Source organism: Polaromonas sp. YR568 (genome assembly GCF_900116715.1).
Classification (GTDB): domain Bacteria; phylum Pseudomonadota; class Gammaproteobacteria; order Burkholderiales; family Burkholderiaceae_C; genus Polaromonas.
The window spans coordinates 57,672-115,342 of the sequence record NZ_FPBM01000009.1; the positions used below are offsets into that span (position 1 = coordinate 57,672).

The window sequence follows — 57,671 nt, forward strand, 5'->3', positions numbered from 1 at the left end:
GGCCGCCGAGCCCTTGCTCAAAAACACAGCCGACCAGGCCCAGGGCGGCTACGCCCCCAAGCCGGCCTACCGGCCCCTGACCAAGTTTGAAAACCGCGGCATCAAGCTCGGGCACGGTGTGTGGGACGTGGTGTTCACCCGTGTGTAAACAGCCGTTCGTACAGGTGTGAACGGGCCCGCCCACAGCTTGCCGGCGCGCAACGGCGTCAGCCCCAGTTGTGTGGGCCTGCCGGCAGGCGACTGGCCGACCATCACGGATTTCCTTGTAGAGCGCTTTCCCGCGATCTCGCGTGAGGTCTGGCTGCAGCGCATGGCGGACAAGCTGGTGGCCGATGAGTTCGGCGAGGCCGTCACCCCCGAACGCCCGTACCGGGGCCATATGCGCGTCTACTACTACCGCGCCCTGGATGATGAGCCCCGCGTGCCCTTTGAAGCCAGCGTGCTGTGGCAAGACGAACACCTGGTGGTTGCCGACAAACCCCATTTTTTACCCGTCACACCCTCGGGTCATTACCTGCAGGAAACCCTGCTGGTGCGGCTCAAAAACAGCCTGGGCCTGGAAGACCTCATCCCGATTCACCGCATAGACCGTGAAACAGCGGGCCTGGTGCTGTTTTCAGTACAACCCAGGGAGCGCGATGCCTACCAGGCGCTTTTCAGGCGCCACGAGGTCAGCAAGGACTACGAAGCCATCGCACCCTGGCGCGCGGACATTCAGTTCCCGTTGACCCGCAAAAGCCGGATCGTGCAGGGAGAGCCCTTCTTCCGGCAATGCGAAGCCGAGGGCGAACCCAACAGCGAGACCCATATCGACCTGCTGGAGACGTCACCCCGCACCCAGCTGGCGCGCTACGCCCTGCGCCCCGTTACCGGCAAAAAACACCAACTGCGGGTGCATATGAACGCCCTGGGCATCCCCATCACCAATGACCGGATTTACCCGCCGGTACACCCCACCCCTGACGACGACTACAGTCGGCCGCTGCAACTTCTGGCCAAAGCCGTGAGCTTCAGGGACCCCTTCACGGGCGAACTCCGGGCGTTTCATACGCGCCTCGGGCTTTCCCTGGGACTGGATTTCACGTCCTGATCACAAGACGACAAAATCCAGCAATGCCCAAAACCCGAAACCAGGAAGATCGCAAGCGCACGCGGGGAAAGCTCCTTCTTGCTTCGGCCTACCGGGCATTCGACGCACAGGAATACCAACTGGCAGCTCGCTTCTGCCTGGAAGCCCACCGGCTTATTCCGAAAGAGGCGGAGGTCTGCAATCTGCTGGCCTGCACTTTTTTGAAGCGCAATTCCCTTCACGACGCCAAAGTCTGGTTTTACAAGGCGCTTCGCATCGATCCCGACCATGTGAATACGTTGGTCAATCTTGGAAATTGCCTGCGCGAAGAAGACCTCGAAGGTTCGCGGGTGCATTTGCAGCACGCCGTCGATCTGGCTCCGCAGTTTTCCATGGCCGTTCAGAATTTGTTTCCCACACTGATACGACAGCATCGTTATCGCCAGGCCGCCATGCTGGCGCTTGACGCTCATGCCCAAGGGACTTTTGATGAGGCATTGATGAATCCGTGGCTGCTCTTTGCCTTGCGGGCGGACGCCGTATGGGACGTGGACATAGACGCCATCACCAGGCAGATGGCATACCACTGGCGGGCCGGCGACAAGGTGAATGGCGGATTCACACTGCTTCCCCTTGCGGTCTGGGATGACCCCTCACTACACCAGATCGTGAGCCGCATTCACTCCAAAGAGCTGCTCGAAAAAGACGCCTCGCAATTTTCAAAAGCCCTGCCGGCGCCGCACCGCGAAATACGACCGGATCACAAACCCTTGAGACTGGGCTACCTTTCCAGCAGCTTTAGAGAACACCCGACCGGGTTACTGATCGACGGCGTATTCGCGCTGCACGACCGCAGGCAGTTTGAGGTGTATGGCTACTTCGCTTCACCAGAAGCAAAAAGCGCCATTGGACAGCGCCTGCGAGCCGGTTGCGATCACGCTCGGGAGGTAGCGCATCTTCCATTTCGGGACATCGCGGAGCTCATCAGGCGCGACGGCATCGATATTCTGATTTGTTGCGGGGGACACACGGAACACACACCACTGCCGGTGCTGGCCATGCGCCCCGCACCTGTCCAGATTCATTACCTGGACTACGCCGGCCCTCTGTGTTTTCCTGAACTGGATTACGCAATCTTCGATCAGCATGTAGTGCCTCCCGGCGCTGAAATTCATTTCGACGAGGCAGTGCTGGCCTTGCCGCACTCTTATCATGTTTGCGCCCCACTGGCGCCGTCGCATCACAGTGTGACCCGAAGCGAACTAGGGTGGCCTGAAAACGCCGTCGTGATGGGAGACTGGTCCAGAAGCTACCGGATGTCCCCTGAAATGTTCGCATCAAGAATGCGGATCATTGAACAGGCGCCCGAAAGCATACTGGTCTTGCTCGCGGCCACTCCGGCTTACGAAGAGAGCTTGCGGCAGCACTGGGCCGCAAAGGGCCTCTCGCAAGACCGGCTTCTGTTTGCGCCGGCTATTTCGCCCGAAGCCCATCTCTCCCGAACAGCACATCTTGATTTGATGCTGTCACCGTTTCCGTATGGCCTCGCCGCCAATGCCATCGATGCCTTGTGCCAGGGTATTCCGGTGCTGGGCATAGAAGGGCAAAGCGTGGCATCACGCAACCTGGCGAGCATTCTGCTGACGCACGGTACCCCTGAGCTGACCAGCTCGACATTTGCAGAGTTTGAGCAAAAGGCGGTTTTCTACGCCAATCACCCCGCCGAATTGCAGGCGCTGAAAACCCGGCTGCGCGGCCTGGTAGCTACCTCACCGCTTTTTGATCAGCGCAAGCACGTACTTGCCCTGGAAAGAGGGCTGCTTGCCGCTTGGGAGCGCCATTCCCAAGGTAAAGCACCTGCCCGCATCGACGTCTCGCCGGACTAACGATTCATCGCCTGGAGATTGCCTATCGGGTATGGAACTGCCGATAGACACAAGACAGGTCAGCACAAGCAAGCACCGTCCCCAGGCCGAAATACCGGCCACCTGATCAGAATCCAGGCGACAAAACCGCCGAAATCGCAGCGCATTCGGCAGCGTTTTTCCGACTCCTGCGCTCAGCCCACTCCTCTTTTTCGCCACTTTGTGACTTGAATCCAACGGATTCGAGTACAGACGTATTGCCAGTCAGGTTTCGCGTGAAATTGCTCACGGTATTAATACTTTGAATCGATTTTTCGTGAAATATGCAACCGAAAGAAACGAAATACTCTGACAAATATGATAAAGCGTTACATCCAGAATCATTTTTGATGCGTATTCATACGGTTTACGCAAATTTCTGTGCAAGGGAAAGTCGTGATATTTCTGGCAAATATCCAATCCAATCAATACCTTGCAACAATTTTGTGTGGTAATTCCCACCTATACCCGAGGGTACGTGGGAAAATTCTGCGAACTAATTACATTATTAACACGTCAATAGCACACTTTTTTACAAATAGCGCTTAAGCACCTATTTAAAGACGTAACGCCGCTGAGTTTGAAAGAAACCAGATGAATACCGCAACACACCGTGACCTGAAAAGCAGCCTGGCTCCGCGCTTATGGGCATTGGCGATGACGCTGATGCTGTCCTTCGGTGTGTCCGCACAGCCTGTTTCCTCCGCAGATGCAGCCATTGCCGTTGCCGAACAGTGGCTCACCCTGGCTGATGCCGATCAGGGTGGCGCGATGTGGGATCAAAGCTTTTCCTTCATGAAGGAAAAGGAAAGCCGCGCCAATTGGGCCACCTACATCTCCACCAAGAACCGCCTTCTGGGCACCAGAGCCGCGCCAAGGGTTTGGGCGGTTATGGAGCACGACGTCAACAAAGCGGGACTGCCCCCAGGGGAGTTTGCGAGCGTGCTGTTCTACGCGCCATTTGCCAATAGCCGGGGCTGGGAAAAAGTCGCGGTGTATTGGGACAGGGACCGTTGGGTCCCGGTTGGCTATTTGTACGGCGTGGGTCAGCCTGCTGCGCAGCAACCTGCCAGATGAGCTGCGTCAATCCACCTTGCACCTTTGAACCGATACCCGTTCTGAGTCAAAAATGAATAAGTTTTACCGCACCGTATACAGCGAACTTTTAGGTACGTGGGTCGCTGTATCCGAAATCTCCAGCGCGCGAGGCAAACGCAGCGGCTCCAAAGTGAGCGCCGTCGTAGCCTCTTCGATCCTCGGTGCGGCGGTACTCATGTCCTCGGGCGCCAATGCCAACTTTATCGGGGGCGCTCCCGGAGCCACAGGTACCTACGGAACGATCACCCCTGCGGGGGCAGGCACTGGTATTGCCATCGGTGGTGGCACCACGGCCACTACGCAAAGAGCAACTGCCAGTGGTAATGCCGGCACAGCTCTTGGCAATGCAGCGGTCGCCAGCGGTGACAACTCCACCGCGATCGGCGCCAACACCGACGCTACCGGTGCAAGCTCGGTCGCACTCGGTACCGGTGCGCAAGCCACCGCCGGCTTCGCCGTGGCCATCGGTAATAACGCTACCGCTTCCCAAGGCAGTGCAACTGCGATCGGCTCCGGCTCCAAGGCAGTGGGCTCCGGCGCATATGCCCTGGGCAATGACGCGAATGCAGTGGGTACGTCTTCAGTTGCCATTGGTGGCGGCAACGGCACAGGCACGGGCGGATCAACAGCGGGATCTGACTACTCCATCGCCATTGGGCGCAATGCCCTTGTCACCGGCACAGGAGCCACAAACGCAGATGCCGTCGCCATCGGCGGAAGTGCCACTGCCGGCAATGCGGCAACGGCTAGCGCAGCACAAGCCGTAGCGCTTGGAAGAGCGGCCATTGCCAGCGGCACTTCATCCCTTGCAGCCGGATCGGGTGCATCGGCGAGCAGTGCAAGCGCTGTTGCGCTAGGCGCAACTGCAACTGCAAGCAATACCAGCTCGGTTGCCATTGGAGCCGGCGCCACCGCCAGTACCGCCAACTCAATTGCCATTGGAGCCACCGCCACCGTCAGCAAAGCAGACAGTGTGGCCCTGGGCTCCAATTCCTCCGCCACTGTGGGTGCGCAAACCGGCTATACGGCCTTCGGCATCACAGCAGGGCAAAACTCTGCCGGCGAAGTAAATGTCGGCAACCGCACGATCTCGGGCGTGGCCGCCGGTAAAGATGCGACAGATGCTGTCAACGTGACCCAGCTGTCCACGGTGACGAGCTCCCTTTCAACCGGCTTGAGCACTACCAACAGCAACGTGACGTCGCTGTCCACCGGACTGAGCACGGCAACCAGCAGCATCACGTCTTTGTCCACGGGCTTGAGCACTGCCAACGTCGGTATCACCTCGCTCTCCACTGGCCTCAGCACCACCAACAGCAGCGTCGTCTCGCTGTCGACTTCAACCTCGACGGGCTTGAGCACTGCCACCAGCCGCATCACGTCACTGTCCACCGGGTTGAGCACTACCGACAGCCGGGTGACCTCCCTGTCGACGGGGTTGAGCACAGCCACCAGCGGGATCACTTCGCTGTCCACCGGACTGAGCAGCACCAACAGCAATGTCACCTCGCTGTCCACGTCCGCGTCCACGGGCATCAGCTCGCTGTCTACAGGCTTGAGCACCACAACAAGCGGCATTACGTCTCTGTCCACCGGTCTGAGCACGGCAACGAGCGGCATCACATCTCTATCCACCGGGCTGAGCACAACAAACAGCAATGTCACGTCGCTGTCCACCTCGACATCCACAGGCATCAGCTCGCTGTCTACGGGTCTGAGCACGGCAACAAGTGGCATCACGTCCTTGTCGACCGGTCTGAGTACCGCCACCAGTGGGATTACTTCACTGTCCACCGGTCTCAGCACCGCCAACAGCAACGTCACGTCGCTGTCGACTTCAGCGTCGACCGGCGTCAGCTCGCTGTCTACAGGTTTGAGCACGACAGCAAGTGGCATAACTTCTTTGTCCACCGGCCTCAGTACGACGAACAGCAATGTCACTTCGCTGTCAACGTCAGCTTCGACTGGTGTCAGTTCACTGTCTACAGGACTGAGTACCGCCAATAGCAACGTGACATCGCTGTCGACCTCCGCTTCGACCGGCATTAGCTCGCTCTCCACTTCGACCTCAACAGGCCTGAGCACCGCGACCAGCCGCATCACCTCACTGTCAACCGGCCTGAGCACAACCGACAGCCGGGTGACATCGCTGTCGACTTCAACATCGACTGGCTTGAGCACCGCTGCCAGCGGCATCACGTCCCTTTCTACCGGACTGAGCACAACTGACAGCAATGTCACGTCTCTCTCTACATCGGCGTCGACCGGCCTGAGCACTGCCAACAGCAGCGTCACTTCGCTCTCGACCTCGGCCTCAACGGGCGTAAGCTCACTGTCCACCGGCCTGAGCACAGCGACCAGCCGCATCACCTCGCTGTCAACCGGATTGAGCACAACAGACAGTCGTGTGACATCCCTGTCGACGGGCCTGAGCACGACCGACAGCCGGGTAACGTCGCTGTCCACCTCTACTTCAACCGGCATCAGTTCGTTGTCGACTGGCCTGAGCACGACAAGCAGCAGTGTCACCTCGCTGTCTACCGGCCTTAGCACTACGAATAGCAATGTCACGTCGCTATCTACGTCGACCTCCACTGGGCTGAGCACCGCCGACAGCCGCATCACGTCGCTGTCCACGTCAACGTCGACGGGCTTGAGCACCGCAACGAGCGGCATTACCTCCCTGTCTACCGGACTGAGTACTGCCAACAGCAGCGTCACTTCGCTTTCAACGTCCGCTTCGACTGGCGTCAGTTCCTTGTCTACGGGCCTGAGCACCACCAACAGCAACGTCACGTCGCTGTCGACCTCAGCTTCGACCGGCATCAGCTCGCTGTCTACAGGCCTGAGCACGACAACTAGCGGCATCACGTCTCTGTCTACAGGCCTGAGCACAACGAACAGCAACGTCACTTCGCTGTCGACCTCTGCTTCTACCGGCATCAGCTCACTCTCGACCTCGACATCCTCGGGCCTGAGCACCGCGACCAGCAGCATCGTTTCTTTGTCGACATCGACCTCAACGGGCTTGAGCACGGCAACAAGCGGCATCACGTCCTTGTCCACCGGCCTGAGCACGACGAACAGCAACATCACCTCGCTGTCAACGTCGGCTTCGACCGGTGTCAGTTCACTGTCCACCGGCCTGAGCACAACCAATAGCAACGTCACGTCGCTGTCGACCTCCGCCTCGACCGGCATCAGCTCCCTGTCGACGTCAACCTCGACTGGTTTGAGCACAGCCACCAGCGGCATTACTTCACTGTCCACCGGCCTGAGCACAACGAACAGCAATGTCACATCGCTGTCAACATCAGCCTCGACCGGCGTCAGTTCGTTGTCTACGGGTCTGAGTACCGCCAACAGCAATGTCACGTCGCTCTCGACCTCCGCTTCGACGGGCATCAGCTCGCTGTCCACCGGACTGAGCACAACGAACAGCAATGTCACCTCGCTGTCAACTTCAGCTTCGACTGGCATCAGCTCGCTGTCTACAGGCCTGAGCACCGCAACCAGTGGCATTACGTCCCTGTCCACGGGTCTGAGCACCACCAACAGCAATGTCACCTCGCTTTCAACGTCGGCTTCGACCGGCGTCAGTTCGTTGTCCACGGGCCTGAGCACCACCAACAGCAACGTCACATCGCTTTCGACCTCTGCCTCAACAGGCGTCAGTTCACTATCCTCAGGCCTGAGCACCGCGACCAGCCGCATCACTTCACTCTCCACTGGTCTGAGCACGACCGACAGCCGGGTAACGTCGCTATCCACCTCAACCTCCACTGGCATCAGCTCGCTATCGACGGGCCTGAGCACAACGGCAAGCGGCGTCACATCGCTGTCCACCGGCTTGAGCACGACCAACAGCAACGTCACTTCGCTGTCGACTTCTGCTTCAACCGGTATCAGTTCTTTGTCGACTGGCCTGAGTACGGCAACGAGCGGCATCACTTCGCTGTCTACGGGTCTGAGCACTACGGACAGCCGGGTGACGTCCCTGTCGACCTCTGCGTCAACCGGCATTAGTTCGCTCTCCACCTCGACTTCGACAGGATTGAGCACCGCCACCAGCGGCATCACATCCCTGTCCACCGGCTTGAGCACCACGAACAGCAACGTCGCGTCGCTGTCAACGTCAGCTTCGACCGGCGTCAGTTCGCTCTCTACTGGCCTGAGCACAACAAACAGCAATGTCACGTCGCTATCGACCTCCGCTTCTACAGGCATCAGCTCACTCTCGACCTCGACATCCTCAGGCCTGAGCACTGCGACCAGCAGCATCGTTTCTTTGTCCACCTCAACCTCAACGGGCTTGAGCACAGCAACGAGCGGCATCACATCTCTGTCCACCGGCCTTAGCACGACGAACAGCAATGTCACCTCGCTGTCAACGTCGGCCTCGACTGGTGTCAGTTCGCTATCTACGGGTCTGAGCACCACCAACAGCAATGTCACCTCGCTGTCGACCTCTGCTTCGACCGGCATCAGCTCTCTCTCGACCTCGACATCGACGGGCTTGAGTACCGCAGACAGCCGAATTACCTCGCTATCGACTTCGACTTCGACTGGTTTGAGCACAGCAACGAGCGGCATCACATCGCTGTCGACCTCCGCTTCCACCGGCATTAGCTCCCTGTCCACCGGCCTCAGCACAACGAATAGCAATGTCACCTCGCTGTCAACGTCGGCCTCGACTGGTGTCAGCTCGCTGTCTACTGGTCTGAGCACCACCAATAGCAACGTGACCTCGCTGTCGACTTCTGCTTCGACCGGCATCAGTTCACTCTCGACTTCGACGTCCACCGGCTTGAGCACCGCAACGAGCGGCATCACGTCCTTGTCTACCGGCCTCAGCACCACAAACAGCAACGTCACCTCGCTGTCAACGTCGGCCTCGACTGGCATCAGTTCGCTGTCTACGGGTCTGAGCACCGCTAACAGCAACGTCACGTCGCTGTCGACCTCCGCCTCCACCGGTATCAGCTCTCTCTCGACCTCGACGTCCACGGGCTTGAGCACCGCAACGAGCGGCATCACGTCCTTGTCCACCGGCCTCAGCACAACAAACAGCAATGTCACCTCGCTGTCAACGTCGGCCTCAACTGGCGTCAGTTCGCTGTCTACGGGTCTGAGCACGGCTAACAGCAACGTCACGTCGCTGTCGACTTCTGCTTCGACCGGTTTGAGCACTGCAACGAGTGGCATCGTGTCTCTGTCCACCGGTCTGAGCACGACAAACAGCAACGTCACCTCGTTGTCGACCTCGGCATCCACCGGCATCAGCTCACTGTCGACCTCGACATCGACTGGTTTGAGCACAGCGACCAGCAGCATCGTTTCTTTGTCGACTTCAACCACAACCGGGTTGAGCACGGCAACGAGCGGCATCGTATCCCTGTCCACCGGACTGAGCACGACAAACAGCAACGTCACCTCGTTGTCGACCTCGGCATCCACCGGCATCAGCTCACTGTCGACCTCGACATCGACTGGTTTGAGCACAGCCACTAGCGGCATCACTTCGTTGTCTACCGGTCTGAGCACGACCAATAGCAGCGTGACTTCGCTGTCGACTTCAGCATCGACCGGCGTCAGTTCGCTTTCTACCGGCCTGAGCACAACGAACAGCAATGTCACGTCCCTCTCGACCTCCGCTTCGACCGGCATTAGCTCGCTATCCACTTCGACCTCGACAGGTCTGAGCACCGCGACCAGCAGCATCGTTTCTTTGTCGACTTCAACCTCAACGGGCTTGAGCACGGCAACAAGCGGCATCACGTCCCTGTCCACCGGCCTCAGCACGACGAACAGCAATGTCACCTCGCTGTCAACGTCGGCCTCGACTGGTGTCAGTTCGCTGTCTACAGGGCTCAGCACCACCAACAGCAACGTCACGTCGCTCTCGACTTCGACCTCAACAGGTCTGAGCACCGCGACCAGCAGCATCGCTTCCCTTTCGACCTCGACATCGACGGGCTTGAGTACCGCAACGAGTGGCATTGTGTCCTTGTCCACTGGTCTCAGCACGACGAACAGCAATGTCACCTCGCTGTCCACCGGCCTCAGCACCACGAACAGTAACGTCACGTCGTTGTCTACCTCGACATCGACGGGCTTGAGCACCGCAACGAGCGGCATCACGTCCCTGTCCAGCGGCCTGAGCACAGCGAACAGCAATGTCACTTCGCTATCGACGTCAACTTCGACAGGCCTGAGCACTGCCGACAGCCGTATTACCTCGTTGTCCACCTCGACCTCTACGGGACTCAGCACCGCAACCAGCGGCATCACGTCCCTGTCCACTGGCCTGAGCACAACAAACAGCAACGTCACCTCACTGTCGACCTCGACATCAACCGGACTCAGCACTGCAGCCAGTGGCATCACGTCTCTGTCCACAGGCCTGGGCTCCTTGTCGACTTCAACATCCACGGGCCTGAGCACTGCCGACAGCCGCATTACCTCGCTGTCCACCTCGACGTCGACCGGTATCGGGTCTTTGTCTACGGGCTTGAGCACCGCAGAGAGCGGCATCTCTTCACTGTCGACCGGCTTTACCTCCGTCTCCACAGGTTTCAGCTCTGTCTCGACCGGCTTCAGCTCCTTGTCCACGGGCCTGAGCACAACCAACAGCAACGTCACGTCGTTGTCAACTTCCGCGTCGACCGGCATCAGCTCCTTGTCGACCTCGACATCTACGGGCCTGAGTACCGCCGCTAGCGGTCTTACTTCACTGTCCACGTCGACGTCGACTGGCCTGAGTACTGCAACCAGCGGCATCACGTCCCTGTCCACTGGTCTGAGCACGACGAACAGCAACGTCACCTCACTGTCAACGTCGGCTTCGACTGGCGTCAGTTCGCTGTCTACGGGTCTGAGCACCACCAACAGCAATGTCACATCGCTTTCGACTTCCACTTCGACCGGTATCAGTTCGCTCTCGACCTCGACGTCGACGGGCCTGAGCACGGCTACCAGCGGCATTATTTCGCTGTCCACCGGCCTGAGCACAACGAACAGCAATGTCACTTCGCTATCGACCTCCGCCTCCACTGGTATCAGCTCGCTGTCGACTTCAACTTCGACTGGCCTGAGCACGGCTACCAGCGGGATCACGTCCCTGTCGACCGGACTGAGCACAACAAACTCCAGCGTTACTTCGCTGTCCACGTCGACGTCGACCGGCTTGAGCACGGCAACGAGTGGCATTACATCTCTGTCCACAGGGTTGAGCACCACCAACAGCAACGTGACGTCGCTGTCAACGTCGGCTTCGACTGGCATCAGCTCACTCTCAACCTCGGCTTCCACGGGCCTGAGCACTGCGACCAGTGGCATCACGTCCCTGTCCACTGGCCTGGGCTCCCTGTCGACTTCAACATCTACGGGTCTGAGCACGGCTGCCAGCGGCCTTACCTCGCTGTCCACGTCAACATCGACTGGCCTGAGTACTGCAACCAGTGGCATCACGTCTCTGTCCACGGGACTGAGCACCGCTGAAAGCAACGTCACTTCTTTGTCCACATCGACATCGACCGGCTTGAGCACCGCAACCAGCGGCATTACGTCTCTGTCCACGGGCCTGAGCACCACCAACAGCAACGTCACCTCGCTGTCGACTTCGACTTCCACCGGACTGAGCACGGCTGATAGCAGGATCACGTCGCTGTCAACCTCAACCTCGACAGGCCTGAGCACGGCGACCAGCGGCGTCACGTCCCTGTCCACTGGGCTGAGCACAACCAATAGCAATGTCACGTCGCTGTCAACTTCAGCTTCGACGGGCATTAGCTCTTTGTCCACTTCGACCTCGACTGGCCTGAGCACAGCCGCCAGCGGCATCACGTCCCTGTCCACAGGCCTGAGCACCACCGAAAGCAACGTCACCTCGCTGTCGACCTCGACCTCCACGGGCTTGAGTACCGCAACAAGTGGCATTGCGTCCTTGTCCACCGGCCTCAGCACGACGAACAGCAATGTCACGTCGCTGTCTACCTCTGCTTCGACCGGCATCAGTTCGCTCTCGACCTCAACCTCCACGGGCCTGAGCACTGTCACCAGCAGCATCGGTTCGCTGTCGACCTCGACATCGACCGGCCTAAGCACGGCAACAAGCGGCATTACGTCTCTGTCCACCGGCCTGAGCACTGCCGAGAGCAACGTCACCTCGCTGTCGACCTCGGCGTCCACGGGCATCAGCTCCCTGTCGACGTCGACATCTACAGGTTTGAGCACCGCCGCCAGCGGGCTTACCTCGCTGTCGACATCGACTTCCACCGGTTTGAGCACAGCGGATAGCAGGATCACATCTCTGTCCACGTCGACATCGACCGGCCTGAGCACTGCCACCAGCGGCATCACATCCCTCTCCACGGGCCTGAGCACCGTTGAAAGCAACGTCACTTCGCTGTCCACCTCGACTTCAACTGGCATCAGCTCGCTGTCGACTTCGACATCGACAGGTTTGAGCACCGCCGCCAGCGGTCTAACCTCGCTGTCCACCTCGACATCGACCGGCTTGAGCACCGCCACTAGTGGCATCACGTCCCTGTCCACCGGTCTGAGCACCGCTGAAAGCAGCATTACCTCGGTGTCTACTGGTCTGAGCACGGCAAACAGCAACGTCACCTCTCTGTCGACTTCCACCTCGACCGGCATCAGCTCCTTGTCGACCTCGACATCCACAGGCTTGAGCACCGCCGCCAGCGGCCTGACCTCGCTGTCTACGTCTACATCGACCGGCTTGAGCACTGCCACGAGCGGTATCACGTCCCTGTCCACGGGCTTGAGTACCACTGAAAGCAACGTCACTTCGCTGTCGACCTCCACGTCGACAGGTCTGAGTACCGCGGACAGCCGTATTACCTCCCTGTCTACCTCGACCTCTACGGGTCTGAGCACTGCGACCAGTGGCATCACGTCCCTGTCCACCGGCCTGGGCTCCTTGTCGACCTCGACATCCACAGGCTTGAGCACCGCTGCCAGTGGCATCACGTCTCTGTCCACGGGCCTGAGCACCACGGAAAGCAACGTCACTTCGCTGTCGACCTCGACCTCGACGGGCTTGAGCACCGCCGCCAGCGGCCTGACCTCGCTGTCCACGTCTACATCGACTGGTCTGAGCACCGCCACCAGCGGCATTACGTCCTTGTCTACGGGTCTGAGCACTACCAACAGCAACGTCACCTCGTTGTCGACATCGACTTCCACCGGGCTGAGCACGGCCGATAGCAGGATCACGTCGCTGTCAACCTCAACCTCGACAGGCCTGAGTACGGCGACCAGCGGCATCACCTCTCTGTCCACGGGCTTGAGCACTGCTGAAAGCGGCATCTCATCCCTGTCCACCGGTTTCAGTTCCGTGTCTACAGGTTTCAGCTCACTGTCGACTTCAACATCGACGGGTCTTAGCTCACTGTCCACCGGCCTGAGTTCGCTGTCCACGTCTACATCGACCGGCCTGAGCACTGCCACCAGCGGCATCACGTCCCTGTCCACGGGACTGAGTACCGCGGAAAGCAATGTCACCTCGCTGTCGACATCGACCTCGACTGGTATCAGTTCCTTGTCGACATCAACTTCGACGGGCTTGAGTACCGCCGCAAGCGGCCTGACTTCGCTGTCCACGTCTACATCGACCGGCCTGAGCACTGCCACCAGCGGCATCACGTCCCTGTCCACGGGCCTGAGTACCGCTGAAAGCAACATCACGTCACTGTCCACATCGACTTCGACCGGTATCAGTTCCTTGTCGACGTCAACCTCGACGGGCTTGAGCACCGCCGCCAGCGGCCTTACCTCGCTGTCCACGTCGACCTCGACTGGCCTGAGCACTGCTGCCAGCGGCATTACGTCTCTGTCCACGGGCCTCAGCACCGCCGAAAGCGGCATCTCGTCTCTGTCTACCGGCTTCAGCTCCGTCTCCACTGGCTTTAGCTCGATCTCTACGGGCTTTAGCTCTCTGTCCACAGGACTGAGCACCACCAACAGCAACGTCACCTCGTTGTCGACATCAACTTCCACCGGACTGAGTACGGCGGATAGCAGGATCACCTCTCTCTCCACGTCGACATCGACCGGCCTGAGCACCGCCACCAGCGGCATCACGTCCCTGTCCACGGGCCTGAGCACTGCTGAGAGCAACGTCACGTCACTGTCGACGTCGACCTCAACCGGCATCAGCTCCTTGTCGACTTCGACATCCACAGGTTTGAGCACCGCTGCGAGCGGCCTGACTTCACTGTCCACGTCTACATCGACCGGCTTGAGCACTGCCACCAGCGGTATCACGTCCCTGTCCACAGGCCTGAGCACCGCTGAAAGCAACGTCACTTCGCTGTCGACGTCGACCTCGACGGGCCTGAGCACCGCCACCAGCGGCATCACATCCCTGTCCACGGGTCTGAGCACCACCAACAGCAACGTGACCTCGCTGTCGACATCGACTTCCACCGGGCTGAGCACGGCGGATAGCAGGATCACCTCTCTCTCCACGTCGACATCGACCGGCCTGAGCACCGCCACCAGCGGTATCACGTCTCTGTCCACGGGCCTGAGCACGGCGGAGAGTGGCATCTCGTCACTGTCCACCGGCTTTGGTTCTGTCTCTACCGGCTTTAGCTCTATCTCGACCGGTTTCAGCTCGATCTCCACCGGCTTCAGCTCACTGTCGACGTCGACCTCGACCGGGTTCAGTTCCCTGTCCACGGGCCTGAGCACGGCGGAGAGCGGCATCTCGTCCCTCTCCACCGGCTTTGGTTCCGTCTCCACTGGCTTCAGCTCCATCTCAACCGGATTCAGCTCGATCTCCACCGGTTTCAGTTCCTTGTCGACTTCGACCTCGACCGGGTTCAGTTCCCTGTCTACCGGCCTGAGCACGGCAGAGAGCGGTATCTCCTCGCTCTCCACCGGCTTCAGCTCTGTATCGACCGGGTTCAGCTCCATCTCCACAGGCTTTAGCTCCTTGTCGACCTCGACGTCGACAGGCTTCAGCTCCCTGTCCACCGGTCTGAGCACGGCTGAGAGCGGCATCTCTTCCCTCTCGACCGGCTTCAGTTCTGTGTCGACCGGGTTCAGCTCCATCTCCACGGGCTTTAGTTCGCTGTCGACCTCGACTTCGACGGGTCTCAGCTCCTTGTCTACCGGCCTGAGCACCGCAGAAAGCAGTGTCACGTCGCTGTCAACGTCGACATCCACTGCCGAGAGCTCGCTGTCCACCGGCATCAGTTCGCTGTCCACGGGCGTGACCTCGCTGTCGACCGGTTTCAGCTCACTGTCCACCGGCTTCGGTTCACTCTCGACCGGCTTTATCTCGCTGTCGACCAGCGTGGGCTCCATCTCGACCGGGCTGAGCACCACCAACAGCAATGTGACCTCGCTGTCGACTTCGACCTCCACCGGCGTCAGCTCGCTGTCGACGGCGGTTGACAGTCTTTCGACCTCGACCTCCACCGGTGTCAGTTCACTCTCCACCGGCGTGAGTTCGCTGTCGACCGGCGTCAGTTCCTTGTCGACTTCAACCTCGACCGGCATCAGCTCACTGTCCACGGGTGTCAGTTCGCTATCGACTTCGACCTCTACCGGTATCAGCTCACTGTCCACGGGTGTCAGCTCGCTGTCGACCTCGACCTCCACCGGCATCAGTTCGCTGTCTACGGGTGTCAGCTCGCTGTCGACTTCGACCTCGTCCAGCGTCAGCTCCCTGTCAACAGGCATCGATTCGCTGTCGACTTCAGCCTCCACCGGCATCAGTTCGCTGTCCACGGGCGTGAGCTCCCTGTCGACCGGTGTCAGCTCGCTGTCTACAGGGTTGAGCACAACCAACAGCAATGTCGCATCGCTGTCGACCTCGACGTCGACCGGCATCAGTTCGCTGTCCACAGGTATCAGCTCTCTGTCCACGGGCGTCAGTTCGCTGTCGACCTCGACATCGACCGGACTCAGTTCACTCTCCACCGGCCTGAGCTCTTTGTCGACGGGCAACAGCTCGCTCTCCACCGGCATAAGTTCCCTGTCGACCGGCGTCAGTTCCTTGTCGACGTCGACCTCCACCAGCGTCAGCTCGCTGTCGACCGGCGTGAGCTCCCTGTCAACGGCCAACAGTTCGCTGTCTACCTCGGTATCGACAGGCATCAGCTCGCTGTCCACCGGCTTCGGTTCGCTCTCGACCGGTGTGGGCTCGCTCTCCACCGGCCTGAGCACCGTCAACAGCGGCATTTCGTCCTTGTCGACAGGACTGGCAACGGCCACGTCGGGCACCGCGGCATTGGCCCCATTGGTCAGCGCCGCCAATGCAGCCACTGCCAATGGGGGCTCAGTCATCGGCTCCACCGCGGGCGGAGCCGCCGGCGGCGGGCTGACGACGCAAGGCAATGCCTTCAACAGCACGACGATACAGACCATTGCAACGCCGTCGGATTGCACCGTGGCCAACGGCGCCGACACCACGGCGACGGGCCTTTGCGCCAGTGCCGGCACCCGGGCCGGCGTGAACGGCGCCACCACGACGACGGTGGCGACCGGCGCCACCGCCTACGGCTCGCAGTCGCTCGCCCAGGACAAAAACACGACGGCCATCGGCTTCCGTGCCACCGCAACCTACGAAGGCTCTGTTGCCATCGGCTTCCAGGCAAGGGCCATTGCCGACCCGGCCACCGCCGTGGGCTCCAACTCACTAGCCTCGGGCAACGACTCCGTGGCTTTGGGCGCCAGCGCCGAAGCCACAGCCAACCGGGCTGTCGCGCTGGGCGCGTACTCGGTCGCCGACCAGCCCAACACGGTGTCGGTGGGCACACCTGGCAGCGAGCGGCGCATCACCAATGTCGCCCCTGGCATTGCGCCAACCGACGCGGTGAACGTGTCCCAGTTGAGTGACGTCAGGCGCATTGCCTACTCCGGTATCGCGATGAGCATGGCCATGGCGGGCACCTACATGCCCAACCTGGAAGGCGGCGAAAAAGCCCTGGGTGTCGGCCTTGGCAACTACAAGGGCTATGGCGCGCTGGGCATCAACTTCAAGGCACTGAACAACGACGGCAAGAGCGCATGGGGCTTCGGCGTGTCGACCACCGGCAAGGAATGGGGCCTGAACTTTGGCGCAAGCTGGAAATGGCGTTAAGTAGAATGCGCTGAAGTGCCTACCGTCAACCAGGCGGGGCCTGCCGGCCCCCTGTGAGCGCCGTGCGGCTTGAGTGCCGCCGGCGCTTTCTGCTTTTGAAGAGATAACACCATGCGAATTGGCATTTCAGTTTTAACCCATGCCGGCCAGAACATCTGGGAAAACGGCCTTGGGCAAAATGTTGTCTTCCTGGCCCAGGCCTTCCAGAAACTCCCCTTTGTCCAGTCGGTCGTTTTGCTCAATGGCGGCGACCAAAGCACCATGCCCCCGCAGGTGAACATGGACGCGCTGGGCCTGCGGATGATGGCCACCCATGAGGCCACGGACCAGATCGACGTGGCGATTGAAATGGCCGGGGCGCTTGATGTGAAATGGCTCGACTACCTGCGGGCCCAGGGCAAAAAAGTGATCTGGTATTGCGCCGGCCAGCCCTATGTCGGCCTGATTGAGCCCACCGTCTTTGAGAGCCCCGGCTTCTTCAGCCGCGCCGACCGTTGCGACGAGATCTGGGCGCTGCCCAAGGACTTCACGGAGTTTGCACCCCTGCTCCGCTCCCTGCACCGGTGCCCGGTCTATGAGGTTCCTTATATCTGGTCCCCGCAGTTTCTCGCCGAGCGCGTCAAAGAGCTCGAAAAAGAGAAATATGTCTTTGGCTTCAAGAAGCGATCACCGGACGCCGCGGGCAAGATAGCCGGCTTGCGCGTGGCGACCTTTGAGCCCAACGTGTCGGTGGTCAAGTGTTCCAACATCCCGATGCTGATTTGCGACGAGGCATTCCGCGCAGACCCCGCCCAGATCGACTTCATGCATGTCCTCAACACCTTGCACCTCAAGGACCACCCCACCCTGCTTTATCTGGCCAACTCCCTGAACCTGGTCAAGCAGCAAAAAGCCATCTTCCAGGGCCGCCATGACTTTGCAGGCTACATGGTGCAGCACGCCAACGCGGTGGTGTCTCACCAGTGGCAGAACGACCAGAACTACAACTACCTCGACGCCCTCTACGGCAACTACCCCCTGATCCACAACTCGCCCTGGCTGCGTGATGCGGGGTACGCGGACTACTACTACCCCGACTTCGACACGCACGAAGGCGCGCGCAAACTGCTGCTGGCCGCACGCCAGCACGATGCGCACCTGGACCATTTCCGGGGCCAGGCCACCAGGGTCATCGCCTCCGTTGACCCCTTCGCCCACCGCAACCTGCAAAACTACGCCCGAAGGCTTCAGCACCTTTTCCGCGATACGGCAGACAAAGGGGTTGCAGCATGACAAAACCCACATCTGCCAGCCAGCCGGCAGGCGCCGCAGGCCGCACCACACCTGACCGTCTTCGGGTCGGCGTGTCGATTTATGTCCGCAAGGGCGAGCAGTCCCTCTGGGAAAACGGCATTTACCAGAACTGCCTGTTCCTGGTGATGCTGCTGATGCGCGCGCCGAATGTGAGTGAAACCTACCTGGTCAGCGGTGGTGGCGACGGCGACGCGGCAGACGCGCAGCGTTTCATGGCGGACTCCCCGGTGCCCATCATTGACATGGCCGCCGCCAGCGAAAAACTCGATGTGATGATCGAAATGAGCGCCCAGCTCAACCGGGAATGGGCAGTGAATTTTCGTGAGCGCGGCGGAAAAGTCGTCACCATGCGCGTCGGCAACGACTATGTCATCGACATCGAACGCATGATCTTCAACAAGCCCCACGGGTTGTTGATCGCCGGTACCCCCTACGACGAAATCTGGACCCTGCCTGAATACGAACGCAGCTGCATGCATTACTTCGGCAGCGCCATGAGAGCGCCTGTGCGGCTGATGCAGCACCTCTGGAGTCCCGTTGTCCTTGAAAGGGCCTCTGCCACACTCCCGAACGGCCAGACCTTTGGCTACAAGCCGGGCCGCAAAAAATGGCGCCTCGGCATCTTCGAGCCCAATATCTGCATGGTCAAAACCAGCCACCTGCCCATGCTGCTCATTGATATGGCGCACCGGGCCAACCCGCGCATGATCGAGCTGCTGCGGGCCTACAACACCTTTCACCTCAAAGACCACGTCACTTTTGTCGGCTTCGCCAACAGCCTGGACATCGTCAGGCACGGCCTGGCCACCTTTGAAGGACGCTTTCCGGTCTACCAGTGCCTGTCGTCGCAAGTCGATGCCGTGGTGTGCCACCAGTGGGAAAACGGGCAGAACTACCTCTACTACGAAGCGCTGCACGGCGGCTACCCCTTGATCCACAACTCCACATTCATTGGGGACTGCGGTTATTTTTACCCCGGCTTTGACTGCGAAGAAGGCGGCCTGGCTCTCATGCAGGCGTTTGCCCAGCACGATGCGGACCTGGCCAACTACCAGGCGCGCGCGCGCACCTTCCTGCGCGTCCTCCACCCGGAAAACGAAGATAACGTGCGTGCCTACAATGAAGCGCTGGTCAATCTGTACAGCACAGGCTCACCATGAATTCACTTTCCACCCTGACCCCTTTAAACGACGCGTCTCGCCTGCGCAAGCTGCTGGCGGCGGGTGTTCTTTGCGTGCTCAGCCTTGGCGGCCATGCACAGGTGACTCCGCAGCGCCCTCCCGCTCCGGCCCCGGTTGCACCCGCCCCCGGCGTGCCGCTGGATGCGCTGACCGCCGCCGCCACCAATGTGGGCGTCAAGCGTTGCCTGCCCGCCATTTCCCGCCTGTCTTCGCTGACGGTAAACGGCAGCACGGGCAATGATGTGCTGGTCGACTGGGACCGCAAGAACCCCGACGGCGGGCCTTTCTTTTCCCTGAGTGGCGTTGAATACAAAAACGCCTCCCTGGCTTTTTCATTGACGGCGGTTCCTGATGCGGCGGGCGGCTGCTCGGTGGCGGCGGAGCGCATCTCGGTTGCGCCGTTTGCCTGCAGGAGCATCGCGCAACAAGAACTCGGCGGCTACAAGGCCACCCAGCTGTTGGCCACCTTCACGGTCTATGTGGACGCGCGCGACCCCGGCGCATCGGTCACGCTGATCGATTCGCCGCCAGGGTGCCTGATCATCCGGCGCCATGTCGAATACGACTGGAAAGACCCGGCAAAGGCAAGAAGCCGATGAATACAGGGCCGAGCGCTGCAGCTCACCTGCGCCCCCAGCCGGGCCGGTTGGACTGCGGAGTACGCTGAGCATGCCGGCCTTGCGTATCGGCATCACCATAGGCCTGCGGGCGCCCGATGAAAGCCTGTGGGTCAACGGCATCAAGCAAAACGCGCTCAACCTGGCGTGCGTGCTGCTGGCTTCGCCCCTGGGGCACCGCGTGCAGCTGGTCAACACCACCGATGTGCCCATCACCGACCAGCTCCCGTGGGACCTCAAGGCCTTTCCGGTGGTCACGCTTGAATCCGTCAAAAACGACCTGGATGTCCTGATTGAGCTGGGCGGCGGCATCAGCGAGGAGCATTCGCTGCAGCTCAAGGCGGCCGGAACCCGGCTGGTGAGCTATTGCTGCGGCAGCGAGTACGTCGTGGTGCTGGAGTCCATACTCTTCGGGCGCCCCATCTGGCCCCATGGCGTCTACATGAACCGCCACTATGACGAGATATGGGTCATTCCCCAGGTGGCCAACAACTCGCGCTCCTTTATCCAGACGCTGAGGCGCTGCCCCACCAAGGTCGTGCCTTTTGTCTGGGATCCACGCTGGCTGGAAGGCAGCGTGGCAAACCTGCCCCATGGCGGCCGCTACCAGCCGGGCCGGCCCGCCAAGCGGCTGGCCGTCATGGAGCCCAATATGGATGTGGTCAAGGCCTGCATCTACCCCATCCTGATCGCCGAGACGGTTTTTCGCGCGCAACCTCAGCTGATCGAATACCTGAACGTATGCAGCGCCAAGCACCTGGCGGAGCAAAGCCGCGAGTTCCAGCTGCTGATGTTCCAGCTCGACATCGTCAATGCCGGCAAAGCCTCGTTCCTGGGGCGCTATGACACGGCGAACTTTTTGAGTGAACACGCTGATGTCGTGATCTCCAACCAGTGGGACAACCCGCTGAATTATTTTTACTTCGACGTCTGCTGGCTGGGCTACCCCATGGTGCACAACGCCTCCATGTGCACGGAGCTGGGCTACTACTACCCCGGCAACGATGTGGAGGCAGGCGCACGGCAATTGATCCAGGTGCTGGAGCGGCATGACGGCACGGCAGAGGCCTATGCACAGCAACAGCGGCAACACCTGCTGGCCTACACGGCAGCCAATCCTGAACTGGTCGCTACCTACGACCAGCTGCTCGCGGCGCTCCCGGCGCGGCGGGCAGCCTGAGGCCGGGCCGGCAACGCGCCATGACAACACCGCTTTCCGGCCTTCGCATCGGCATCACCATCGGCCTGCACCAGGAGGCCGAGACCCTCTGGAACAACGGCATCAAACAAAACGCCGTTTTCCTGGCAGAGGCCCTCAAGGCCTCCTCACTGGTCCGCTCGGTGCAACTGGTCAACACCACCGCCGTGCGCATCACGCCGGCGCTTCCGTGGGACCAGCAGCGCTGGCCTACCGTCACCTTTGACGACGCCAAAGATTCGCTGGACGTGTTGATCGAGCTGGGCGGCCAAATCAGCGCCAACCAGACGGACTACCTCAAACAGCGCGGCACGCGGCTCGTGTCTTATTGCTGCGGTTTTGAATACGTGCACACCATGGAGTCCATTCTCTTTGGCAGGCCTTTGTGGGGTTACGATCTCTTCGTCAACCAGCGCTATGACGACCTGTGGGTCATCCCGCAGGTGGCGCCCATCAGCCAGCACTATTTTTCAACGCTGCGGCGCAGGCCCGCCACCGTCGTGCCTTTTGTCTGGGACCCGATGTTCATCGAAGAGCGCAGCCGCGCCTTCCCCCATGCCGGCCAATACAGGCCGCGGCCCGGCCCGCGCCGCCTCAGCGTGATGGAGCAGAACCTGGACGTGGTCAAGTTCTGCCTCTACCCCATCCTGATTGCTGAAGAGGCTTACCGGCGAAAGCCCGACGCCATCGCCTACCTGCATGTGACCAACGCTGTGCGCCTGGCGCAGGAAAGCAAGGAGTTCGTCGCGCTCATGAACCAGCTCGACATCGTGCGCAAGCACAAGGCGTCTTTCCTGGGTGTTTTTGAAACACCGGCTTTTCTGAGCGAAATGACCGACGTCGTCATCTCACACCAGTGGGAGAACGCGCTCAACTACTTCTACCTGGAAGTTTGCTGGCAAGGCTACCCCCTGGTGCACAACGCCCATCTGTGCGCCGACCTGGGCTACTACTACGAGGGTAACGATGTGCAGGCGGGCTGCACGCGCCTGCTCGAGGTTTTTGACGGCCACGACGCGCAAGCCGATGCCTACACGGCGCGGCAACGCCAGCTGATCCAGCGTTATCTGCCTACCAACACTGCTGTGGTGGCCGGCTACGAAATGCTGCTAACCCGGCTGATGGCGACGCCGCTCACCTGAGCCTCCTTATTGCGGCGCGGCCAGAGACGAAAAAGCCCTCGCGCGGAGGGCTTTTTAATCCAGTCAAAAGGCAAGACTCAACCCGTGATTTCCTTCGCCGTGATCTGGTACTTGAAGTCGTCCGGCGCATAAGAATCAAAGCGCCCTGCTGCGTTTTCGCCCACGGGGTACATGAAAAAACCCAGCTTCTCGCCGGCGGACTTTGGCAGTGCTACGTCATGCGCCGTGTTGTAGGCCATCCAGTTGCCTTCCCAGCCGCCAAAGAGCGCCTTGTTCACGGGCTCCACCACCGGATTGCTGGTGGTCTTGATCCAGTCGGCTGTTTCCAGGCGCATGACCTTGGCCACATCGGCCGGATCCATGGCCACCCAGCCGTGACCCTTGAGATAAACCTCGGAGCGGCAATGCTGCGCGCCTTTGAGGCTGGCCGGGTTGCCCGACAGCTCTTTGTAGCCAAAGGCGGAAGGCACCAGGCGAATGCCGTAGACATCGCGCGCCGGCAGCCCCACCGAGCGGCACAGGCCGACAAACAGTGCATTCAGGTCGGCGCATTTACCGCCCAGGTTACCCGTCTCCAACATGGTTTTGATGTCGCCCTCGCCGCAGCCGCGCACCTTGGGCTCGCGGTAGGTATTGGCAACAATCCAGTCGTAGATTTTTTGCGCTTTTTCGACATCGGTCTTCGCGCCCTGGGTGGCGGCCAGCGCGGTCTTGCGCACAATGCCATCGGTCGGGATCAGCACGGTGGGGCGGGTGAAGTAGCGCAGCGTGTCGGCGCTTTCGGCGGCGGCGGTTTTCTGCGACCAGTCAATGGCCCGGCCTTGCGTCTGCACGCGGCTGGTCAACTCCACATAGGGCTGGGCCTCCCCGGCCGCAAACTCGGCGTAGAGCATCTTCGCGCCATCGCGGCCGTCCTGCGTCAACAGCGTGCTGCCGTTGCTCGAAAAACTGTTTCCCAGCGAATGCTGGTAGTCGCTGTTGACCGAAGGAATCGGCAGCCAGACCTTGGTGACACCTTGCGGCTTGACGATGTCAACGCGCGTGGTCACGTCAAAAGTGCGCCAGGCGCCGCTTTGAGGGGCGAAGTGGCGGCGGGTGGGCGCTGCGGCAGGGGCTTGGGCGAAGGTGACGGCGGGCAATGCCGCAGCCACGGCAGCTGCCGCGGTTTTCTTCAGGAAGGCTCGGCGTACGGTGGTCATGAAAAGATCTCCGGATGGGGTGAGGGCGACGTGCACCGCAGCAGGTAAAGATGCCGCAGGATGTCTGGGCCGCAATTATCGCCCCTGCCCCCTTCAAGGCTTGAGCAGCGCGGCAATCAGCTTTTCGGCCTCAGGGCTGGTCCAGTCAACCTCGCCCATGACCCGCTGTCGCGGCCGGCCGGAATGGTCGATCATCAACGTCGTCGGAAAGACCTTCACACCCCATTCCCGCGCTACCTTGCCGTCCAGATCCAGCAGCACGGGCAAGGTCACCCCGGTTGTTTTGGCGAATTGCAGGGCACGCGCCACCGGTTCTTTGAAGTTAATCGCCAGCACCAAAAGTTTGTCGGCGCCATAGAAATCGGCCACCTGCTGGAGTGTGGGCATCTCGGCCCGGCAAGGTTCACACCAGCTGGCCCAGAAATTGAGCATCACCGCCCGGCCGCGCAAGTCGGATGGGCGCCAGGTCTTGCCATGGGTGTCGACCAGCGAAAAAGCGGACACCGGGCCTGCCCAGGGCGACACCTCGTAAGCGGGGCCCGTCAAGCCCTGTGCGGCGGCCGTCGCCGCAGCCGCCGCTACAGCGCAGGCCGCCGGGTACTGCAGCAACAGGCGGCGTGACAGGCACCGTGGGTGCGGCAGCGATGGTTTTTTCATGGAAATGTAAGGAAGAGCAGCAGCCGCAGACTAACAGACGGGTGCGTTGAGGAGGCAAAAAGCCCCCTGCGGACAGATTTGGTCCTATATAAGCCCGGCCGGTCTTGCCCATCGGCGGTTTGAGCGGCACAGTCCTACACATCCGGTTTGCAAACTGCTTTTAAATCTTTCAATAACACTTAAATGGCTGATCTACCGTGAACTTGCCCCTCAAATTCCCCGGCCTCGCCGAAGCCCTGGCGACGGCATCCCCCCAATTCATCAACCTTTACGACGACACCCTGCCGAGCTCCTCTGGCTCAGCGGGCGGCGCAGCGGACGAAATCGCCGAAGGCCTGCTCGCCGAGGCGGCGACCGTGAGCCCGAAGTTCTTTTACAACGAGCTCGGCTCCAAACTGTTTGAAGCCATCACCGGCCTGGACGAGTACTACCCCACCCGCACTGAAGCCGGCATCTTCGAAGCCTCACATGCGCACTTCACGCGCGCGCTGGCGAGCGCCGGCATCACCCAACCCTGCCTGATCGACCTGGGCGCGGGCAACTGCGCCAAGGCCATGTCGCTGATTCCCCATCTGCAGCCGCGCCAGTACGTGCCCATCGATATCTCCGTCGACTTTTTGCGGGACGCGGCCGAGCAGGTGCAAAACAGCTTTCCGGCGCTCGACATCGTCGGCCTGGGCATGGATTTCTCGGCCGGGCTGGTACTGCCGGACCAAGTGCAGACCCATGACCGCGTGTTTTTCTACCCGGGCTCCAGCCTGGGCAACTTTCACCCCGGCCAGGCTTTGGAGTTTCTGCAACACATCGCCGACCCGGCGCAGGGCAAGGCGCGCGGCCTGCTGCTGGGCATCGACCTGGTCAAGAGCACGGAATTGCTGGAAGCCGCCTACGACGACGCGCTGGGCGTGACGGGCGCTTTCAACAAAAACCTGCTGCTCAACGTCAATGAACTGCTGGAATCGGACTTTGACGTGCGGCAGTGGCGCCATGTGGCCTTGTTCAATGCCGCGCAGTCGCGCATCGAAATGCACCTGGAGGCCGAGTGCGACCTCACGGTGCGCTGGCCTGGCCACGAGCGGCGCTTTGCCGCCGGGGAACGCATCCATACCGAGTGCTCTTATAAATACACGGTAGAAAGCATGACGGCACTGCTACAACAAGCCGGCTTCAGCCAGGTTGAATACTGGACCGACCCCAAAAGCTGGTTTGCGGTGTTCTGGGCCACCGTTTAAACGCGGCCAAAGAAAAAGGCCAATTTCCCACGAGAAATTGGCCTTCAGACGTCTTTAGCCCTCTTCAGCCCTTTAAGCACGGGCGCAAGCAGCTACCAAATCAATAGCAGCCGGATTGACGGCCCGGCTGCTTGATCAGGCGCGCTCGGTCACCCAGGCTTGCACAGACTTCAGCGCATCGCCCAGTTTGGATGCATCGGTGCCGCCCGCCATGGCCATGTCGGCCTTGCCGCCGCCCTTGCCGCCCACCTGCTGGGCCACAAAGTTCACCAGCTCGCCAGCCTTGACCTTGCCCACGCTGTCGGCAGTCACACCGGCGGCGATCTGCACCTTGTCGCCGTCGACAGCCGCCAGCACGATGACCGCCGTCTTGAGCTTGTCTTTGAGCTTGTCCATGGTGTCGCGCAGCGTCTTGGCGTCAGCGCCTTCAAGTTTGGCGGCCAGCACTTTCAGGCCCTTCACGTCCACGGCCTGAGTCAGCAGCTCATCGCCTTGCGATGAGGCCAGCTTGCCCTTGAGCGCGGCGATTTCCTTTTCAAGCGACTTGACCTGATCCAGCACCTGGCCGATACGGCCCTGCAACTCCGAAGGGCTGGCCTTGAGCGAGCCGGCCGCCGACTGCACGGTGGATTCAAGTGACTGCAGGTAGGCCAGCGCGTTCTCGCCGGTCACGGCTTCCACGCGCCGCACGCCGGCTGCCACACCGCCTTCGGCCACGATCTTGAACAGGCCGATATCGCCGGTGCGCTTGACGTGAACGCCACCGCAGAGTTCCTTGCTGGAGCCAATCGTCAGCACGCGCACGGTCTCACCGTACTTCTCGCCGAAGAGCATCATCGCGCCGGACTTTTGCGCGTCTTCCATGGCCATCACGCTGGCGTCGGTCGCCACGTTGGAGAGAATTTCAGCGTTCACGCGCGCCTCGATATCACGGATCTGCGCATCGGTGACCGGCGCGTTGTGCGCGAAGTCAAAACGGGTGCGCTCGGCGTTCACCAGGCTGCCCTTTTGCTGCACATGGTCGCCCAGTACTTCGCGCAGCGCCTTGTGCATCAAGTGTGTGGCGCTGTGGTTGCGCACGGTGGCGGCGCGCAAGGCCGTGTTGACCTGCGCCGTCACCGTATCGCCGACTTTCAGCGTGCCGGCTTCCTGTGTGCCGTGATGGCCGAACACATCAGCCTTGATCTTGAGCGTGTCATCCACGGTGAAGGTCGCGCCGCCCGCCGTCAACCGGCCCTGGTCGCCGACCTGGCCGCCGCTTTCGGCATAAAAAGGCGTGGTGTCCAGCACAACGACGCCGCTCTGCCCGGCGTTCAGCGCCTGCACGGCCACGCCGTCGGCGTAGAGGGCCAGCACTTTGGCGGGCTCTTCCAGCAACTCGTAGCCGGTAAAGGTATTGCCGCTGCCGATGTACTCCAGCGCCTTGTCCATCTTGAACTTGCCGGCTGCGCGCGCCTGGTTCTTTTGTTTGTCCATGGCGGCCTTGAAGCCGTCTTCATCGACTTCCACGCCGCGCTCACGGCAAACGTCGGCCGACAAGTCCAGCGGAAAGCCGTAGGTGTCGTGCAGCTTGAAGGCTACGTCGCCGGGCAACACCTTGGCGCCGCCGGCCAGGGCCGTGTCCAGAATCGTCATGCCGATTTCCAGCGTTTCAAAGAAGCGCTCTTCTTCGGCCTTGAGCACCGCGGTGATGCGGGCTTCGTCGGTTTTCAGCTTGGGATAGGCGTCGCCCATCAGCTTGACCAGGTCGGCCACCAGCTTGTGGAAGAAAGGCGTTTTTTTGCCCAGCTTGTAGCCATGGCGGATGGCGCGGCGGATGATGCGGCGCTGCACATAGCCCCTGCCTTCGTTGGACGGGTTGACGCCGTCGCTCACCAAAAACGCGGTGGCGCGGATGTGGTCGGCGATCACGCGCAGCGACTTGTTGTCCAGGTCCTTCTCGCCGGTCTCGCGTGCAGCGGCCTTGATCAGCGCCGCGAAGATGTCGATTTCGTAGTTGCTGTGCACATGCTGCAGGATGGCGGCCAGGCGCTCCAGGCCCATGCCAGTGTCCACGCAAGGCGCGGGCAGCTTGGTGACACTGCCGTCGGCGGCCATGTCGAACTGCATGAACACGTTGTTCCAGATTTCAATGAAGCGGTCGCCATCTTCGTCGGGGCTGCCGGGCGGGCCGCCGGGGATGTGGTCGCCGTGGTCGTAGAAGATTTCGCTGCAGGGGCCACAGGGGCCGGTGTCGGCCATCATCCAGAAGTTGTCGGACTTGTAGCGCCCGCCCTTGTTGTCGCCGATGCGGATCACGCGCTCGGGCGGCAGGCCAATCTCTTTGGTCCAGATGTCGAAGGCTTCGTCGTCTTCGGCGTACACCGTGGCCAGCAAGCGCTCGGGCGGCAGCTTGTAGACCTCGGTCAGCAGCTCCCAGGCCCACTTGAGCGACTCGCGCTTGAAGTAGTCGCCAAAGCTCCAGTTGCCCAGCATCTCAAAGAAGGTGTGGTGGCGCGCGGTATAGCCCACGTTTTCCAGGTCGTTGTGCTTGCCGCCGGCACGCAGGCAGGCCTGCACCGAGGCCGCGCGCACATAGGGGCGCTTGTCGGTGCCGAGGAACACGTCCTTGAACTGCACCATGCCCGAGTTGGTGAACATCAGTGTCGGGTCATTGCCGGGCACCAGAGAGCTGGACGGCACCACGGTGTGGCCCTTGGACGCAAAGAAATCGAGAAACGTCTTGCGGATTTCAGAGACGGTGATGACAGGCGCGGTGTTGGACGTGGGGGTGGATGTGCTCATGTTCTGCCAGTTGGGGCCGCCTGCAGCCAAAACAACGCGTTCCGGCTGCGGCGAAATGCCTAAATGCTTGATTTACTTAAACATTTGATTATAAGTTTGGCGGCTGGGGGGCGAATCCGGCCAATCAAGCTTTCCCGGCGGCGACAGCGGGGATAACGCCAACACGCTATGCTTAAAAGCTGCCCCAAACGGACCCAAAACGGCCCCAAAACAGCCTTTAGCCGCCCAACGCCCCCGCAGCGCACCAGAAAGAGACACGCCATGGACATGAAGACCTCCCCCATCTCCCTTCTCAAAGACCCCAGCCTGTTCAAGACCGACGCCCTGATCAACGGCCAGTGGGTCGCAGGCAAAGCCCGGTTTGACGTGAATGACCCTTCCAATGGCCGCAAACTGGCTGATGTGGCCAATCTGGGCCCCCAGGACGCCGAAGCCGCGATTGCCGCCGCCAACGCCGCCTGGCCCGCCTGGCGCAACAAAACCGGCAAGGAGCGCCACGCCATCCTGATCAAGTGGTACCAGCTGCTGATGGCCAACCAGGAGGACCTGGGCCGCATCATGACCGCCGAGCAAGGCAAGCCCTTTGCTGAAGCCAAGGGCGAGATCGCCTACGGCGCCAGCTTTGTTGAATGGTTTGCCGAGGAAGCCAAGCGCGTCAACGGCGAGACCCTGCCTCAGTTCGACAACAACCGCCGCCTGATGGTCATCAAGCAGCCCATAGGCGTGTGCGCGGCCATCACGCCGTGGAACTTCCCGCTGGCCATGATCACCCGCAAGGTCGCTCCGGCCCTGGCCGCCGGCTGCCCGGTGGTCATCAAGCCGGCCGAGTTGACCCCGCTGACGGCCCTGGCCGCGGCCGAGCTGGCCGTGCGTGCCGGCATCCCGGCGGGTGTGCTCAATGTGCTGACGGCCGACAGCGACAACTCGATTGCCGTGGGCAAGGTGTTCTGCGCCAGCGATACGGTGCGCCACATCAGCTTCACCGGCTCTACCGAGGTCGGCCGCATCCTGATGGCGCAAAGCGCGCCTTCGGTGAAAAAGCTGGCGCTGGAGCTGGGCGGCAACGCCCCCTTCATCGTGTTTGACGATGCCGACGTGGACTCGGCCGTGGAAGGCGCGATGGCCAGCAAATACCGCAACGCCGGCCAGACCTGTGTCTGCGCCAACCGCATTTATGTGCAGGATGGTGTGTACGACCAGTTCGTCGAAAAATTCGCCGCCAAGGTCAAGCTGCTGAAGGTAGGCAACGGCTTCGAAGACGGCGTGGCCCAGGGCCCGCTGATCGAAGACGCCGCTGTCGAGAAAGTGCAGCGCCACGTGGCCGATGCCGTGGCCAAGGGGGGCAAGCTGCTGGTGGGCGGCCACAAGCTGGAAGGCCAGTTCTTCGAACCCACCGTGATCTCGGAAGCCACGGCCGACATGCTCTGCGCCAAGGAAGAAACCTTCGGCCCCTTCGCGCCGGTGTTCCGCTTCCAGAAAGACCAGGAAGCCATCGACGCGGCCAACAACACCGAGTTTGGCCTGGCCAGCTATTTCTACAGCCGCGACATCGGCCGCATCTACCGCGTGGCCGAGGCGCTGGAGTACGGCATGGTCGGCATCAATGTGGGCGTGATCGCCACCGAACACGTGCCCTTCGGCGGCGTCAAGCAGTCGGGCCTGGGCCGTGAGGGCTCCAGCCACGGCATGGAGGAATACCTCGAGATGAAATACCTGTGCCTTGGGGACATCCAGCGTTAAGCTGTCACACCCATAACGAACCCGTCACCACGAACCCACATGCGCCTGCTGCTTGTAGAAGACGAAGCCGAAATGGCTTCATGGCTGGTGCGCGCTTTCAAGCAAAGCGGCTTTGTACCCGACCACGCACCGGATGCCGGCACGGCCGAGTCGCTGCTCGCAGGCAACGACTATGACGCGATCGTGCTTGACCTGCGGCTGCCCGACAAACACGGGCTCAACCTGCTGGCCGACATTCGCAAGGCCGGCAACCGCACGCCCGTGCTGGTGCTGACCGCGCAGGGCTCATTGCAAGACCGGGTCAAGGGCCTGAACGTCGGGGCCGACGACTTTCTGACCAAGCCCTTTGCGATTGAAGAGCTCGAGGCCCGCCTGGCCGCACTGGTGCGGCGCAGCCGAGGGCGTTCGCATGCGCCGCTGCAGTGCGGCTCGCTCTCATGCGCGCATGACAGCCGTGCCTTCACGCTGGCCGGCAGCTTGCTGCAGCTCACCCCGCGCGAGGGCGCGGCCTTGTCGGTGCTGCTGGCGCGCAGCGGCTCGCCGGTCGAGAAATCGCAACTCTCTGCCAAAGTCTTTCCGGCCGACAGCAATGCCGGCCCCGACGCCATCGAACTGGTGCTGCACCGGCTGCGCCGCAAGCTCGATGGCGGCGACGTGCGCATCGTCACCGTGCGCGGCCTCGGCTACATGCTGGAAAGCATCACGCCGGAAAGCCCCGTGCATGAAGATACTGCGGACTGACCCCGACCGCTTTGGCATTCGCGCGCGACTGCTGACGCTGCTGCTTCCGGCGGTTGTGGGCCTGCTGGCCCTGGACAGCTGGAACGACTACCGCGCCCTGCACAACCAGGTGCAGGACGCCTACGACCAGGCCATGCTCGAGTCCGTCCATGTACTGCGCGGCAGCCTCTCGGTGGCGCAGGACGGCGCCTTGCGCCTGAACGCTCCCCTGGCGGTGCAGGCGCTGGTGGATGCCACCGGCCCGCTGCAAAAGCACCTGCAAGTCAGGCTGACACCGCAAGGCGCAGCCCCCGCGCGCGAATGGACGCTGCTGGGCCAGACCGACCTGCCCGCACCGCCCTTGCAGCCGGCCTCAGCCACCTCAACCGCTTCTGCCTCCGCTTCGGCTGCCTCTTCCACCGTCTGGTACGACAGCTATTACCGCGACCACACGGTCCGCGTGGCGGCGCTCCAGAGCAAAGTGCTGGACGGCCGCGGGCAGGCCTTTGACCTGCTGATCCAGATCGCCGAAAGCACCGAGCCACGCGACCGGGCGCAGGCGGCCACGCTGCGGCAGGAACTGATACGCGACACCCGCATGGTGCTGGTGATGATTTTGCTGGTCTGGCTGGGCGTGACCTGGTCCCTGCGGCCGCTGGAGCGCCTGCGCAAAACCGTGCTGCAAAACAAGGGCCGCGACCTCGAGCCGCTGGACACCACCGATGTGCCGCATGAAGTGGCGCCGCTGGTCGACGCCGTCAACCAGCACCTGGCGAGCTATCGCGATTTGCTCGAGCAGCAGTCGCAGTTCCTGGCCGACGCATCGCACCAGCTGCGCACGCCGCTGGCCATCATGTTGACCCAGGCCGGTGTCGCGCTGCGCGAAAAAGACCCCGAGCAGCTTCACACCACCTTGCGCGCCATGGTTGTCCAGATCTCGCGCAGCCGGCGCCTGTGCGAGCAATTGCTGTCGCTGGCGCACGCCAATGAAAACGCGCCGCCGGAGGGCGCGCCCGGCATCACAGACCTCAACAACGTCGCCAGGGACGTGGTGCTGCAGTACTTGACACTGGCCCATGAAAAGAACCAGGACCTGGGCTGGGTGGACGCCCGGGAAGAGGCCGCTTCAATGCCCTCAGCTGAGCCCACGGAACCCGCTGTGCCCGTGCTGGCCCGCGGCCCCGAGCTGCATGAGGCGCTATCCAACCTGGTGCACAACGCCATCGCCTACACACCGGCCGGCGGGCACATCACTGTGATGGTGAGCGCCCACGAGGGCTTTGCGCTGGCTGAGGTGCGCGACGACGGCCCCGGCATTGCCCCTGAGCGGCGGGCCGGGGTGTTTGAACGCTTTCATTCCGGCGCATCCGGCAAAAGCGCGCATGGCGCCGGCCTGGGCCTGGCCATCGCGCGTGCTTACGCCAGGCGCAATGGCGGCGATATCGAGCTCACCGGCCCGGCCTCCGGCACGGGTTTGCGTGCGATCCTGCGGCTGCCCCTTGCGGCCGAAACACAGGGCTAAACCGCAGCGCCAAGCCGCGGCAGGCGGCTTCGTAGACCGTTAGTGATAACACGTATTTTGGCTTCGGCGACGCAAAACGAAAGCCGATTGGAAGCCTCGCTTCCTAACATCCGCTCCATCTGAACGCCTCGCCGGCCACGCCTTGTGCGCCCGGCAAAGGCCGAGGCACTACAAGGAGACACGGATGAAACACCCCCTATTGACGACAGCGCCCGCAGCGGCGCGGCACTGGAGCAAACCCCTATGAACATGAAGAACCGCAACTTCGTACGGGGCCTGTGCCTCATGGCGATCGCCCTGATCTTCGGCGGCGTGTCGCTCAACTACACCATCGGCGAGTTGAGCCGGTCAGGCCCTGGCATGTTCCCGCTGATCGTGAGCTCGTTCCTCTTTGTAATCGGCGTGCTCACCCTGGTGCGTTCGCACTTCGTCGAGCCCGTACCCCTGGACTACAACGTCAAGAACATCGCGCTCATCCTGCTGAGCCTGATCGGCTTTGCGGTGCTCTCCGAGTACGTCAACATGATCCTGGGCATCATCTTCCTGGTGTTCTGCTCCACCTTTGCCGGCACCTCCTATTCGGTGCTGCGCAACGTCAAGATCTCCGCGGGCCTGATCGCGGTGGCCTTCGGCTTTCAACACTTTCTCGGCCTTAACCTGCCGCTCTACTGATGGACGTCCTTCACAACCTCGCGTTCGGTTTCGAACACGCACTGACCCTGCAAAACCTTTTGTACTGCGCCCTGGGCTGCACGGTGGGCACGCTCATCGGCCTGCTGCCCGGGCTGGGGCCTTTGTCCACCATCAGCCTGTTGCTGCCGCTGACCTACTCGATTCCTACCGGCGCCGCACTCATCATGCTGGCCGGCATTTACTACGGCGCCCAATATGGTGACAGCGTCAGCGCCATCACCATGAAGATCCCGCACGCCAGCAGCATCGTGGCCTGTATCGACGGCTACCAGATGACGCTCAAGGGAAAAACAGGCCTGGCCCTGTTCACCGCCGGCGTCTCCAGCTTTATCGGCGGCACGGTGGCCATCGTGGTGCTGTCGACCATGGCGCCCGCGCTGGGCGAAGTCGGTTTCCTCTTCGGGCCGGCCGACTACTGCGCCCTCATGCTGCTGGGTTTTTTCTGCGTGAGCTTTGTCAGCAGCGGCAGCCTGCTCAACGGCCTGGCCATGGCCATGGTCGGCGTGCTGCTCGGCATGGTCGGCACCGACGTGAACAGCGGCGTGGCCCGCTACGCCATGAACCTGCCCTTCCTGCTCGACGGCATCGGCCTGATCAGCATCGCGCTGGGCTGCTTCGGTATCGCCGAAGTGGTGAAAAACCTCGACAACAAAAACGTGCTCACGCCCTTTAACGGCAAGATCAAACTCATGCCGACCTGGCCCGAGTTCAAGCGCATCATCCCCAGCGCCTTGCGAGGCAGCGTGATCGGCTCCGTCCTGGGCATCTTGCCCGGCGGCGGCCCCACGATCGCCCAGTTCGCCGCCTACGCCGCCGACAAGAAGTTCAGCAAATACAAGCATGAGATCGGCACCGGCTGCATCGAAGGCGTGGCCGGGCAGGCTGCTGCCGACGAAGCCGCCGCACGCACCAGCTTCATCCCGCTCATGGCCATCGGCATTCCTGAAAACGCCGTCATGGCGCTGATGATGGCGGCCTTCGTCGTCAAGGGCATACAGCCCGGCCCCAACATGATCGGCACCCACCCAGATTTGTTCTGGGGCCTGGTGGCCAGCATGTGGATAGGCAACTGCTTCCTGCTCATCCTCAACGTACCGCTGGTGCGCTACTGGCTGTCGGTGTTCAAGATCCCCTACACCGTGCTGTTCCCCGCCATCCTGTTCTTCTGCTGCATAGGCACGTTCAGCATCAACAACAGCCTGGACGACATCTACACCACCGCCTTCTTCGGCCTGATCGGGTATTTGTTCCTGCGCCTGGACATGGAGGCCGCTCCGCTCATGCTCGGCTTCATCCTGGGCCCCATGCTGGAAGAAAACTTCCGCCGCGCCATGCTGCTGAGCCGCGGCAGCTTCAATGTCTTCGTGAACCGCCCCATCAGCGCCACCCTGCTGGGCGCCATCGCCATACTCGTCGTATGGCAGCTGGTGGTGTTTATCCGCAAGCTGAGGCAATCACCCGACCACGTGATTCATCCGGCAGACAAGACGCCGGACGTACCCGCCACGCCTGCCACGCCGGCGCCCCTTGCCACCGCCGAGTAAGCCAGCCCCGGCGCCACAACCCACAGGCCCCTTCAACCCTCGCAAGCCGGGTTGAAGGGGCTTGTTTCATGCAGCCGTTGTGGTGAAATGAGCCTCCCCCTTCAGGAGACACGCCAACATGAACCGCAGACTCTTCGTACAGGCCGGCGCCGCTGCCGCTTGCGCTACTTTTTTGATAGCCGCTCACGCCCAATCCATGGGGGCCTCCGGCACAAAACGCCAGGGAATCGTGATCCAGGTCAGCGACAACGACCCGGCCAAATGGAACCTCGCGCTCAACAACGCCAAAAACCTGCAGGACGATGTAGGCGCTGCCAATGTCGACATTGAAATCGTCGCCTACGGCCCCGGCATCGGCATGCTCAAGCTCGAGTCACCCACCGGCGCCCGCATCGCCGACGCCGCCAAAGCCGGCGTCAAAGTCACCGCCTGTGAAAACACCATGCGCGGCCAGAAGCTGACCAAGGACGACATGCTTGCAGGCATCAGCTATGTGCCTGCGGGTGTCACTGAAATCATGAAGAAGCAGCACGAAGGCTGGGCGTACCTGCGGCCTTAAGCTCTCACGGTTGCTCAACCCCCTCCAGGCGGGCGGCCTGGATGGGACGGTGAAAGCGCTGGTTCAGCTTGCCGCGCCAATGGTTGATCACCAGGTAGATCAACTGGAAGCACACGGTAAAGATCACGATGACCAGGCCGATCAGAATCAGCCTGTCGCTCACCTTGGGCAGGGTTTCAATGGCACGCAGCGTGATGGTGGTGGCCTCCACCACACCCACCGCGGCGCCAAAGCCCGAAGACAGCACCATCACAAAAAACGCGCGAACCAGGCCCGTCACAAACAGCATGGCGGCAACTGGCGAGCCACTTCGCAACTGCCGCATCGCCTCGACAGCATGGTCAGACACATAGGCCGCCGCATACAGCGTGAGCGACAGCACCACGGCCAGCCAGGGCGACATGGCGAAGTGCCACTGGCCAAGGGCAACCGTAGCGGGCACGACGTTAACCAGGAAAAACATCACCACAAACGTAGGCACCGTCCGCAGCAGCGCGACCAGCCAGGCAGCCGGCGTGGAGGCCAGCCCGTTGCGAAACCGTGCGAGCGCCAGCGGCGCGCCCAGCAGCAAGCCGCCCAGCAAGGCGCAAATGGCAATCTGGAAATTGACCACCAGGCCCGAGAAGAAGTCCGGCAGGAACCGGGCAAGCACGTCAAGCATAAGACCCCCTGCTGAGGGCCAGCCGCGCCTGCCACATATTGGCCAGGCGATGCACCAGGGCCACCAGCAGCACATAAAAGATCAGCAAGAAGGTGTAGGTGCTGATGCGTTCGCTGGAAAACGAGGCCACGTCATTTAACGCAGACAGCAGCTCGGGCACACCCATCACCGACGCGGCGGGGCTGCCCCGGGTGGCGTTCACGATGAAGGCCACCATCTGCGCCCGGGCCCGGTAAACCGCGGCGCTCAAGGCAGGCTGCGCCGGCGCGCGCTCTTCACGCAGCGTGATCATGGCCTCTGCCACCGCCTGCCCCGCGTTGCTGCCGTTAAAAAGGCCCAGCACCAGCACGGCGGCGGCAAGCGCCACCAGGGGTGAGGTGGCGCCAAAAGCGCCGACCACCACACTAGCCAGGATCATCAGCAAAATCAGCGGCGTGGACTGCATGGGCCACAGCAGGCCGCGCATGGCCCCTCTCAGCCACGGATTGTGCGACGTCAGGCCCGCGCCAAAGGCCAGCGCAAACGCCCAGGTCGCAAGCACGGCGCCCGCCACCAGCAAAATGGAAAACCACACCCCTTCAAACAGCAGGTCAAACGCCACCCAGGTCTTGAACATGGCGAGAGTCACCTTGGTACCGGTTGTCTCATGAATGGCGTGTTCCAGCTGGTCAACCCGGTGCGCGAATGGCGTGGGCTCCAGCTGGTTGTCCAGCGGGGCCATCACGCAGAGGGGATCAATCAGGGAAGTGATCTGCGAGCAATGGCTGCTTGACCACAACTGGCGCTGCTGCTCCAGAAAGGGCGAGTCCACGCCATATTTTTTGGCCAGCGTCTGCAAGGCGCCCGAGATATGCAACTGCTGCATCGACAAGGCCAGCACGTCCGCCAGGCGCTGCCCGCCTTCACGCGACACGGCGACGCCCCAGGGCAGCGGCGCAAAGCCGAATTTGGTTTCATAAGCCGCCGCAAACGCGGGCTGCTGCAGGTAAGACGCAAAAAAACTGTCGTCCTGCGCCACCAGCGAACAGCCACCCAGCCGAAGCTCATCGACCAGGCTGGAGGCCTTGTCAAACAGCTTCAGCCGCGCGCCATTGACCGACAGCTCGGCATTGGTGCTGTTGCCCACCGTCACACAGACGGTGTTGCCGCGCAGCTTGACCATGCCGCCTATCTCAAGTTCTTTGCGCCCCAGCACAATGGTCTGCGACTGGTAGTAGTGCGGCCTGACAAAGACGGCCTCGCGGTCGCGCTGCAAGGTATGGCCCATGGTCGCAATGACCATGTCGACACGCCCTTCACCCAGCATGGCCAGGCGATTGGCCGGCGTGACCACCACAAACACCGGCGTCGCGCCCAGCGAGCCTGCCAGCTGGCGCGCCAGGTCGATCTCAAAGCCCTGCAGCACCCCGGCTTCCTCGAAGGCAAACGGCGGGTAACCGGTGCGTACACCCACCCTCAGGGTTTTGGTGCAGATGACCCGCGAGAGCACGTCGGCCGAGTCATCGCAACCTGGGGCTTTTTGCGGGCCGGCGGCCTGGGCCGCGGCCGGCGGGCTGACGCCCTGCCCCGCAGCGCTTAAACACAGCAAAGACAGCAATGACAGGCCGAGCGCCGGAGCAAGCCTGCGGATGCAAGCCGCAGCGTGCGCCAGGCAACGCATGGCAAGGCCGCTCTCATTGGCACGGCAAACCGGCATCAAGCCTCTCCGTGCTTCCAGCTGATTTCGACCAGGTCGAAGTCGACAAACCAGTATTCGCCCACACGATGAAGGCCCTCGCCCGTAAAACGCGACAACACCTCGGGGCTCAGGCTGGCCAGCTTTTGCAAGGGCAAAGGCGCGGACGCGCAATAGGCGACGCGGGCCTGCAGGCCCAGGCTGTTGGCCATGGCCTGCGTCTTGTTCACGTCGAGAAACACGTTGTGGGTCATCACGGCCAGCCCATTGGGCGCCAGGTGGTGCTTCAGCCCCTTCAAAAACTGGTCCACATGGCGCCGGCCATCGGGGCCGCCTGCGCTCCAGCTTGCAAGGCGGCCATCGTATTCAATATGTTCGGCGGCGAACTGCGGAAGGTTGGTCACCACCAGGTCAAAGCGTGCATCGCCGCACGCCTCCCACATGTCGCCGTGAACCAGGCTGGCCCTGGTCAGCAAATGCTCCTGGGTCAACAAATTCTGCGTCGCCTGAACAGCCAGGGCTTCCAGGTCCACGCCCACCGCACTTTCCGCACCCAGTGCCAACAGTGTGGCCATCACCACACCGCTGCCTGTGCCCATCTCCAGCACCCGGCACGCGTGCACACGCTCCGCATGCTGGCGAATGTAGAGCAGCAAGGCGGCGGTGTACTCGCTCGGGCTAAATAAGTTGGTGTCGTTCAAAGTCGCTCAAACAGGTTTCTGACATCGCGGAACGGCGGCCTTTTCGCTGGGAGCGAATGGCTTACAGCCTCAACCGAGCGATAGTAACCGATGGCTTACATTTTGCGACACGGGTGACTAGGTCGTAAAAACAACACGAAACAGTTCCAGGCGGTGACTGGCGCCCGCCCAGCCTGCACGCGGCCTTGCCCGAACCTGGCTGGCGCAGGTAAATTCGCTACCTATAATGGTTTTTGACGCGGGTGTAGTTCAATGGCAGAACTTTTGCTTCCCAAGCAAATAGCGTGGGTTCGATTCCCATCACCCGCTCCATTCCACTCCACATCGCTTCATACCGCCCAAGCCGTTGAATTCATTTGTGACATTCGTGACTTGACGGCGGCATCAAGGCTCAAAGCCAGCCTTAAAGCCAGCGTTTTCGCCTGCGATACGACTTCATGTCGCGAAAGCTCTTGCGGCCTTCCGACGACAGCCCGAGGTAGAACTCCTTGACGTCCTTGTTCTCGGCCAGCGCCTTGGCCGGGCCGTCCATCATGATGCGGCCGCTTTCCAGGATGTAGCCGTAGTCGGCGTACTTCAGGGCCACATTGGTGTTCTGCTCGGCCAGCAAAATGCTGACGCCTTCCTTCTTGTTCAGGTCGCGCACGATCTCGAATATCTCGGCCACGATCTGCGGCGCCAGGCCCATGGACGGCTCGTCAAGCAGCAGCATGCTGGGCTTGGCCATCATCGCCCGGCCAATCGCCACCATCTGCTGCTCGCCACCCGAGGTGTAGCCGGCCAGGCTGGTGCGGCGTGTCTTGAGCCGCGGGAAGTAGGTGTAGACCCGCTCGAGCGCATCCCGCACCTGCGCGCCGCTGATGGGCCGTGTGTAGGCGCCCGTGATCAGGTTGTCTTCCACGCTCAGGTGGCCAAAGCAGTGCCGGCCTTCCATCACCTGCACCATGCCCATGCCCACCAGGTCACCGGGCGCGAGCTTGTCGATGCGCTGGCCGCGCAGCTCTATCGAGCCCTTGGTCACCGCGCCGCGCTCGGAGGCCAGCAGCGTTGAGACGGACTTGAGCGTCGTGCTCTTGCCCGCCCCGTTGGCGCCCAGCAAGGCGACGATGCCGCCTTGCGGCACCTCGAACGAGACGCCGCGCAGCACGAGGATCACGTGGTCATACACCACCTCGATATTGCGCACCGACAGGATGGGCGGCGCCGCAGCCCCGGAGGCTGCGGCTTGCAGGGGTTCAGCGACTGCGTTCAAGAGCAGGTCCGCGGCGTGACGTTGTTTTCCTTGGCGTATTTCGCCGCGGATTCCTCAATGAGGCCACGAATCAGCTTGGGGTCGGGCGGGCCCACCCAGTCGGTCACCAGCTGGAACTTGGCGCCGTCCCACTGCATCATGCGGAACTTGCCGGCGCCTTCATGGTTGGCGCACGACAGCTTGAACGGCGGGATCATGCCTTCGATGCCCAGTTCCTTGAGGTGCGCGGGCGTCATGTCCAGCGCCTCATAGCCGTCGCGGAATTCCGCGCCGTTGACCGTCTGGCCGTTCTTCTTGTGGATGCGCTGGGCATTGCGCATGCCCTCTATCCACATCACGGCCGCCGCCACACCGCGGTTGTAGTAAACCGTTCCCACGCGCTGCGGGTTCTGCATATTGCCCTTGCCCGCACCGTAAACAACTTTTTCGATGTCCTGGATCAGCGGGAACTTGCCCGGCACGGCGTTGGCCACCACAAAAGTGCCCTTGGCTGCGTCACCGGCCGGGACCATGTCTTCCTCAGCGCCGCCGAAGGTGACGTAAATCATCTTCTCGCGCGGGAAGCCCACGCGTGCCGCAGTGGTGATCGCCGTCGAGTTCATGCCCGAGCCCGCGCCCCAGAACGTGACCCAGTCGGCTTTCTCGCGGCGGATCTGCAGCCACTGCGACTGCTGCTCCAGCCCCGGCGGCGGCACGGCGATCTCGATCAGCTTGAAGCCCCATTCCTTGGCGATGACACGCATCGCCGGCAGCGGCTCACGGCCGTAGGCGGTGTCAATGTGAAGGTGGACTATGGTCTTGTCCTTCATCTTGGCGACGCCGCCCTCTTTGCCGGCGATGAAATTCATCTTCATCGCGATCTGTGACCAGTAGTTGCTGTGCGCGCCAAACACCCATGGCCAGACGCGGCCGTCGGCGGCGTCGGTACGGCCATAGCCGAACTGCGCGAGCACCACGTTGTCAGGCTGCATGCGGCCAATCACGGCATAGGCGCCCGGCGTTCCCAGCGTGTCGAACACCACCATCTTCTGGGTGCCCTTGTTCAGCAGGCGCTGGTAGCACTCCACCGTGCGCGCGGCGTTGTACTCGGTTTCGCATTCCTCATAGGTCAGCTTGACGCCGTTAACGCCGCCCTGCTTCATGTTCACGTAGTTCAGGTAGTCGATGATGCCGCCGTAATAGCCGGTGCCCATGGCCGAATACGGGCCGACGCGGCTGCTCGGCACGCCGAAGTACTGCTCCTTGGCCTGGGCCAGGGCCGCCGAGGGCAAGGCTGCGGCTGCGGCGATGGCGCTGCCGGCAAGAATGCCCGGTAGTGCGCGGCGAAGAATGGTGAATATCCTCATGCTGCGTATCTCCTCTGGTTGGGTAAGTCGGTTCAAACTACCTTCAATGCCGGAACGGCCACAGGCGCAGCCGCTCCTTGGTGAGTTGCCATAAACGCGCCAGGCCTAGCGGCTCGACGATCAGGAAGGTGATGATCAGCACGCCGAAGATCACCTGCTCCAGCGCGGAGGCGATGCTGGCGTCAATGGCCTTGCCCAGGAAGGTGTGAAAGGCCACATTCAGAAAGACCGGCATCAGCAGGATGAAGGCAGCGCCCAGAAAGGAGCCCAGGATGGTGCCTATGCCGCCGATGATGACCATGAAGAGAATGCGGAACGACAGCTCGATGTTGAAGGCCGAGGGCTCCACGGTCTGCAGGTAAGCGAAAGCAAACAGCGCGCCGCCCACACCGCAATAAAACGAGCTGATGGCAAAGGCCTGCAGCTTGGTGCGCAGCAGCGAAAGCCCCATCGCCTCGGCCGCCACATCCATATCGCGCACCGCCATCCAGGCGCGCCCGGTGCTGCCGCGCGCCATGTTTTTGGCCGCCAGCGCAAGCGCCCCGACGATGACCAGGATCAGCAGGTATTTTTCTCCTGGCGCAACAAACTTGTGGCCGAAGATGACGATCTGCTGCGCCGTGACCACGCCCGAGGTGTCGTAGTTCTTGAACCAGCCGAACTTGTCCAGCGCCCAGACGATGAAGAACTGCGAGGCCAGCGTCGCGACGGCCAGGTAGAGGCCGCGAATGCGCAGGCTAGGCAAGCCGAAAAGGATGCCGACCGCCGCAGCGCACAGCCCCGAGAGCGCGACCGCAACCACAAAGGGAATGCCAGGCACGCGAAGGATGAAGTTGTAGCAGGCAAACGCTCCTACCGCCATAAAGCCCGCCGACCCCAGCGACAACTGCCCGGCATAACCCATCAGGATGTTCTGGCCCAACGCCACCAGCGACAGGATGAGCCAGGGGATCAGGATGGCGCTGAGCCAGTAATCGCTGGCGGTCAGCGGAACCACCACCGCCGCGACAAACAGCAGGATCGCCATGCCGATGCGGTCTTGCCGCAAGGGCAACAGCTGGCGGTCCTGCCCGTAGGTGGTGAAGAACTGGCCGGTTTCCCTGTAGAACATGTAGAGGCTCCTGGTCAGACGCGACGGATGATTTTTTCGCCGAACAGGCCTTCAGGCCGGACCAGCAGGAACAGCACCGCGAGCACATAGGGCAGCCAGCCCTCGATGCCGCCACCGAAATAGGGGCCGACATACACCTCTGTGATCTTCTCGACCGCACCGACGATCAGGCCGGCAACGATGACGCCGGGCACCGAGGTGAAGCCGCCGATGATCAACACCGGCAGCGCCTTCAGCGCAGTGAAGGTCAATGCAAACTGCACGCCGCTGCGCGCGCCCCACAGCATGCCGGCCACCAGCGCGACGACCCCTGCGGTCGCCCAGACCAGCGCCCAGATGTGCTTGAGCGGAATGCCGATGGACAAGGCCGCCGCATGGTCGTCGGCCACCGCTCGCAGGCCGCGGCCGACCTTGGTGCGCGAGAACAGCAGCGCCAGCGCGGCCACCATGATGCTGGCGACCACGCCGGCCGTGATGTCCAGCTGGCTGACCAGGATGCCGGCGTTATCGACCAGCCAGCCGATAGGCTCATCCTTGATGCCCAGGTCCAGCCGCCGCACCTCGACTCCCCATGCCAGTTGCGCCACACCTTCGATCACAAAAGTCAGGCCGATGGTGGCCATCAGCAGCGTGTCCTCGCTCTGGTTGACCAGCGGCCGCAGCACAAAGCGCTCGGTGAGCATGCCCACGGCCACCATCATCGCGATGGTCACCGGCAGCGCCAGCCAGAAGGGAAGGCCCAGCTCCATAAAGCCGACAAAAGACAGGACCGCGAAGAACACCATCGCGCCCTGCGCGAAGTTGAACACCGAAGACGCCTTGTAAATCAGCACAAAGCCGAGCGCAACCAGCGCATACATGATCCCCGCCAGGAGGCCGCCGACCAGGACTTCTATGAAAAATGCCATGCTTGTTTCCTCAGTGGGCCACGCCGAGATAGGCGTCGATCACGTCCTGGTTGGCCCGGACCTCGCTGGGTGTTCCGTCCCCTATCTTCTTGCCGTAGTCGAGCACCACCACGCGGTCCGACAAGTCCATCACCACGCCCATGTCGTGCTCGATCAGCAGCACCGTTGTTCCGTAGTGGTCGTTGACGTCCAGGATGAAGCGGCACATGTCCTGCTTTTCCTCGATGTTCATGCCGGCCATGGGCTCGTCCAGCAGCAATATCTTGGGTTGTGCAGCCAAAGCGCGGCCCAGCTCCACGCGCTTTTGCAGGCCGTAGGGCAGACGCCTGACCGGCGTCTTGCGGATGTGCTCGATCTCCAGGAATTCGATGATTTCCTCGACCACCTCGCGATGCTCGGCCTCCTCGCGGCGCGCGCGCGGCAGCTGCAGGGCCGTCTCGAGGAAGGTGGCGTTCACGCGCAGGCTGCAGCCGGCCATGATGTTGTCCAGCACCGACATGCCTTTGAACAGCGCGATGTTCTGGAAGGTGCGCGAAATCCCCATGTTGGCGGCGCGTGTGGGCGTCATGCCCGCCAGGCGGTCGCCGCGGTAGGTGATGCTGCCTTGCTGCGGCTGGTAGACGCCGTTGATGACATTGAGCATGGAGCTCTTGCCGGCGCCGTTGGGGCCGATGATGGCGCGTATCTCATGCTCAAGCACATTGAAGGAGATATTGGTCAGCGCCTGCACGCCGCCGAAGCTCAGCGAAATCGAGTCCAGCTCGAGAATCGGCGCGCCTATGGCAAAAGCCCGTTGCGGGGAGGTCTGGAGTACGGCTGTGTTCACGCTGCTTTCCTTGCCGGTGCGGGCGCGAAGGTCTTCGCGTCGCGGATCTTCAATTCGGTTCCGTCTTCCAGCTGCACGGACGCACGGCCTGCGTACATGCCATCTACCACCACCGCATAACGCTCGGCGATGATGCCGCGGCGCAGCTTGCCGGTGCGCGTCAGCACGCCGTCATCGGCATCGAGCGCCTTGTGCAGGATGGCGAAGCGGTGAATTTGCGATGTTGCCAGCGCCGGGTCGGCCGCCAGCTCGGCATTGAGTTCGGCGATTCGGTCGGCGACAAGCCCGTACACCTCCTCGCGTGAAGCCAGGTCAGCCTGCCCCATGTAAGAAATGCTTTGCTTGTCGGCCCAGCGGCCCACGGAAGCGGCGTCGATGTCGACCAGGATGCAGACCATGTCGCGCCCGTCGCCGTAAGCCACCGCCTCCCTGATGGAAGGGCCGAACTTGAGCCGGTTCTCCAGCAGCTTGGGCGCATGGAGCGAGCCGTCGTTCAGGGCGCCGACGCTCATCAGCCGGTCGATGATGCGCAGGTGCCCATCGTCGCCGAGGTAGCCGGCGTCACCTGTGTGGAACCAGCCGTCTTCGCTGCGGGCTTTCGCCGTGGTATGCGGGTCGCCGTGGTATTCCCTGAACAGCCCCGGCGAGCGCACCAGGATTTCGCGCCGGTCCGTGATTTTCAGTTCAACCCCGTCCACCGCCGTGCCCACCGTGCCGGGCCTGACTTGCCCGTCGCGCTGCATCGCCACGAAGAAACCGGTCTCGGTCGAGCCATAGAGCTGCTTGAGGTTGATGCCCAGCGAACGGAAGAACATCAGCAGTTCCGGGTCGATCGCGTCGCCCGCCGTCAGCGCCACGCGCACCCGGCTCATCCCCAGCACATCGCGCAGCGGGCCATAAATCAGCAGGTCAAACACCTTGTAGGCAATGCGGTCGGCCAGCGACACGTCTTCGCCCGCCAGAATGCGCGGGCCCACGCGGCGCGCCAGCGCCATCGCGCGCCGGTACAGCGTCTGGTTAAAGCCCCCCGTGTCCTCGATCCGCATGGAGATCTGGGACAGCAGCACCTCCAGCACCCGCGGCGGAACCAGCAGATAGGTCGGGCCGGCCTCGCGCATGTCGGCGAGCATGGTGTCGGAGGACTCGGGGCAGCACACGCAATAACCCACAACCATGGGCTGGACGTAGCTGAAAAGGTTCTGGCCGATCCAGCCCGGCGGAAGGTAGGCCGTGGCCACGTCCTTGTCGTTCAACCCCTCGGCAGCCGCAGCCGCGCGGGCGCGGTCTATCAGGGCCGCATGGCTGAGCACCACGCCTTTGGAGGGGCCTGTGGTGCCCGAGGTGAAAAACAAAAAGGCCACGTCCTCGCCGCTGCCGCGCTGCATCTCGGCCTGCAGGGCATCGCTATTGGTAGCGGCCAGCTCGCGCCCTTGCGCCAACAGGGCCGCATAGCTCACAAGCTGCGGTTGCCGGTAGTGGCGCAAGCCGCGGTCTTCGTCATAGACGATGCACTGGATCGCGGGGCACTGCGGCAGAATGTCGAGCAGCTTGTCGACCTGTTCCTGGTTTTCGGCGAAGACATGGGTCACGCCGGCACGCTGCAGCGGCGACAGGATCTCACCGGCGGCCGCGTCCTGGTAGAGCGGCACGGCCACCGCGCCCAGCCATTGCGCAGCGCACATCGCGGCATACAGGCGCGGCCGGTTGTCGCCGATCAAGGCCACATAGCTGCCGCGCTGCACGCCGCGCGCCGACAGCGCACCCGCCAGCGCAGCCACCTCCCCGGCCAATGCGGCCCAGGTCCAGGTATGCCAGATGCCGCGGTTTTTTTCGCGGATGGCGGCTTGTCCGCCACGTTGCCTCGAGTGATGAAGAAGCAGCTTCGGAAAAGTATCCGGTCCCTCAGTTGCCATTGCTTGCGTTTCCTTTTTTCTTCAGAAGCGGTTAATCGCCGGCCTCTTCCCTGTTTCTTGTCAGCTTTGTTAGCTTTGTCAGCTTTGTCAGTTGATAAATAGTCGCATTCCCGTTTTGCGGTATCCATAGGGGTTTCGACATATGAAGCGGTGAACATGGGTTGAGGGGCCTTGCCAAGCCAGCTTCCAGGGGGCCTGGCAAGACTTTCCAAAACATTAGTTCTACAAAGATCGTTCTAAAAATAGAACTCAGACATGCGTTTTTGGTGTCTATTGCGGGCACCCCGCCGTCCCCATATGCACTGCATGACCCGGACTCACCGGCGTCAAACAGAAATCACACAGAAATCAGACAGCAAAGAAGGACAAAGGGAATAAAGCGATGAAAAACATTCTGGGCATCTACAGCAACCCCCACGGCCACTGGGTGGGCGACGGCTTTCCTGTGCGCTCGCTGTTCAGCTATGACACGCTGGGCTCGCAGATGAGTCCCTTCCTGCTGCTGGACTACGCCGGCCCGGCGCAGTTTGAGCCTGCCGACAAACCGCGCGGTGTGGGCCAGCACCCGCACCGCGGTTTTGAAACCGTGACCATCGTCTACAAAGGCGAAGTCGAGCACCGCGACTCCACCGGCAACGGCGGCGTCATCGGCCCCGGCGGCGTGCAATGGATGACGGCTGCCTCAGGCATCCTGCATGAGGAATTTCACTCACGCGAGTTCACCCGTACGGGCGGCCCGTTTGAGATGGTGCAGCTGTGGGTCAACCTGCCTGCCAAAGACAAGATGGCAACACCCGGCTACCAGGGCATTTCGGACAAGGACATTCCGCAGGTCGATCTGCCTGACGGCGCCGGGTCAGTGCGCGTGATTGCCGGCGACTACCAGGGCACACGCGGGCCTGCCCACACCTTCACGCCGATTGACGTATGGGACATGCGGCTGCGCCAGGGCAAGACGGTGTCACTAACCGTGCCGGAAGGCCGCACGGCGGCCGTGGTGGTGCTGCACGGCACGGTGCTGATCAACGGCAAGGAAGTGGTGCGCGAAGCGCAGATGGCGCTCCTGGACCGCGAAGGCGTTGGCCTGCAGCTTGAAGCCAACAGCGACGCCACCCTGCTGCTGCTCAGCGGCGAGCCGATTGACGAGCCCATCGTCGGCCACGGCCCCTTCGTGATGAACAGTCGCGAGGAGATCATGCAGGCAATGAAGGACTTCAACGCCGGCCGCTTTGGCCGGATGGCGCATTAAAGAAGACAAGGCACAGTCCAGAGCCCGACAGGTGGGCGGTGCCGGTTCTTCGTCTTTCAGCCGAGCTTCAGGTTCACGTTCTTGGTGTACGTGAACTCGAGCAGCTCGGTAAAACACTCCTCACGTCCAATGCCCGACTGTTTCACGCCGCCAAAAGGTGCGCCCATGAAGTGCTGGCTGGAGTTGTTGATCCACACATAACCGGTGTGAATCCGCTTGGCCGCGCGGTGCGCGGTGTTCAGGTTCTGCGTCCAGATCGAGCCCGTGAGGCCAAAGTCCACACCGTTGACCTGCTCAAACAGCACATCTTCATCGTTCCACTTGAAGACCGACATGATGGGGCCGAACACCTCTTCTTGCGCCAGGCGCATGTGCGGCTTCATGTCGGCAAACACGGTGGCTTCATAAAAGAAACCATCTTTAAGCGCCGGGTCGGTGGGCTGCTTGCCGCCGCACACCAGGCGCCCGCCATCTTCCAGGCCCTTGGCCACGTAGCCCTGCACTTTTTCAAGTTGCGCACGGCTGACCAGCGAACCCATCGTTGTCTTGGGGTCGGTCGGAATGCCGGGCTTGTGCCGCTCGGGCAGCAGCTTGACGACTTTTTCCAGCACCGCGTCGTGGATGGATTCGTGCAGAAACACGCGGCTGGTAGAGCCGCAGCTCTGGCCCGACCAGGTGAAGTTCATGCCGCCGATGATGCCGTTGACGAGTTTGTCGATATCGGCATCGGGATAGGCGATGAGCGCGTTCTTGCCGCCCAGCTCCAGCAGCACGGGCTTGAGGTTGTCGGACGCCGTCTTCATGACCGCCTTGCCGGTCGGCACACCGCCTATCAGCGTGATCTTGCGTACCAGCGGGTGTTTGCCCATAGCGTCGCCGCACTCGCGCCCGCCGCACAAAAAATTGGCCACACCGGGCGGAAAGATATCGCCCACCAGTTCGGCCAGCCGCAGGATGGACAGTGGCGCCTGGTCGGGCGACTTCACCACCACGGTGTTGCCGGCAGCCAGCGGCGCGGCCAGGCGCGCGGCGGCAAACATAAAGGGATGGTTGTAGGCCACGATGCGGGCGATCACGCCCAGCGGCTCCTGCAAGGTGTAGTTGAAGTTGCCGTCGCCCATGGGAATGGTCTCGCCCTTGATCTCGGTGGCCAGGCCCGCAAAGTAGTCCAGGCAATCGGCGGCAAAGCCCGCGTCCATGGCAAGCGCCGACACCGGGTTGCCGTTGTTGAGCGAATCCAGCAACGCGAGCGGCTTGGCGTGCTCACGCAGCACGGCAGCGGCTTTGCGCAGGTAGCGCCCGCGCTCCACCGGCGGCGTGGCAGCCCAGGCCGGGAAAGCAGCGTGCGCGGCCTGCACCGCCGCATCCACGTCAGCCGCGTCGGCAATCGGCGCGCTGGTGATGACTTCGTTGTAGGTCGGGTTGAAGGTGTCGGCCTGGCCGCCGGCCTTGGGCGCATGCCAGGCGCCGCCGTAATAGAGGCCGCGTTGGGTCGGCAAGACGCCGGCGGGGATTTCGTGTGCGCGCATAAATTGTTGTGTCCTCAGTCAATCAAAGATCAGTCTTTCGACCGCGTCAGCCCCGCCGTCATGGCCGCGCTGTAGCCGGTCTGCACCACCACATCGACCACCACGGTTTCGCCACGCTTCACGGCGGCAATCGCATCGACCAGAATCTTCTCCAGTTCAGCGGCGTCTTCCACCGGGCCTATGCCCGTCAGGCCCTGGCCGCGCGCCATCATGGCGAGGTCGGGCGGCGGGTCGCTGATGCGCTGGCCTATCCAGCGGTTTTCAATCGGCCGCTGGCGCTGGCGCGCCACGCGTTCCTGGTGCACCTCGTCGTTGAAGAAAGAGCGGTTGTTGCACACCACCACCAGCATGGGGATGCGGGCGTTCGCCGCCGTCCAGAGCGCATTGACGCCCATCATGTAGTCGCCGTCGCCAATCACCGCCACCGGCAGGCGGTCCGTGCCTTTCAGGCCCAGCGCCGAGCCGATCGACATGCCGGGGCCTGAACCGATGCCGCCGCCGCCGTCGTAACCGAGAAAGTCCAGCGGGTGTTTGAAGTCCCACATCTCGCCGCTCCAGCTGAGCGGCAGGCGCATGAGGCAGACCTTCTGGTCGCCGACAGCGCGCTTCAAGGTGGCCGCAAGCGTGGACACCATCATGTTGCTGGCGCCTGAAGCGCCAGGCACCGGCTGCACCGGCGCCACCACCGGCAGCGGCCGTTTTGTTGGCGCAGGCGTCTTGCGCGCTGTGACTTGCTGATTGAGCAGGCTCACGGCCGGCTCGGGTTCGCAAAGCATAAAGACATCGACAGGCGGCAAGCCCTGGTGGTCCATGCTCCAGCCGTTGTGGCTGTAGTGGTCGACCGAGACCTGGATGATCTTGCTGCCCACGGGCTTGTCGCCCCAAGCCTGCTTGAGCGTGCCTGACAGGTCCAGCCAGTCCAGGCTCAGCACCACGTCGGCTTCGCGCAAAACTTCCTGCGCATTCGGCGTGAGGAAGGCGCCGCTGGGCGCGGCATGCAGCGGGTGGTCGGTCGGGAAGGCCGCGCCCACGCGCAGGTCGGTCAGCACTTCAGCATTCAGGGTTTCTGCAAGCTGGATGCGTTCGGCCCACGCGGCTTCGCTGCGGGTGACGCGGCCCATCAGAATCACCGGGCGGCTGGCCTTGGAAAGCAGCGCGGCAGCCTGCGCAACGACAAAGTCCGAAGGCCGCGCCTGAGGCGGCGCGAGGTAACGCGCGGGGTCAGGAATCGCCGGGCGTTCGGCCAGCTTGGACTCCTGCAAGGCGGCATCAAAGCACACATACACCGGCCCCTGCGGCGCGGTGGTGGCGATCTGCCGCGCGCGAAGCAACGCTTCTTGCGCCGACGGGATGGACGCGGGCTGGCAGTCCCACTTGATGAAGTGGCGCACCAGTGCGGCCTGGTCCTGCGCGGTGTGGATCCAGTCGATCCAGGGGCGGCGCTTGTTGGCGTCGACCGGGCCGGTGGCGCCCAGCACGATCACGGGCACACGATCCACCCAGGCGTCAAAGATCGCCATGGAGCCGTGCATCAGGCCGACGTTGCTGTGCAGGATGGCGATCAGCGGCTTGCCCGTGACCTTGGTGTAGCCGTGGGCGATGGCAACGGCATGCTCTTCATGCAGCACCACCATCATCTGCGGCTTTTCATTGCCCAGGTGGTTGACGATGCTGTCGTGCAGGCCGCGAAAGCTGGCGCCCGGGTTGAGCAACACATAAGGAATGTCCATCGCGCGCAGCATGTCGGCGATGGCGTCGCTGGCCCAGACGGTTTCTTGCGGTTCGGAAGGCTTGGGAATGTCGCGGCGCACGGAGCGGCCGGAAGGGACGGTCATGAAATCTCCTGGTGAAAAGAATGTGCTGTTTGTGCAGCTGCCTATTCAGGCTTGATGTTGGCTGCCTTGATGACTGAGGCCCAGCGCTTCTGGTCGTCGGCAATGAGCTTGGTGAATTCGGCGGGTGTGCTGGTCTCGGCGTAAATGCCCTGCTCTGCCAGCTTGTCTTTCACGTCAGGCAAGGCGAGCGCGCGGCGCAGTTCGGCATTGAGCTTGTTGATGATGGCCGGCGGCGTTTTGGATGGGGCCACCATGCCGATCCAGATGTCGCTTTCATAGTGGGGCACGGTCTCGGCAATCGTCGGCACGTTGGGCAGCAAGTCGACCCGCTTGGTGCCGGTGGTACCCAGCGCGCGCAGCTTGCCGCTGCGGATGTGCGGCAAAGCGGAATTCATCGGGCAGAACATCACGTCGACCTGGCCGCCCAGCACGTCGACCAGCGCCGGCGCGGAGCCCTTGTAGGGAATCTGGGTCAGCTTGGTTCCGGTCAAAGATTTAAAAACCTCGGCCGCCATGTGCTGTGGGCTGCCGGAGCCTGCCGACGCGTACGAGAGTTTTTCCGGGTTGGCCTTGGCCAGCGCGATCAGCTCGGCCACGGTGGTGGCCTGCACCTTGGCGGGCGACACCACCAGCACCATGGGTACGCGGCCCATCATGGTGATGCCGGTGAGGTCGCGGTTCACGTCAAAAGGCAGCTTGGGATACAGCACCGGGTTGACGGCCACCGTCTGATTGGGCGCGACGGCGATGTAGTAGCCGTCGCCTTCAGCCCTGGCCATGAACTCGCTGGCGATGTTGCCGGCGGCGCCGGGCTTGTTTTCCACAATCACCGGCTGGCCGAAGGACTCGGACATTTTTTGCCCGAGCAGGCGCGCCAGCACGTCATTGGAGCCCCCGGGCGGCAACGGCACCACGATGCGGATGGGTTTGGTCGGGTAGTCCTGCGCCCAGCTGAGCGGGCTGGCGAAGGCGGCGGAAAGGCAGAGGGCGAGCATCCCAGTGCGGCGGTTGAATTGCATGTCTTGTCTCCAGTATTTATGGCGCGAATCTGCAAGCGCCAGGTCATCCTAGTGAAGACAACTCAATCATTCAATCTTGAACACTGAATCAACATAGGATGGAGCCCCCACGGTCGCTCACTTCGTGTAGCTCCCTGCCCCCCGAGGGGGCCGCCCGCCCTACGGCCCGGCAAAGCCGGTTCCGGGGCTCATGCTGGCTGGGAAGGGGCCCGATCAAGCGGTGGGCGTGGATTCGGACTTTGGCTTTACAAACTTGGCACGGGGACGCATCAGCGTGCCGTCGGCGCGCTGCTCTTGCACATGCGCGACCCAGCCTGCCAGCCGGCCCAGCACAAAGAGCGCGGCGGTGGCCTGGCGCGGCAGGCCCATGGCGCGTGCTGTCACAACCAGAGCCAGCTCCTGGCGGGGCAAGAGGCCCACGCTGGTGCGCATCTCATCGATGAAGCGCGCTATCGCCCGCAACTCACGGCTCGGGCTCTGGCGGGCAAACACCATTTCGAGCAGTTGAGCCGCGCGTGGGTCGCCTTTGGGGTACAGCGGGTGATCAAAGCCAGGGACGCTCTGGCCTTGCGCATGCAGCTTGTGGGCGCGTTTGACGAGCACGGGCTTGGTCGGCGCCTGGCCCAGGAAATCCTCGACGCGCTCGTACATACGGCCCACATCCACACCGGAAGTGGCGCACAGCGCCGACGCCAGGCAGCTGTGCAGCGTGCCGCCGGCGGAGGCCACCACACGCGCGCTCAGCGTTCCGGGCGGCAGCTCGTGGTCGGCCATCAGGATGAGCACGGCGCGCAGGGCTTCGCGGTTCTCGGCGGTAACCGGCATGGCCAGCGCATGCATAAGGCCCTCCACCACCGATTCGCCGCGCTGCATGGGGCGCAGGGTTTGCGCGGGGCCGACAAAGCCGCAGCAGGCCACCACCGTCTGCATGATCTCGCGCGCGGCCGGCAGGGTTTTACCCTGCGACAGCCGCTCGGCCACCGGGCCGCGCCGCATGCCCAGCAGCAGTACGGCTAGCGCGAAGGACTCCAGCACATTGCCCTGTGCCTGCAGCGAGGTCAGCGTCTGTGCCAGCGTGATGAGTTCGGCCGAGGGTTTGCGCACCGGCCAGGCGGGCGCCTTGTCATTAAATTCGCCAGTCCAGAGCAGCTCAGCCACCGACTCGAAGGAAGCGCCTGAACGCACCAGGTCCGCCGCCAGGTGCCCGCGGTAGCGCGGCCCCTGCTCGGTGATCTCGGTGATGGAGGTCGGGAAAATCGGCTCGCCCCAGTTCATCGCCGCTGCCGCGACCGGGCCGTGGCCGGATCGTGCGAGTGAGCGCATGCCCACGCGCGTGAGGTCGTCGCGCAGGTAGAGCTTGCCCTTCTGGCCCTGCTGCGCCACGCTGCGTATCCAGCCCCGGCTCACATAGGCGTAAAGCGTCTGCTGCCTGACGTTGAGAATCTTCATGGCCTCGGCCGCCGAGGCGTAGTCGCGGCGCAGCGCTTTGTCGGGGTGGTCCATGGGCCCAAGTATCTCCTGATGGCGTGCAAGCTTGCCGGGGCCAGCCGGCCCGGCACGTCAGCGCATCACGATGATGAAAATGCCGATCAAAGTCAAGCCGCTGCCGGCCAGCGTGGTGGCCGTGATCTTGTCTTCACCCCTGAACAGCAGGTGACTGAGCGGAAACACCAGGACAGGCGTGCACAGGGTGACCAGCGTGGCGACGGACAGCGGGATGTAGCGCATGGAGCCGATTACGCACATCTGCGCCGAGATGGTCGACACGCCGATCAGCGCGTAGAGCGCCATGCTGCCGCGGTTGGCCGTACGCAGGCGCGCGGCGATACCGCCCTTGTCGGAGCTGAAAGCCAGGTGCAGCGCCAGGCCGCACACGGCGCCCACCAGCGCGCCGAGGATCGGCTCGTTCCAGCTGCGCACCGCCGTGCCCCGCAACACATTACCGATCGCATACGCCAGGGAACTGCCCATGCCCAGAAATAGCACCGACTGCAGCAATTGCTGGCGCAGGCCGAACTTCATGGCGGCGGGTGCGGGCCCACCGTCGGGCGGAAGCTCAGGCGTCGGGCCGCGGCGCGAGAAGAAGCCGGGCTTGTAGCTCACCAGCATCAGGCCGGCGATGGTCATCACCATGCCCAGCGCCACCAGCACGCTCAGCCGCTCGCCCAGCAGCAGCCAGGCCATCAGGGCGGTGAAAAGCGGGCTGCTGATCTGGAAGATGCTGGCCTTGGCGGGGCCGAAGCGCACCACGGACTCATAAAAAAACCACCGCCCCAGGTAGGTCGAAAAAGCGCCGGCAGCGGCAAACAGCCAGAACGCGTGCCAGTTCCACGACACACCTTCGGCCCGCAAGCCGAGCTGCACGCCGAAGGTCAATGCCGAGAACGCCACATTCATGGTGGTGGCGATCAAAAAGCCCAGGCCCAGTTCCATGCGGCCGGAAGCCACTTTGGTCACCAGGATGGACACGGTGAACAGCAGCAGCGCACCGCTTGCCAGCAGGTAACCCAGAAAAGTTTCAGACATCTGCATCCAGAATCAAATCGGCCTCAAGCCTTTGCCACGGCGTCAGATCTTGAACGCCTCCAGCGATTCTGGCGCAAAGAGCTCCTGCGGTTTGAGCAGGCGCTTGGAAAGCCCTTGTTCGAACGAGTAGCGCAAAAAGGTCTGCAGCGTGGCTTCGTTCTTTTCAAAGCCGTAGGGCCAGAAGTCCTCGCCCATCTCGCGCTTGACCTGCTCGACGTGCGAGGTCAGCCAGGGCAGCATGGCCTTGAGCGCGGCGGTCTCGTACAGGTCTTCATAGGTGCGGCGCTGGGACTCTTCCAGCGCCTTCATCATCGAGCGCGCCACCCAGCGGTTGGCTTCATACACATCGCGGCGGATTGCCACCGTGTGCATGATGGGGAAGATTTTTGTTTCCTTGAAGTAATTGCGCTCGACCTGCTCGTAGTCTTCGAAGAGGCGTTTGACCTTGCCGCCGCCCTTGAGAAAGCTGGAGGGCATGCGCGCGGTGTAAAGCGCATCGATCTCGCCGTCGAGCAGCATCTGGGCCAGCGTCTGCTCGGGGCCGATGCGTTCGACCTTGATGTTGGGCGGCAAGTCCAGCTTGATTTTTTCGGAGCGGCCGGGCTCTTCCTCGCCGCCGGTGAAGTAGGTCACGCTGTCGACAGGTACGCCGTAATGGTCGGACAGGATGCCGCGTATCCACACCGGCGCCGTCATCTGGTACTCGGGGTTGCCCACGCGCTTGCCGATCAGGTCCTTGGCTTCGCGAATGCCGGAGTTGGCATTCACATAGATGCAGGAGTGGCGGAAAAAGCGCGAAGGAAACACCGGAATCGCCACAAAGGGCCGCGACTCGTTGAACATGGAGACGGTGTACGACGAGAGCGACATTTCCGCGACGTCAAATTCCTTGTGCCGCAGCATGCGGAAGAAGGTTTCTTCCACCGGCATGTTGAGGTAGTTCAGGTCTATGCCATCGGGCTGCACGCTCCCGTCCATCAGGGCGCGGGTGCGGTCATAGTTCCAGCAGCCGAAGGTCAGTTTCAGTTTTGACATGTCGCGGTATGTTCCTTAAGAGAGATCAGAAAATTCGATGAGGGTTATTCGGGTTTGATGCCTGAAGCCACGATGGCCTTGGCCAGGCGCTCGTTTTCGCCGAGGATGGCTTTACCGTATTCGGCCGGGGTGCTGCCGATGGGCTCGATGCCGGCGTTGCTCAGCGTGGCGATCACTTCCGGCATCTTGGCGATCTGCGCTATCTCGGCGCTGATGCGGTCGATGGCGCTGGCGGGCGTACCGGTGGCGGCCAGCACACCGACGATGGGCGCGAAGTCAAAGCCCGGAATGGTTTCGGCGATGGCCGGCACATTGGGCTCCTGGGCCGAGCGGTGGGCCGAGTTGGTGGCCAGCAGCTTGACCTGGCCGCCTTTGACAAAACCCACGAGCGACGGCAACGCGGAAAACAGCACCTCGACCTGGCCGCCGATCAGCGCCGGCACCGACTGGCCGGTGCCCTTGAAAGGCACGTGCGTGATCTGCAGGCCCAGCGAAGCCTTCAGGGCTTCCATGGTCAGGTGGTGCGTGCTGCCGATGCCGGAGGAGCCGTAATTCAGCGTGCCGGGTTTGGACTTGGCCAGGGCGACAAACTCCTGGAAGGTATTGGCAGGCACCTTGGGGTGCACTGCCAGGTAGAGCGGCGCGCGCGCTGCCGCCGACACCGGCATGAAGTCGCGTTTGTAGTCATAGCCCAGGCTCTTGTAGATGGCCGGGTTGATGGAGAACATCGAGCCGTCGGTCACGAGAAAGGTGTAGCCGTCTTTGGGCGCCGTGGCCAGGGCCTGCGCAGCCACTACGCCGTTGGCGCCGGGGCGGTTGTCCACCACCACAGACTGGCCCAGCTTCTCGCCCAGCCGCTGCGCAAAAATGCGCGCCACGGTGTCGGGCAGGCCGCCGGCCGCATAGGGCACGACGAACTTGATGGGGCGGTTGGGGTAGGCGCTCTGTGCGCCGGCAAACAGCGGCAGCAGCGTGCCGGCTGCCAGCATGGCACTGGCCAGTAGAAGGCGGCGCGGGGCGTTGATGGAATTCATGGTTGAACTCATGGAACTTGTCTCCTGGTGGTTTTATAGGCTTTGCGTGGCGGAAAGATGAAAACTCAAGAACGAAGCGCTCTCAATTAAAAGCGACAAAAAGAAAAAGCAACTCAGGTCGAGTACGAAGGCTCCAGCGCGGGCTCACGCGTGTCCCACACATAAGACGCCTGGTAGGCGCGCCAGTCAGTGGTCTTGGGCACAATGGCCTGGAAGGCGACCACGCTGGACGGAATGCGCAAGGCGCCGGTGCCGATGGCGGCTTCGCCCGCCTGGAAAGCGCGCACCGCCTCCAGCATCTGCTTGCGAAACTCCACCACCGCCATGTCGCTGGCGCCCAGGCGCTCATGCGTGCGGTCGGCAATCGGTCCCATGGTGACCCACATGGCGATGTCCTGGTTCGGAAAACCGGTGATGCCGGTGAAGTTGCCGGCTTTCATCGCCGCGCGGTCTTGCCAAAAATGGTTCTCGCGGTTGCGCAGCGGCGCATAGTTGGCGTCCAGGTCAGGGCCCAGTTGCTGGCCCAGAAACTTGCGCCAGCTGTCGGTGTCGGGTGTCTGCGAAGGATGGCCCCAGGCGATGAAATAAAACGCCGTGTTGGTGTCGTCCATCGGCACGTTGATGTTCGCCACGTTGTAGAGGTTGTTGGGCGGGATCAGCGCGGTGGCGGGCGCCACAAACACCGTCGAGCGGATGTAGTCGTTGGCCGCCGCATTCTTGATGGGCCGGCGAATCGCCGCATAACGAAAGCCGTAGCTGCCCCGCTCCACCTGCATGCGCGGCGCCTTGTCGGTCGAAGGGCGCAGCCAGTTGGTGTCAGTGGCTTCAGCGCCTTCCACACGCGCCGGCACCATGTCAGATGAATGCAGGCTGGAGCTGTGCGCGGAGTCGATCGCGCCTTCCAGAATCTGCGCCCAGTTGCAGGGAATCAGCGCTTTGGCAATCGTCACCTTGGCATCGGCCGTAGGGGCCCAGGCTGGCGGCTCAAACTCGGGTTGCGTTTCTTTGGGGCCCATATAGGCCCACACAAAACCGCCCCACTCCTTGACGGGGTAAGCCAGGTGCTTGACCTTTTGCGCCATGCCGCTGGCCGCGGGCTCGGACACCATCTCCAGCACATTGCCTTCCACGTCCATCTTCCAGCCGTGATAGAGGCAACGCAGGCCGCAGTCTTCATTGCGGCCGAACACCAGCGACACGCGCCGGTGTGGGCAGTATTCGTCCATCACGCCGACCCGGCCCTTGGTGTCGCGAAACACCACCAGGTCTTCGCCGAACACCCGCGCCTTCACGGGCGTGCCGTCGGGCTCGCTCACCTCTTCGATCAGGCACACGGGCGTCCAGTGGCGGCGCATCAGCTGGCCCATGGGGGCCTGGCCTTCCACACGGCAAAGCAGTTCGTTTTCTTCAGCGGTCAACATCGCGTATATCCTTCAAATCAAGAGCGGCCGACCAGGCGGGCCTGCCCAAAAACGGTCATCAAAAACAGCTTGCAAATCCGGAATAAGCAGATTATTCTTAGATGACTAAGATTATCGCGATTTGGCGATTTGTCAAGAAAATTTTGTGGAGACAACGATGAGCGTTAACCCTAGCGCCGCCCCGGGCGCCACGGCCGCGGGTGAGCCCGACTTCTTCCCGCTGAAGGTTGCACGCAAAGAAGAAGTTGCGCAAGGCATTTACCTGTTTGAGCTGCGCCACCCCGACGGCGCCCCCCTGCCCGCCTTCACGCCCGGCTCGCACCTGACGGTGGAAGTGCCCAACGGTGTGCGGCGCAACTAT

At 62.2% G+C, this 57,671-nt stretch carries 38 protein-coding genes, 1 tRNA gene and 2 pseudogenes (2 of these 41 cut by a window edge); 21 read left to right on the top strand and 20 right to left on the bottom strand.

The window, feature by feature from the left end:
• From trmB to BM408_RS17765, 11 genes and pseudogenes are all read left to right on the top strand, one after another.
• A protein-coding gene (gene trmB, locus BM408_RS17695) for a tRNA (guanosine(46)-N7)-methyltransferase TrmB (RefSeq protein ID WP_092131488.1) crosses the window boundary here: on the top strand, window positions 1-148 show its end. It extends 593 nt beyond the left edge of the window; only the last 148 of its 741 coding nucleotides appear in the window; its start codon lies beyond the left edge, outside the window; it ends in the stop codon at window positions 146-148.
• Between the two features lie 18 nt (window positions 149-166).
• Window positions 167-1,090 carry an RluA family pseudouridine synthase gene (locus tag BM408_RS17700; RefSeq protein ID WP_092131490.1) on the top strand — a complete coding sequence of 308 codons (924 nt, stop codon included), beginning with the start codon at window positions 167-169 and terminating at the stop codon, window positions 1,088-1,090.
• A gap of 23 nt (window positions 1,091-1,113) precedes the next feature.
• Entirely contained in the window at window positions 1,114-2,955 is a 1,842-nt protein-coding gene (locus tag BM408_RS17705) for an O-linked N-acetylglucosamine transferase, SPINDLY family protein (RefSeq protein WP_092131491.1), read from the top strand.
• 612 nt (window positions 2,956-3,567) lie between these two features.
• Window positions 3,568-4,050 (top strand): DUF4019 domain-containing protein, encoded by a 483-nt coding sequence (locus tag BM408_RS17710; protein ID WP_092131494.1) that lies wholly within the window; start codon window positions 3,568-3,570, stop codon window positions 4,048-4,050.
• A 52-nt stretch (window positions 4,051-4,102) separates the two neighbouring features.
• Window positions 4,103-16,423 (top strand): annotated as a pseudogene (locus tag BM408_RS22825) (ESPR-type extended signal peptide-containing protein); the annotation flags it as partial.
• A 468-nt stretch (window positions 16,424-16,891) separates the two neighbouring features.
• A pseudogene (locus BM408_RS23275) lies at window positions 16,892-17,188 on the top strand (YadA-like family protein); the annotation flags it as partial.
• Between the two features lie 111 nt (window positions 17,189-17,299).
• Entirely contained in the window at window positions 17,300-18,460 is a 1,161-nt protein-coding gene (locus BM408_RS17745) for a DUF2827 domain-containing protein (protein ID WP_092131496.1), read from the top strand.
• Window positions 18,457-19,641: a DUF2827 domain-containing protein gene (locus BM408_RS17750; RefSeq protein WP_092131497.1), complete on the top strand. Its 1,185-nt coding sequence runs from the start codon at window positions 18,457-18,459 to the stop codon at window positions 19,639-19,641. Before BM408_RS17745 ends, BM408_RS17750 begins: the two co-directional genes overlap by 4 nt.
• Window positions 19,638-20,261 carry a hypothetical protein gene (locus tag BM408_RS17755; protein ID WP_175541836.1) on the top strand — a complete coding sequence of 208 codons (624 nt, stop codon included), beginning with the start codon at window positions 19,638-19,640 and terminating at the stop codon, window positions 20,259-20,261. Before BM408_RS17750 ends, BM408_RS17755 begins: the two co-directional genes overlap by 4 nt.
• Before the next feature lie 70 nt (window positions 20,262-20,331).
• Entirely contained in the window at window positions 20,332-21,459 is a 1,128-nt protein-coding gene (locus tag BM408_RS17760) for a DUF2827 domain-containing protein (protein WP_092131499.1), read from the top strand.
• 20 nt (window positions 21,460-21,479) lie between these two features.
• Window positions 21,480-22,619, top strand: coding sequence for a DUF2827 domain-containing protein (locus BM408_RS17765; protein ID WP_092131500.1), 1,140 nt, complete (start codon window positions 21,480-21,482; stop codon window positions 22,617-22,619).
• Window positions 22,620-22,696: 77 nt separating this feature from the next.
• On the opposite strand, the gene BM408_RS17770 is transcribed toward BM408_RS17765, so the two are convergent.
• Both BM408_RS17770 and BM408_RS17775 read right to left on the bottom strand, forming a co-directional pair.
• Window positions 22,697-23,818 carry a transglutaminase-like domain-containing protein gene (locus tag BM408_RS17770; protein ID WP_092131502.1) on the bottom strand — a complete coding sequence of 374 codons (1,122 nt, stop codon included), beginning with the start codon at window positions 23,816-23,818 and terminating at the stop codon, window positions 22,697-22,699.
• Window positions 23,819-23,911: 93 nt separating this feature from the next.
• Window positions 23,912-24,475, bottom strand: coding sequence for a TlpA family protein disulfide reductase (locus BM408_RS17775; RefSeq protein ID WP_092131503.1), 564 nt, complete (start codon window positions 24,473-24,475; stop codon window positions 23,912-23,914).
• 197 nt (window positions 24,476-24,672) lie between these two features.
• Between BM408_RS17775 and egtD the strand changes: the two genes are divergently transcribed.
• Window positions 24,673-25,707 (top strand): L-histidine N(alpha)-methyltransferase, encoded by a 1,035-nt coding sequence (gene egtD / locus BM408_RS17780; protein ID WP_092131505.1) that lies wholly within the window; start codon window positions 24,673-24,675, stop codon window positions 25,705-25,707.
• A 135-nt stretch (window positions 25,708-25,842) separates the two neighbouring features.
• Here egtD and alaS read toward each other — a convergent pair whose 3' ends face one another.
• Window positions 25,843-28,491, bottom strand: coding sequence for an alanine--tRNA ligase (alaS, locus tag BM408_RS17785; RefSeq protein WP_092131717.1), 2,649 nt, complete (start codon window positions 28,489-28,491; stop codon window positions 25,843-25,845).
• A gap of 261 nt (window positions 28,492-28,752) precedes the next feature.
• On the opposite strand from alaS, the gene BM408_RS17790 reads away from it, so the two are divergent.
• The 6 genes from BM408_RS17790 (at window position 28,753) to BM408_RS17815 (ending at window position 35,269) form a co-directional block, all read left to right on the top strand.
• A complete protein-coding gene (locus BM408_RS17790; protein ID WP_092131507.1) occupies window positions 28,753-30,231 on the top strand; it encodes an NAD-dependent succinate-semialdehyde dehydrogenase in 1,479 nt (492 codons plus the stop codon).
• A gap of 39 nt (window positions 30,232-30,270) precedes the next feature.
• Window positions 30,271-30,972 (top strand): response regulator, encoded by a 702-nt coding sequence (locus tag BM408_RS17795; protein ID WP_092131508.1) that lies wholly within the window; start codon window positions 30,271-30,273, stop codon window positions 30,970-30,972.
• Window positions 30,953-32,473, top strand: coding sequence for a sensor histidine kinase (locus BM408_RS17800; protein ID WP_092131510.1), 1,521 nt, complete (start codon window positions 30,953-30,955; stop codon window positions 32,471-32,473). The genes BM408_RS17795 and BM408_RS17800 overlap by 20 nt, the downstream gene beginning before the upstream one ends.
• 249 nt (window positions 32,474-32,722) lie before the next feature.
• Complete coding sequence (locus BM408_RS17805) at window positions 32,723-33,145, top strand: tripartite tricarboxylate transporter TctB family protein (RefSeq protein ID WP_092131718.1); 423 nt, start codon at window positions 32,723-32,725, stop codon at window positions 33,143-33,145.
• Complete coding sequence (locus BM408_RS17810; protein ID WP_254774864.1) at window positions 33,145-34,710, top strand: tripartite tricarboxylate transporter permease; 1,566 nt, start codon at window positions 33,145-33,147, stop codon at window positions 34,708-34,710. The genes BM408_RS17805 and BM408_RS17810 overlap by 1 nt, the downstream gene beginning before the upstream one ends.
• Before the next feature lie 118 nt (window positions 34,711-34,828).
• Window positions 34,829-35,269 (top strand): DsrE family protein, encoded by a 441-nt coding sequence (locus BM408_RS17815; protein WP_092131511.1) that lies wholly within the window; start codon window positions 34,829-34,831, stop codon window positions 35,267-35,269.
• Between the two features lie 4 nt (window positions 35,270-35,273).
• Here the strand turns inward: BM408_RS17815 and BM408_RS17820 are convergent, their stop codons facing one another.
• Genes BM408_RS17820 through BM408_RS17830 form a run of 3 tightly spaced genes read right to left on the bottom strand, consistent with a single transcriptional unit; the run spans window position 35,274 to window position 38,306 of the window.
• A complete protein-coding gene (locus tag BM408_RS17820) occupies window positions 35,274-35,930 on the bottom strand; it encodes an ABC transporter permease subunit (RefSeq protein WP_092131513.1) in 657 nt (218 codons plus the stop codon).
• Entirely contained in the window at window positions 35,923-37,626 is a 1,704-nt protein-coding gene (locus tag BM408_RS17825; protein ID WP_092131514.1) for a transporter substrate-binding domain-containing protein, read from the bottom strand. Before BM408_RS17825 ends, BM408_RS17820 begins: the two co-directional genes overlap by 8 nt.
• Complete coding sequence (locus BM408_RS17830; RefSeq protein WP_092131516.1) at window positions 37,626-38,306, bottom strand: methyltransferase; 681 nt, start codon at window positions 38,304-38,306, stop codon at window positions 37,626-37,628. Before BM408_RS17830 ends, BM408_RS17825 begins: the two co-directional genes overlap by 1 nt.
• 238 nt (window positions 38,307-38,544) lie before the next feature.
• Between BM408_RS17830 and BM408_RS17835 the strand changes: the two genes are divergently transcribed.
• A tRNA-Gly gene (locus tag BM408_RS17835) sits at window positions 38,545-38,618 on the top strand.
• A gap of 91 nt (window positions 38,619-38,709) precedes the next feature.
• Here BM408_RS17835 and BM408_RS17840 read toward each other — a convergent pair.
• From BM408_RS17840 to BM408_RS17865, 6 genes are read right to left on the bottom strand one after another with little or no spacing between them, the layout of a single operon-like run.
• On the bottom strand, window positions 38,710-39,558 hold the full coding sequence (locus BM408_RS17840) for an ABC transporter ATP-binding protein (RefSeq protein ID WP_092131517.1): 849 nt from the start codon (window positions 39,556-39,558) through the stop codon (window positions 38,710-38,712).
• Window positions 39,555-40,904 (bottom strand): ABC transporter substrate-binding protein, encoded by a 1,350-nt coding sequence (locus BM408_RS17845; RefSeq protein WP_092131519.1) that lies wholly within the window; start codon window positions 40,902-40,904, stop codon window positions 39,555-39,557. The genes BM408_RS17840 and BM408_RS17845 overlap by 4 nt, the downstream gene beginning before the upstream one ends.
• Before the next feature lie 43 nt (window positions 40,905-40,947).
• The gene (locus BM408_RS17850; protein ID WP_092131520.1) at window positions 40,948-42,015 is read right to left on the bottom strand and encodes a branched-chain amino acid ABC transporter permease; all 1,068 of its coding nucleotides are present in this window, start codon (window positions 42,013-42,015) and stop codon (window positions 40,948-40,950) included.
• A gap of 14 nt (window positions 42,016-42,029) precedes the next feature.
• Window positions 42,030-42,923: a branched-chain amino acid ABC transporter permease gene (locus tag BM408_RS17855; protein WP_092131522.1), complete on the bottom strand. Its 894-nt coding sequence runs from the start codon at window positions 42,921-42,923 to the stop codon at window positions 42,030-42,032.
• 10 nt (window positions 42,924-42,933) lie between these two features.
• Window positions 42,934-43,704: an ABC transporter ATP-binding protein gene (locus tag BM408_RS17860; protein WP_092131720.1), complete on the bottom strand. Its 771-nt coding sequence runs from the start codon at window positions 43,702-43,704 to the stop codon at window positions 42,934-42,936.
• Window positions 43,705-43,745: 41 nt separating this feature from the next.
• Window positions 43,746-45,662: an AMP-dependent synthetase/ligase gene (locus tag BM408_RS17865; RefSeq protein WP_092131523.1), complete on the bottom strand. Its 1,917-nt coding sequence runs from the start codon at window positions 45,660-45,662 to the stop codon at window positions 43,746-43,748.
• 382 nt (window positions 45,663-46,044) lie between these two features.
• Between BM408_RS17865 and BM408_RS17870 the strand changes: the two genes are divergently transcribed.
• Complete coding sequence (locus BM408_RS17870) at window positions 46,045-46,911, top strand: pirin family protein (RefSeq protein ID WP_092131525.1); 867 nt, start codon at window positions 46,045-46,047, stop codon at window positions 46,909-46,911.
• Window positions 46,912-46,967: 56 nt separating this feature from the next.
• Here the strand turns inward: BM408_RS17870 and BM408_RS17875 are convergent, their stop codons facing one another.
• The 8 genes from BM408_RS17875 to BM408_RS17910 form a co-directional block, all read right to left on the bottom strand.
• Entirely contained in the window at window positions 46,968-48,440 is a 1,473-nt protein-coding gene (locus BM408_RS17875) for an aldehyde dehydrogenase family protein (RefSeq protein ID WP_092131527.1), read from the bottom strand.
• A 29-nt stretch (window positions 48,441-48,469) separates the two neighbouring features.
• Window positions 48,470-50,275, bottom strand: a complete 1,806-nt coding sequence (locus tag BM408_RS17880; RefSeq protein ID WP_092131529.1) for a thiamine pyrophosphate-binding protein — start codon at window positions 50,273-50,275, stop codon at window positions 48,470-48,472.
• Between the two features lie 41 nt (window positions 50,276-50,316).
• Entirely contained in the window at window positions 50,317-51,294 is a 978-nt protein-coding gene (locus BM408_RS17885) for a Bug family tripartite tricarboxylate transporter substrate binding protein (RefSeq protein WP_092131530.1), read from the bottom strand.
• Between the two features lie 213 nt (window positions 51,295-51,507).
• The gene (locus tag BM408_RS17890) at window positions 51,508-52,797 is read right to left on the bottom strand and encodes a citrate synthase (RefSeq protein ID WP_254774865.1); all 1,290 of its coding nucleotides are present in this window, start codon (window positions 52,795-52,797) and stop codon (window positions 51,508-51,510) included.
• Between the two features lie 57 nt (window positions 52,798-52,854).
• Window positions 52,855-53,820: a DMT family transporter gene (locus tag BM408_RS17895; protein ID WP_092131723.1), complete on the bottom strand. Its 966-nt coding sequence runs from the start codon at window positions 53,818-53,820 to the stop codon at window positions 52,855-52,857.
• 42 nt (window positions 53,821-53,862) lie between these two features.
• Entirely contained in the window at window positions 53,863-54,855 is a 993-nt protein-coding gene (locus BM408_RS17900) for a substrate-binding domain-containing protein (protein WP_092131532.1), read from the bottom strand.
• Between the two features lie 44 nt (window positions 54,856-54,899).
• Window positions 54,900-55,889 (bottom strand): Bug family tripartite tricarboxylate transporter substrate binding protein, encoded by a 990-nt coding sequence (locus BM408_RS17905; RefSeq protein ID WP_092131534.1) that lies wholly within the window; start codon window positions 55,887-55,889, stop codon window positions 54,900-54,902.
• A 113-nt stretch (window positions 55,890-56,002) separates the two neighbouring features.
• Window positions 56,003-57,310, bottom strand: a complete 1,308-nt coding sequence (locus BM408_RS17910) for a Rieske 2Fe-2S domain-containing protein (protein ID WP_092131536.1) — start codon at window positions 57,308-57,310, stop codon at window positions 56,003-56,005.
• A gap of 157 nt (window positions 57,311-57,467) precedes the next feature.
• On the opposite strand from BM408_RS17910, the gene BM408_RS17915 reads away from it, so the two are divergent.
• On the top strand, window positions 57,468-57,671 hold the beginning of the coding sequence (locus BM408_RS17915; RefSeq protein ID WP_092131537.1) for a PDR/VanB family oxidoreductase. The gene runs 786 nt beyond the window's last position; 204 of the gene's 990 nt are visible here — the first part of the coding sequence; the start codon lies at window positions 57,468-57,470; its stop codon lies beyond the right edge, outside the window.

Coding starts and splice junctions, on each gene's coding strand:
- BM408_RS17765 (WP_092131500.1), top strand. CDS start 21,480: ATGACAACACCGCTTTCCGGCCTTCGCATCGGCATCACCATCGGCCTG.
- BM408_RS17790 (WP_092131507.1), top strand. CDS start 28,753: ATGGACATGAAGACCTCCCCCATCTCCCTTCTCAAAGACCCCAGCCTG.
- BM408_RS17745 (WP_092131496.1), top strand. CDS start 17,300: ATGCGAATTGGCATTTCAGTTTTAACCCATGCCGGCCAGAACATCTGG.
- BM408_RS17825 (WP_092131514.1), bottom strand. CDS start 37,626: ATGCCGGTTTGCCGTGCCAATGAGAGCGGCCTTGCCATGCGTTGCCTG.
- BM408_RS17810 (WP_254774864.1), top strand. CDS start 33,145: ATGGACGTCCTTCACAACCTCGCGTTCGGTTTCGAACACGCACTGACC.
- BM408_RS17805 (WP_092131718.1), top strand. CDS start 32,723: ATGAAGAACCGCAACTTCGTACGGGGCCTGTGCCTCATGGCGATCGCC.
- BM408_RS17760 (WP_092131499.1), top strand. CDS start 20,332: ATGCCGGCCTTGCGTATCGGCATCACCATAGGCCTGCGGGCGCCCGAT.
- BM408_RS17875 (WP_092131527.1), bottom strand. CDS start 48,440: ATGCGCGCACACGAAATCCCCGCCGGCGTCTTGCCGACCCAACGCGGC.
- BM408_RS17900 (WP_092131532.1), bottom strand. CDS start 54,855: ATGTCAAAACTGAAACTGACCTTCGGCTGCTGGAACTATGACCGCACC.
- BM408_RS17880 (WP_092131529.1), bottom strand. CDS start 50,275: ATGACCGTCCCTTCCGGCCGCTCCGTGCGCCGCGACATTCCCAAGCCT.
- BM408_RS17795 (WP_092131508.1), top strand. CDS start 30,271: ATGCGCCTGCTGCTTGTAGAAGACGAAGCCGAAATGGCTTCATGGCTG.
- BM408_RS17865 (WP_092131523.1), bottom strand. CDS start 45,662: ATGGCAACTGAGGGACCGGATACTTTTCCGAAGCTGCTTCTTCATCAC.
- BM408_RS17705 (WP_092131491.1), top strand. CDS start 1,114: ATGCCCAAAACCCGAAACCAGGAAGATCGCAAGCGCACGCGGGGAAAG.
- BM408_RS17845 (WP_092131519.1), bottom strand. CDS start 40,904: ATGAGGATATTCACCATTCTTCGCCGCGCACTACCGGGCATTCTTGCC.
- BM408_RS17815 (WP_092131511.1), top strand. CDS start 34,829: ATGAACCGCAGACTCTTCGTACAGGCCGGCGCCGCTGCCGCTTGCGCT.
- BM408_RS17895 (WP_092131723.1), bottom strand. CDS start 53,820: ATGTCTGAAACTTTTCTGGGTTACCTGCTGGCAAGCGGTGCGCTGCTG.
- BM408_RS17905 (WP_092131534.1), bottom strand. CDS start 55,889: ATGAATTCCATCAACGCCCCGCGCCGCCTTCTACTGGCCAGTGCCATG.
- BM408_RS17885 (WP_092131530.1), bottom strand. CDS start 51,294: ATGCAATTCAACCGCCGCACTGGGATGCTCGCCCTCTGCCTTTCCGCC.
- BM408_RS17890 (WP_254774865.1), bottom strand. CDS start 52,797: ATGGACCACCCCGACAAAGCGCTGCGCCGCGACTACGCCTCGGCGGCC.
- BM408_RS17770 (WP_092131502.1), bottom strand. CDS start 23,818: ATGACCACCGTACGCCGAGCCTTCCTGAAGAAAACCGCGGCAGCTGCC.
- BM408_RS17855 (WP_092131522.1), bottom strand. CDS start 42,923: ATGGCATTTTTCATAGAAGTCCTGGTCGGCGGCCTCCTGGCGGGGATC.
- BM408_RS17775 (WP_092131503.1), bottom strand. CDS start 24,475: ATGAAAAAACCATCGCTGCCGCACCCACGGTGCCTGTCACGCCGCCTG.
- BM408_RS17820 (WP_092131513.1), bottom strand. CDS start 35,930: ATGCTTGACGTGCTTGCCCGGTTCCTGCCGGACTTCTTCTCGGGCCTG.
- BM408_RS17910 (WP_092131536.1), bottom strand. CDS start 57,310: ATGTTGACCGCTGAAGAAAACGAACTGCTTTGCCGTGTGGAAGGCCAG.
- BM408_RS17850 (WP_092131520.1), bottom strand. CDS start 42,015: ATGTTCTACAGGGAAACCGGCCAGTTCTTCACCACCTACGGGCAGGAC.
- BM408_RS17710 (WP_092131494.1), top strand. CDS start 3,568: ATGAATACCGCAACACACCGTGACCTGAAAAGCAGCCTGGCTCCGCGC.
- BM408_RS17750 (WP_092131497.1), top strand. CDS start 18,457: ATGACAAAACCCACATCTGCCAGCCAGCCGGCAGGCGCCGCAGGCCGC.
- alaS (WP_092131717.1), bottom strand. CDS start 28,491: ATGAGCACATCCACCCCCACGTCCAACACCGCGCCTGTCATCACCGTC.
- BM408_RS17800 (WP_092131510.1), top strand. CDS start 30,953: ATGAAGATACTGCGGACTGACCCCGACCGCTTTGGCATTCGCGCGCGA.
- BM408_RS17870 (WP_092131525.1), top strand. CDS start 46,045: ATGAAAAACATTCTGGGCATCTACAGCAACCCCCACGGCCACTGGGTG.
- BM408_RS17755 (WP_175541836.1), top strand. CDS start 19,638: ATGAATTCACTTTCCACCCTGACCCCTTTAAACGACGCGTCTCGCCTG.